This window comes from Candidatus Pelagibacter sp. HIMB123 (genome assembly GCF_052048195.1).
Taxonomy (GTDB): Bacteria; Pseudomonadota; Alphaproteobacteria; order Pelagibacterales; family Pelagibacteraceae; genus Pelagibacter.
Map to the genome: position 1 here is coordinate 1 of NZ_JBNAIL010000018.1, position 46,159 is coordinate 46,159.

Annotated in this window: 47 protein-coding genes and 3 tRNA genes; 18 read left to right on the forward strand and 32 right to left on the reverse strand. The window is 28.6% G+C overall.

The window, feature by feature from the left end; all coding sequences use genetic code 11:
• Window positions 1–235, forward strand: a 235-nt coding sequence (locus ACTTBL_RS04675) for an endonuclease/exonuclease/phosphatase family protein (RefSeq protein ID WP_440643829.1), incomplete at its 5' end; no start/stop codon positions are given.
• On the opposite strand, the gene ACTTBL_RS04680 is transcribed toward ACTTBL_RS04675, so the two are convergent.
• From ACTTBL_RS04680 to ACTTBL_RS04695, 4 genes are read right to left on the reverse strand one after another with little or no spacing between them, the layout of a single operon-like run.
• Window positions 227–1,225, reverse strand: coding sequence for an Ldh family oxidoreductase (locus ACTTBL_RS04680; protein WP_023853839.1), 999 nt, complete (start codon window positions 1,223–1,225; stop codon window positions 227–229). The two genes, ACTTBL_RS04675 and ACTTBL_RS04680, sit on opposite strands and share 9 nt — an antisense overlap.
• A complete protein-coding gene (locus ACTTBL_RS04685) occupies window positions 1,225–1,623 on the reverse strand; it encodes a Fur family transcriptional regulator (RefSeq protein WP_440643830.1) in 399 nt (132 codons plus the stop codon). Before ACTTBL_RS04685 ends, ACTTBL_RS04680 begins: the two co-directional genes overlap by 1 nt.
• A gap of 24 nt (window positions 1,624–1,647) precedes the next feature.
• Window positions 1,648–2,451 carry a metal ABC transporter permease gene (locus tag ACTTBL_RS04690; RefSeq protein WP_440643831.1) on the reverse strand — a complete coding sequence of 268 codons (804 nt, stop codon included), beginning with the start codon at window positions 2,449–2,451 and terminating at the stop codon, window positions 1,648–1,650.
• A 1-nt stretch (window position 2,452) separates the two neighbouring features.
• Window positions 2,453–3,199: an ATP-binding cassette domain-containing protein gene (locus ACTTBL_RS04695; RefSeq protein WP_440643832.1), complete on the reverse strand. Its 747-nt coding sequence runs from the start codon at window positions 3,197–3,199 to the stop codon at window positions 2,453–2,455.
• Between the two features lie 70 nt (window positions 3,200–3,269).
• Here ACTTBL_RS04695 and ACTTBL_RS04700 point away from each other — a divergent pair, with 70 nt between their 5' ends.
• The 5 genes from ACTTBL_RS04700 to ACTTBL_RS04720 all read left to right on the forward strand — a co-directional run bounded on the left by ACTTBL_RS04700 (window position 3,270) and on the right by ACTTBL_RS04720 (window position 6,732).
• Window positions 3,270–4,361 (forward strand): zinc ABC transporter substrate-binding protein, encoded by a 1,092-nt coding sequence (locus ACTTBL_RS04700; RefSeq protein ID WP_440643833.1) that lies wholly within the window; start codon window positions 3,270–3,272, stop codon window positions 4,359–4,361.
• 131 nt (window positions 4,362–4,492) lie between these two features.
• Window positions 4,493–5,374 (forward strand): phytanoyl-CoA dioxygenase family protein, encoded by an 882-nt coding sequence (locus ACTTBL_RS04705; RefSeq protein WP_023853844.1) that lies wholly within the window; start codon window positions 4,493–4,495, stop codon window positions 5,372–5,374.
• Between the two features lie 56 nt (window positions 5,375–5,430).
• Window positions 5,431–5,655, forward strand: a complete 225-nt coding sequence (locus tag ACTTBL_RS04710; RefSeq protein WP_023853845.1) for a DUF6552 family protein — start codon at window positions 5,431–5,433, stop codon at window positions 5,653–5,655.
• A complete protein-coding gene (locus tag ACTTBL_RS04715) occupies window positions 5,655–6,086 on the forward strand; it encodes an arsenate reductase ArsC (protein WP_023853846.1) in 432 nt (143 codons plus the stop codon). Before ACTTBL_RS04710 ends, ACTTBL_RS04715 begins: the two co-directional genes overlap by 1 nt.
• Complete coding sequence (locus ACTTBL_RS04720; RefSeq protein WP_023853847.1) at window positions 6,076–6,732, forward strand: aquaporin; 657 nt, start codon at window positions 6,076–6,078, stop codon at window positions 6,730–6,732. The genes ACTTBL_RS04715 and ACTTBL_RS04720 overlap by 11 nt, the downstream gene beginning before the upstream one ends.
• On the opposite strand, the gene phoB is transcribed toward ACTTBL_RS04720, so the two are convergent.
• From phoB to ACTTBL_RS04770, 10 genes are all read right to left on the reverse strand, one after another.
• A complete protein-coding gene (phoB, locus tag ACTTBL_RS04725; RefSeq protein WP_440643834.1) occupies window positions 6,721–7,401 on the reverse strand; it encodes a phosphate regulon transcriptional regulator PhoB in 681 nt (226 codons plus the stop codon). The two genes, ACTTBL_RS04720 and phoB, sit on opposite strands and share 12 nt — an antisense overlap.
• A 1-nt stretch (window position 7,402) precedes the next feature.
• Window positions 7,403–8,095: a phosphate signaling complex protein PhoU gene (phoU, locus tag ACTTBL_RS04730; protein ID WP_023853849.1), complete on the reverse strand. Its 693-nt coding sequence runs from the start codon at window positions 8,093–8,095 to the stop codon at window positions 7,403–7,405.
• 3 nt (window positions 8,096–8,098) lie between these two features.
• Window positions 8,099–8,860 (reverse strand): phosphate ABC transporter ATP-binding protein PstB, encoded by a 762-nt coding sequence (gene pstB / locus ACTTBL_RS04735; protein WP_023853850.1) that lies wholly within the window; start codon window positions 8,858–8,860, stop codon window positions 8,099–8,101.
• Window positions 8,860–10,122: a phosphate ABC transporter permease PstA gene (pstA, locus tag ACTTBL_RS04740; RefSeq protein ID WP_023853851.1), complete on the reverse strand. Its 1,263-nt coding sequence runs from the start codon at window positions 10,120–10,122 to the stop codon at window positions 8,860–8,862. The genes pstB and pstA overlap by 1 nt, the downstream gene beginning before the upstream one ends.
• The gene (gene pstC / locus ACTTBL_RS04745; protein WP_023853852.1) at window positions 10,115–11,518 is read right to left on the reverse strand and encodes a phosphate ABC transporter permease subunit PstC; all 1,404 of its coding nucleotides are present in this window, start codon (window positions 11,516–11,518) and stop codon (window positions 10,115–10,117) included. Before pstC ends, pstA begins: the two co-directional genes overlap by 8 nt.
• A gap of 114 nt (window positions 11,519–11,632) precedes the next feature.
• Window positions 11,633–12,661, reverse strand: coding sequence for a substrate-binding domain-containing protein (locus ACTTBL_RS04750; protein ID WP_440643835.1), 1,029 nt, complete (start codon window positions 12,659–12,661; stop codon window positions 11,633–11,635).
• 106 nt (window positions 12,662–12,767) lie between these two features.
• Window positions 12,768–13,925, reverse strand: a complete 1,158-nt coding sequence (locus ACTTBL_RS04755) for an ATP-binding protein (RefSeq protein ID WP_440643836.1) — start codon at window positions 13,923–13,925, stop codon at window positions 12,768–12,770.
• Entirely contained in the window at window positions 13,925–15,130 is a 1,206-nt protein-coding gene (locus tag ACTTBL_RS04760) for a sugar phosphate nucleotidyltransferase (RefSeq protein WP_440643837.1), read from the reverse strand. Before ACTTBL_RS04760 ends, ACTTBL_RS04755 begins: the two co-directional genes overlap by 1 nt.
• Window positions 15,130–16,848 carry a dihydroxy-acid dehydratase gene (gene ilvD, locus ACTTBL_RS04765; protein ID WP_440643838.1) on the reverse strand — a complete coding sequence of 573 codons (1,719 nt, stop codon included), beginning with the start codon at window positions 16,846–16,848 and terminating at the stop codon, window positions 15,130–15,132. Before ilvD ends, ACTTBL_RS04760 begins: the two co-directional genes overlap by 1 nt.
• Window positions 16,848–19,475 carry a valine--tRNA ligase gene (locus ACTTBL_RS04770; protein ID WP_440643839.1) on the reverse strand — a complete coding sequence of 876 codons (2,628 nt, stop codon included), beginning with the start codon at window positions 19,473–19,475 and terminating at the stop codon, window positions 16,848–16,850. The genes ilvD and ACTTBL_RS04770 overlap by 1 nt, the downstream gene beginning before the upstream one ends.
• A gap of 124 nt (window positions 19,476–19,599) precedes the next feature.
• Between ACTTBL_RS04770 and ACTTBL_RS04775 the strand changes: the two genes are divergently transcribed.
• Both ACTTBL_RS04775 and ACTTBL_RS04780 read left to right on the forward strand, forming a co-directional pair.
• Window positions 19,600–19,673: transfer RNA gene (locus ACTTBL_RS04775), tRNA-Cys, on the forward strand.
• A 49-nt stretch (window positions 19,674–19,722) separates the two neighbouring features.
• Window positions 19,723–19,798, forward strand: a tRNA-Asn gene (locus tag ACTTBL_RS04780).
• Between the two features lie 65 nt (window positions 19,799–19,863).
• On the opposite strand, the gene ACTTBL_RS04785 is transcribed toward ACTTBL_RS04780, so the two are convergent.
• From ACTTBL_RS04785 to ACTTBL_RS04830, 10 genes are all read right to left on the reverse strand, one after another.
• Window positions 19,864–20,235: a helix-turn-helix domain-containing protein gene (locus tag ACTTBL_RS04785; RefSeq protein WP_075504160.1), complete on the reverse strand. Its 372-nt coding sequence runs from the start codon at window positions 20,233–20,235 to the stop codon at window positions 19,864–19,866.
• A 189-nt stretch (window positions 20,236–20,424) separates the two neighbouring features.
• Window positions 20,425–21,159: an amino acid ABC transporter ATP-binding protein gene (locus ACTTBL_RS04790; RefSeq protein WP_440643840.1), complete on the reverse strand. Its 735-nt coding sequence runs from the start codon at window positions 21,157–21,159 to the stop codon at window positions 20,425–20,427.
• Window positions 21,160–21,162: 3 nt separating this feature from the next.
• Window positions 21,163–22,605, reverse strand: a complete 1,443-nt coding sequence (locus ACTTBL_RS04795; protein WP_440643841.1) for an amino acid ABC transporter permease — start codon at window positions 22,603–22,605, stop codon at window positions 21,163–21,165.
• Window positions 22,606–23,751 carry an amino acid ABC transporter permease gene (locus ACTTBL_RS04800; RefSeq protein WP_440643861.1) on the reverse strand — a complete coding sequence of 382 codons (1,146 nt, stop codon included), beginning with the start codon at window positions 23,749–23,751 and terminating at the stop codon, window positions 22,606–22,608.
• A 69-nt stretch (window positions 23,752–23,820) separates the two neighbouring features.
• Window positions 23,821–24,861, reverse strand: coding sequence for an amino acid ABC transporter substrate-binding protein (locus ACTTBL_RS04805; protein ID WP_023853870.1), 1,041 nt, complete (start codon window positions 24,859–24,861; stop codon window positions 23,821–23,823).
• Between the two features lie 176 nt (window positions 24,862–25,037).
• A tRNA-Arg gene (locus ACTTBL_RS04810) sits at window positions 25,038–25,114 on the reverse strand.
• 28 nt (window positions 25,115–25,142) lie between these two features.
• Window positions 25,143–26,315, reverse strand: a complete 1,173-nt coding sequence (locus tag ACTTBL_RS04815) for a TrkH family potassium uptake protein (RefSeq protein ID WP_440643842.1) — start codon at window positions 26,313–26,315, stop codon at window positions 25,143–25,145.
• A 238-nt stretch (window positions 26,316–26,553) separates the two neighbouring features.
• A complete protein-coding gene (gene trkA, locus ACTTBL_RS04820) occupies window positions 26,554–27,945 on the reverse strand; it encodes a Trk system potassium transporter TrkA (RefSeq protein ID WP_440643843.1) in 1,392 nt (463 codons plus the stop codon).
• On the reverse strand, window positions 27,946–29,301 hold the full coding sequence (locus tag ACTTBL_RS04825) for a sigma-54-dependent transcriptional regulator (RefSeq protein WP_440643844.1): 1,356 nt from the start codon (window positions 29,299–29,301) through the stop codon (window positions 27,946–27,948). It abuts the gene before it with no gap.
• A gap of 1 nt (window position 29,302) precedes the next feature.
• Window positions 29,303–31,084 carry an ATP-binding protein gene (locus ACTTBL_RS04830; RefSeq protein WP_440643845.1) on the reverse strand — a complete coding sequence of 594 codons (1,782 nt, stop codon included), beginning with the start codon at window positions 31,082–31,084 and terminating at the stop codon, window positions 29,303–29,305.
• A 24-nt stretch (window positions 31,085–31,108) separates the two neighbouring features.
• Here ACTTBL_RS04830 and ispF point away from each other — a divergent pair, with 24 nt between their 5' ends.
• From ispF to ACTTBL_RS04845, 3 genes are read left to right on the forward strand one after another with little or no spacing between them, the layout of a single operon-like run.
• Complete coding sequence (gene ispF / locus ACTTBL_RS04835; RefSeq protein ID WP_440643846.1) at window positions 31,109–32,209, forward strand: 2-C-methyl-D-erythritol 2,4-cyclodiphosphate synthase; 1,101 nt, start codon at window positions 31,109–31,111, stop codon at window positions 32,207–32,209.
• Window positions 32,206–32,697 (forward strand): phosphatidylglycerophosphatase A family protein, encoded by a 492-nt coding sequence (locus ACTTBL_RS04840; RefSeq protein WP_440643847.1) that lies wholly within the window; start codon window positions 32,206–32,208, stop codon window positions 32,695–32,697. The genes ispF and ACTTBL_RS04840 overlap by 4 nt, the downstream gene beginning before the upstream one ends.
• Complete coding sequence (locus ACTTBL_RS04845) at window positions 32,697–33,161, forward strand: CinA family protein (protein ID WP_440643848.1); 465 nt, start codon at window positions 32,697–32,699, stop codon at window positions 33,159–33,161. The genes ACTTBL_RS04840 and ACTTBL_RS04845 overlap by 1 nt, the downstream gene beginning before the upstream one ends.
• On the opposite strand, the gene ACTTBL_RS04850 is transcribed toward ACTTBL_RS04845, so the two are convergent.
• The 8 genes from ACTTBL_RS04850 to tpiA are packed head-to-tail and all read right to left on the reverse strand — an operon-like array spanning window position 33,154 to window position 39,605.
• Complete coding sequence (locus tag ACTTBL_RS04850; protein ID WP_440643849.1) at window positions 33,154–33,609, reverse strand: type II toxin-antitoxin system RatA family toxin; 456 nt, start codon at window positions 33,607–33,609, stop codon at window positions 33,154–33,156. The two genes, ACTTBL_RS04845 and ACTTBL_RS04850, sit on opposite strands and share 8 nt — an antisense overlap.
• The gene (lipA, locus tag ACTTBL_RS04855; RefSeq protein ID WP_440643850.1) at window positions 33,609–34,529 is read right to left on the reverse strand and encodes a lipoyl synthase; all 921 of its coding nucleotides are present in this window, start codon (window positions 34,527–34,529) and stop codon (window positions 33,609–33,611) included. The genes ACTTBL_RS04850 and lipA overlap by 1 nt, the downstream gene beginning before the upstream one ends.
• The gene (locus ACTTBL_RS04860; RefSeq protein ID WP_440643851.1) at window positions 34,519–34,821 is read right to left on the reverse strand and encodes an FtsB family cell division protein; all 303 of its coding nucleotides are present in this window, start codon (window positions 34,819–34,821) and stop codon (window positions 34,519–34,521) included. Before ACTTBL_RS04860 ends, lipA begins: the two co-directional genes overlap by 11 nt.
• Window positions 34,821–36,077 carry a phosphopyruvate hydratase gene (eno, locus tag ACTTBL_RS04865; RefSeq protein WP_440643852.1) on the reverse strand — a complete coding sequence of 419 codons (1,257 nt, stop codon included), beginning with the start codon at window positions 36,075–36,077 and terminating at the stop codon, window positions 34,821–34,823. The genes ACTTBL_RS04860 and eno overlap by 1 nt, the downstream gene beginning before the upstream one ends.
• Window positions 36,077–36,901, reverse strand: coding sequence for a 3-deoxy-8-phosphooctulonate synthase (gene kdsA, locus ACTTBL_RS04870; RefSeq protein WP_440643853.1), 825 nt, complete (start codon window positions 36,899–36,901; stop codon window positions 36,077–36,079). Before kdsA ends, eno begins: the two co-directional genes overlap by 1 nt.
• On the reverse strand, window positions 36,898–38,514 hold the full coding sequence (locus tag ACTTBL_RS04875) for a CTP synthase (protein ID WP_440643854.1): 1,617 nt from the start codon (window positions 38,512–38,514) through the stop codon (window positions 36,898–36,900). The genes kdsA and ACTTBL_RS04875 overlap by 4 nt, the downstream gene beginning before the upstream one ends.
• A gap of 44 nt (window positions 38,515–38,558) precedes the next feature.
• Window positions 38,559–38,858, reverse strand: coding sequence for a preprotein translocase subunit SecG (gene secG / locus ACTTBL_RS04880; protein WP_023853885.1), 300 nt, complete (start codon window positions 38,856–38,858; stop codon window positions 38,559–38,561).
• Between the two features lie 6 nt (window positions 38,859–38,864).
• The gene (gene tpiA, locus ACTTBL_RS04885; protein WP_440643855.1) at window positions 38,865–39,605 is read right to left on the reverse strand and encodes a triose-phosphate isomerase; all 741 of its coding nucleotides are present in this window, start codon (window positions 39,603–39,605) and stop codon (window positions 38,865–38,867) included.
• 56 nt (window positions 39,606–39,661) lie between these two features.
• Here tpiA and ACTTBL_RS04890 point away from each other — a divergent pair, with 56 nt between their 5' ends.
• The 7 genes from ACTTBL_RS04890 to ACTTBL_RS04920 form a co-directional block, all read left to right on the forward strand.
• Window positions 39,662–41,080, forward strand: coding sequence for a SurA N-terminal domain-containing protein (locus tag ACTTBL_RS04890; protein ID WP_440643856.1), 1,419 nt, complete (start codon window positions 39,662–39,664; stop codon window positions 41,078–41,080).
• Window positions 41,080–42,537 (forward strand): anthranilate synthase component I, encoded by a 1,458-nt coding sequence (gene trpE, locus ACTTBL_RS04895; protein ID WP_440643862.1) that lies wholly within the window; start codon window positions 41,080–41,082, stop codon window positions 42,535–42,537. The genes ACTTBL_RS04890 and trpE overlap by 1 nt, the downstream gene beginning before the upstream one ends.
• Complete coding sequence (locus ACTTBL_RS04900) at window positions 42,537–43,103, forward strand: anthranilate synthase component II (RefSeq protein WP_075504179.1); 567 nt, start codon at window positions 42,537–42,539, stop codon at window positions 43,101–43,103. Before trpE ends, ACTTBL_RS04900 begins: the two co-directional genes overlap by 1 nt.
• Before the next feature lie 4 nt (window positions 43,104–43,107).
• Window positions 43,108–44,100, forward strand: a complete 993-nt coding sequence (gene trpD, locus ACTTBL_RS04905; RefSeq protein WP_440643857.1) for an anthranilate phosphoribosyltransferase — start codon at window positions 43,108–43,110, stop codon at window positions 44,098–44,100.
• The gene (locus ACTTBL_RS04910; RefSeq protein WP_440643858.1) at window positions 44,093–44,884 is read left to right on the forward strand and encodes an indole-3-glycerol phosphate synthase TrpC; all 792 of its coding nucleotides are present in this window, start codon (window positions 44,093–44,095) and stop codon (window positions 44,882–44,884) included. Before trpD ends, ACTTBL_RS04910 begins: the two co-directional genes overlap by 8 nt.
• A gap of 89 nt (window positions 44,885–44,973) precedes the next feature.
• Complete coding sequence (gene lexA, locus ACTTBL_RS04915; RefSeq protein ID WP_440643859.1) at window positions 44,974–45,651, forward strand: transcriptional repressor LexA; 678 nt, start codon at window positions 44,974–44,976, stop codon at window positions 45,649–45,651.
• A 22-nt stretch (window positions 45,652–45,673) separates the two neighbouring features.
• Window positions 45,674–46,159: glutamate--tRNA ligase family protein (locus ACTTBL_RS04920; protein ID WP_440643860.1), on the forward strand; the 486-nt coding region annotated here is incomplete at its 3' end.

Here is a 46,159-nt window from a genome sequence, read left to right on the forward strand (position 1 = left end):
AATGATTAATCTTGGTTTTAATGACGTCTACAGACATTTTTATGAAGATAAAGAAGGATATACATTTTGGGATTATATGAGAGGTGCATGGCAAAAAAATAATGGCATGAGGATAGATCATTTTTTAGTTTCAAATTCCATAATTGATCAAATTAAAGATATTAATATTAATAAAGATCCACGTGGAAGAGAAAAGCCTTCTGATCACACACCAATTGAGATTAATTTAGCTTAAAGATTTAATTTTATTCACTAATTCTTCGTTAATATTTCTTGGACCAATGTCCATTCTATTTTTATGACGTCTTTCTCCAGGTAATCTTACTTCACCCATTGATTTCATTTTTTCAAAAAATTCTTCAGCATGTTTTTGCCAATTAGTACCTGAAGTTTTATCTGGGTTAATGGCTAGTATAAATTCACCGCCACTTGGAGGACCGCCATCATTATTATCTTTGGCAGCAGTTTCAAAACTAAAATTATCTCCAACTAATGCACCTGCCATTAATTCTACCATCATTGCAATTGCAGATCCTTTGTAACCACCAAAGGGTAATAAAACTCCACCATCAGCAATTTCTCCTGGATCAGTTGTTTCTTTACCATCTTTAGTTAAACCAGTACCAAGAGGAACTTTGTGCCCTTCTCTTTTAGCAACTTGAACTTCTCCCATTGCCATTGAAGCAGTTGCCATATCATAAACAACTGGTGTTTTACCTGGACGTGGCCAAGCAAATGAAATTGGGTTTGTTCCAAATAAAGGTTTTATTGCACCAGCAGGTGCTACAGCCGGCTTATAAGATGTACAAGCAAATGCAACCAAACCTTCTTCTGCTAATTTTTCAGTTTCAGGCCACATAGCAGCCATATGATGCGAATTATTTATTGCTAATACAGCAACACCATTTTCTTTTGCGGCTTTTGCTAGTTCAGGCAATCCTTTATTTAAAACAACTGGTGCTAAACAATTATTTCCTTCAACTTTAATTACTGATGGAGATATTTTTTTTACTTCAGGTTTCCCTTTTCCATTTATCTTTCCACTTTTAAGACCAGTCACGTACGCTGGCAATCTAAACAAACCATGTGAGACAGAACCATCTCTTTCGGCATTTCTAATTAAATCTGAAAGAATTGATGCAGTTTCATCATCGCATCCATTAGCTAAAAGTGTTTTTTTAGCTAGTTCAAATATTTCATCTAAAGTTAAAGATACTGTACTCATTATTTTGATTTACATCTTTTGCATAAACCAAAAAATTCTAGATTATATTTGCTGTATTTCATTCCAGATTCATCTGAAAAGTTAGATAAATATTTTGAAAGTTTTGAATTACTTATTTCAGATACATTTTCACAACTTTCACAAATTGAAAAAGCTGTAGCTTTAGAAATTTGACAACTAGAATTCTGACAAGCTATAAAAGCGTTTCTACTTTCGATTTTATGTATCTTTCCGATTTCAACTAACTTATCTAAAGCTCTATATACTTGTAATGGAGCTTTAATTCCTTTTTTTTGGACATTAAAAAGAATTGCATAAGCCTTCATTGGTTCAGCAGATTTATCAATTAGGTCAAAAATTATTTTTTGATTTTTGGATAAAATATATTCTTTTTGCATCTTTTAATTTTTATCAATTACTCATCAGTTTTTCAATTGAATGGATTGCTTTATTTTTAATAAAGATAAAATAAATAAGAACAAAGATGCTGCTATAATTGAAGGACCAGATGCTGTGTTAAACTCAAGTGATGAAAACAAACCAATTATTACAGATAATAGGCCTCCAATTACTGAACAAAATACCATCTTTCGGGGACTATCAGAGATATTTCTTGCCATTGCTGCTGGGATAATAAGCATTCCAGTAATTAACAACAATCCTACCATTTTAATTGAAATTGCAATAATTGCTGCCATTAAAATTGTAAATACAGCTTTAGCACGATCAGGATTTAATCCTTCTGCCTCAGCTAGTTCATAATTAACTGTGGAAGCAAATAAAGGTTTCCATATTAATTTCAAAACTAACAATATAATTGCCCCACCTAGCCAAATTATAATTAAGTCGTTAGTTGTGACAGCTAATATATCACCAAACAACAAACCCATTATATCAAATCTAATGAATGTTAAAAAACCTATTACAACTAATCCTACAGCTAAAGATGAATGGGCTAATAGACCTAGCAAAGCATCCCCTGGAAGATTAGTTTTCTTTTGTAGCTGAATAAGAATTAAAGCAACTGCTGATGAGATTAAAAAAACAGAAAGAGCTATATTTAACTCAAAAGAATAAGCCAATGTAACACCTAATAAAGCTGAATGTGAAAGTGTATCACCAAAATAAGATAACCTTCTCCAGACTACAAAACAACCTAAAGGTCCTGTAACTAATGCAATTCCAATACCAGCAATTAATGCTCTTATAAAAAAATCATCAAACATATTAATTTTTCTTTATATGACCTTCGTCTGAATGAACATGGTCATGATTGTGTTCATAAACAGAGAGAATTTGAGAGGCTTGTTCTCCAAACAGGGTTTTATATTCATTATTTCTTGCAACATCTAAAGGTGATCCAGAACAACATACATGGCCATTTAAACAAACTACGTGATCGGTAGCTGTCATAACAGTATGTAAATCATGAGAAATTAATAAAATTCCACAATTAAGTGTATCTGAGATTTTTTTGATCAATTCATAAAGAGCAATCTCACCAGTATAATCCACACCTTGTACAGGCTCATCAAGGACTAACAATTCAGGTTTTTTTGAAATAGCTCTGGCAATTAAAACTCTTTGGAATTCACCTCCAGACAAATTCCCTAAATTTTTATTTTTTAAATGAATGACACCTGTCAAATTCAATGCTTCGTCTATTGCATCATCATTAATATTTTCTGTTAAAAGCATAAAATCATAAACACGGAGAGGCAATGTCCAATCTATAGATATTTTTTGAGGAACATATCCAATCTTGTTAGTATATTTCTCAACATTCCCTTCTATATTTTTATAAATCCCTAAGGCAATTTTTGCAGTTGTACTTTTTCCTGATCCGTTAGGACCAATTAAAGTTACAATTTTTCCTTTTTCAACTTTTAACGAAACGCCTTCTACCAGCCACTTTCCATTTTGTCGAAAGCCTGCATTATTTAGTTGAACTAAAGTTTTGTTATTAGAGTTCATATATTCCTTGACTTGTAAATGTTATATTATTACATAATGTTATAATATAACAACTAATAAATAATAACTTATGATAAATTTAAAAAAATTACCTATTATTCTCACATTATTATCTTTTTTAACCACATTTACATCAGCAAATGCTGAAATTAAAGTAGTAGCTTCAATCAAGCCAATTCATTCATTAGTAAGTTACCTTATGGATGGGATTGGAAAACCAGATCTTATAGTAGATGGTTATGCGTCTCCACACGGATTTGCAATGAAACCTTCTCATGCAAAAATGCTTCAAAATGCTGATCTAATTTTTTGGGTAGGTAAAGATTTAGAAAATTTTTTAGAAAAACCACTAAGCTCGATTGCAAAAAAAGCAGAAAAAATTGAGTTAATTGAAATCAAAGGATTACAGGTATTAAAATTTAGAGAAAGAAATATTTTTGATGAACATGATCATGAGCACGGCCATGACGATCATGGTAAAAAAGAAGATGATCACGACGACCATGGACATGATGACCACAGTAAAAAGAAAGATGATCACGACCATGACGATCATGGTAAGAAAGAAGATGATCATGACCACGATCATGATGATCATGGCAAAAAAGAAGACGATCATGACGACCACGGACATGACGATCATGATGGACATGCACATGGTGAATTTGATCCACACATTTGGTTGGACCCAATTAATGCAAAAGCTATGTTAAAAGAAATGACAGAACATTTAATTGAAAATGATCCTAAAAACGAAGCTAAATATAAAAGTAATTTAGCTAAAGCTTTACAAGAAATCGATAAACTTACAATTGATGTAATGACAGATTTAAGCAACAGTGTTTCTTCAATTGTATTCCATGACGCTTATCAATATTTTGAGAAAAGATTTAATGTAAATATATTAGGTGCCTTTACTGTTAATACAGATGTAATGCCTGGAGCTGAACAACTTGCTAAAATTAGAGAAATTATCGAGCATGATAAAGTGGCTTGTGTATTCTCAGAACCTCAATTTAATCCTGATATCATTAAAGCTGTTGCAAAAGACATGAATATTAAAACCGGTGTAGTTGATCCATTAGGAGCGACTTTAGACCCAGGTAAAGAATTATATTTCAATTTAATTAGAAATATGTCTGCATCTTTCAAAGGTTGTTAATTAAAAATTAGGTTAATCCGGGAATTTTTTTAAATTCTCGGATTAACAAATAATTATTACTGTTATTTAACTTTACAATAATCATTGTATTTTTTTTAAAGAAGATTTATTTTCTTTCATAATCTGACTTTATGAATGATCTAAATTTATTTAAAAAAAATGGTTTTCTTGTTAAAGAAAATCTAATTTCTCAATCAAAGATTAATAAAATTAATAAAGTTGTTAATGAAGTAATTTCGAAAGAAAAAAAAAGAAAAAAAGGTAATGGTGGAAATGGGACCCAGTCCTATGATAATTACCATTTTGTCTACAATTCAAGTTCTTCAAAAAATAAAGAAATTTTAAGACTAAATAATCCTCAGAACAGGCATAAAGTTTTCTATGAATTATCTAGAGATAAAAGGATTATATCTATAGCTAAAAAATTATTAGGTGGAACAGTTAGATTTCATCTAGGTAAATTAAATTTTAAACTGCCAAATAAGAAAAAAGGTAGTGAAATTGGATGGCATCAAGATTGGGCTTTTTACCCTCATACAAACGATGACTTAATTACGGTTGGTATATATTTAGATGATTGTTACGAGAAAAATGGGCCACTTAAGATAATAAAGAATTCACACAAAAAGAAATTGTACAGCCACCACAGCAAAGAAAATTATTTTGTTGGAAAAATAGATACTAAGAAAGATAAAATAGGAACTAAAAATAGTGTTTCTATAACTGGGACTGCAGGAACGGTAGTATTTTTTCATTGTAGATCAGTTCATGGGTCTGGACACAATCAAATGAATAACTCAAGACCCTTAATTTTATTTGGATATAGAGCTTGTGACGCGTGGCCATTAATCAATGATGGAAACCCTCATCCTGAGGTTAATTTAGATAATTATGACAAAAATATTATTGTAGGAAATAAATCAATAAAACCAAGATTGACTAAAGTTCCAACCATAATCCCGCTGCCTAAGAAGAAACACTACGTTTCCATCTATGAACTTCAAAAAAATTAAATAACATAAAAGTCTATTGTAACAAATCTTTAACATAACATTCATATAAGTTTTGAATGTCATTTTTAAAAAAATATCTCAAATGGATCAGTACACTCTTAGTGTTAACTGGTATTTTACTTACAAATCTTAATATTTACCCGCTGAATATATATTTTCATGGGCTTGGTGTTGTTGGGTGGACAATTTCAGGATTACTATTAAAGGATAAGGCCATTTTAACAAATTTTGGATTACAAATTCCGTTATTTGTAATCGGTATTTATAAAATTATTTTTTAATGAAAAATATTTTATTTGTATGCACAGGAAATTCAGCAAGAAGCATTATAGCTGAGAGTATTATCAATAATGAATACTCAAATAAATTTAAAGCTTTTAGTGCTGGTAGTAATCCTTCTGGAACAATTAATATTGATGTTAGAAGTTTTTTAGAGAAAAATAAAAATTATGATCTAACTAATTATAGTTCTAAGAACTTTGAAGAGTTTATAAATAATGAAATAAAAATGGATCATGTAATAACAGTATGCAATAACGCTAATAATGAGGTATGTCCTATTTGGCCTGATAAAAACCAAATTATTCATTGGGATATAGATGATCCAGTAACAAAACTTAAGAATGCAAATGATGAAGAAAAGCAAATAATCATTAGAAACACTTTCAATTTTATAAGTAATAAAATTAAAGAATGGCTACATGAAAAATAAAGATAGATATTTTCTTTCAGAATTTATTGGAAGTTGTTTTCTAGTAATGATCATAGTTGGATCAGGTTTAATGGCAGAAAATCTTACCGATGATACAGCTGTAATGTTAATTGCAAATACTATAGCAACTGGAGCTGGATTGTTTGTGTTAATAACTGTTTTTGCGGATGTATCTGGAGCTCATTTCAATCCATTTGTAAGTATTGCTATGACAATTACAGGAAAGTTAAAAAAACGTCTTCTACCCTTTTATATTTCAGCTCAGATCCTTGGATGTTTGTTGGGTGTAGCTTTAGCTAATTTCTTTTTTGAACATCAAATTTTTGAATTATCGACAAAATCAAGAGATGGTATCTATATTTTTGTATCAGAAATTGTTGCTACATTAGGACTAATAATCATTATTTTTGGATCCATGAAGTCAGGTAAAATTACCGTAGCTGCATCTGTTGGGTTATATATTACAGCTGGTTATTGGTTTACTTCATCAACATCTTTTGCGAATCCTGCTGTTGCAATAGCAAGAACATTCACAGAGTCGTTTACTGGTATAAGTTATTTAAACACTCCTTTTTATATAGCTGCTGAATTGATTGGTATGTTGATTGCTATATATTTGGTAAAAAAGATTTTCTTAAATAAGTGAATAACCAGAAGATCTAACTGTTCTAATTAATTCTTTTTTATTTTTTAAGTTAACTGATTGCCTTAATCTTCTAATGTGAACATCTATAGTTCTGCTTCCGACATTTACATTATTTGGCCAAACACTGTCTAGTATTTGATCTCGAGAATAAACTCTTTTAGGATTTGTTAAAAAAAACTCTAATAACCTAAACTCAGTTGGCCCAAGTTTAATTTCTTGACCGTCTCTAAAAACTCTTTTTTCAATTCTATCTAACATTAAGTCATCAAACTTTAAATTATCTGATACAGTATTTGGATTAGATCTTCTTAAAACTGCTTTAATTCTCGCCATTAGCTCATTGAAACTGAAAGGTTTAGTTAAATAATCATCTACCCCACTATCTAACCCTTTAATTTTATCTTCTTCTTCACCTTTGGCAGTTAACATGATCACAGGTAAATTTTTAAAACTATTGTCTTTTCTAATATTTTTGCAAATTTCAATACCTGAGAGATCAGGTAACATCCAATCTAATAAAAGTAAATCTGGCTGAAATTTTTTTAATTCCTTTAAACCATCATTGCCATTCAATGACGATGAAACTAAAAAACCATTTTTTTCTAAATTATGTTGAACTAATTGAATTATTGAAGGTTCGTCCTCAATAATAAATATTTTGCCATTCATTTTATTGCTGAATAACTTTACCTTTTGGTCTGCTTCCTTTTAGATACTCGCCTTTAATTAAATAACAAATCGACTCAGCAATATTTGTTATATGATCTCCAGCTCTTTCAAGATTTTTTGTTGCGAAAATTAAATGTGTTGAAAAGTCTAAATTCTTTTTATCTTTAGAGAGAAAATCAATTACACTTTCCATCGCAATATAAGTAAGGTCATCTACTTGCTCGTCTTTTTCCCACACTTCTTTTGCCTTATCATAGTTTTTATTAACGTAACTATCTAGCACATCGTTTAACTGCTTTATAACTAATTCACCTAATCTTTTTAAATTACCTAAAAGTTCTTCAGGTAAATCTAATGGAAGAGGTTTAACTTTCTTTGCATTACTTTTAGACAAATCTCCAATTCTTTCTAAATCTTGGGATATTTTTAATGAGCTAATTGTTTCTCTTAAATCAATTGCCATTGGCGCTCTCTTTACCAACAATGTCATTATTTGAGTATCAATTTTAGATCTGAATTTATTTATTTCATCATCACTTTTAATAATTTTATCGATTGAATCTTTATCAACTTTAATTACCGCATCCATTGAATCAACTAATTGAGACTCGGTTAGACTTCCCATTTTTATAACAGAGTCTATTAAGTACCTTAATTCTTCTTCATAAGATTTTACTGTGTGTTCATTGCTCATAATTTATCCAAATCTACCTGTAATATAGTCTTGTGTCATTTTATTGTCAGGATTTTTAAAAATTTTCTCAGTTTTGCCTACTTCGATTAATTTACCAAGGTGAAAAAACCCTGTTTTCTGCGAAACTCTAACTGCCTGTGCCATTGAATGCGTCACAATTACAATAGTGTAAGTTTTTTTTAGTTCATCAATTAATTCTTCAATTTTTGCCGTTGCAATAGGATCTAGAGCAGAACAAGGTTCGTCCATTAATATAACTTCAGGATTAACAGAAATTGCTCTAGCAATACAAAGACGTTGTTGTTGACCACCAGAAAGACCAGTTCCAGGTTCATCGAGTCTATCTTTGACTTCTTCCCACAATGCAGCTTTCTTTAAACTATTTTCCACGATTTCATCTAATTCACTTTTAGTTTCACCTTTTCCATGAATTTTTGGACCATAAGAAATATTATCATATATGCTTTTTGGAAATGGGTTTGGTTTTTGAAAAACCATTCCTACTCTTTCTCTTAAAGATACTACATCTAAATTTTTATCGTTGATTTCAACACCATCTATTTCAATATTTCCAGATACTTTACAAATATCGATTACATCGTTCATGCGGTTAATACATCTGATGAAAGTAGATTTTCCACATCCAGATGGCCCAATTAAAGCAGTAACTTCTTTTTCGTTTAAATCTAAATTCACATCAAACAAAGCTTGTTTTTCTCCATAATAGACATTTAGATTTTTAGATTTTATTTTTACATTATTCATTAGTTCCATCTTTTCTCAAATTTTTGTCTTAAGTATACTGCTAAAAAATTCATTACAATCAAAAAACTTAATAACATCATAATAGTGGCTGATGTTTTTTCAACAAATCCTCTCTCAGCAGACTCTGACCATAAATAGACTTGTACAGGTAAAGACGAAGAAGGATCAATTGGTGTTGATGGAATATCAACAACAAAAGCTACCATTCCTATCAAAATTAATGGAGCTGTTTCTCCTAATGCTTGTGCTAATCCTATTATAGTTCCTGAAAGTGTACCAGGTAATGCTAAAGGAACTACATGGTGAAATACAGATTGAAACTTAGAGGCACCAACAGCCAATGCACCCTCTCTTATTGATGGTGGTACAGCTTTTAATGATGCTCTACATGGTATGATTATTCTAGGCAAAGTCATGAGTGCTAATGTAATTCCAGCTACTAATGGTGTTGATCTAGGTAATTGAATTGTTGCTAATAATATTTGTAGTGCTAATAAGCCATAAACTATTGACGGCACAGCAGCTAAATTATTAATATTAATTTCAATAAAATCTGTGATTTTATTTTTTGGTGCAAACTCTTCTAAATATATTGATGCTAACACTGCAACAGGAAATGCTAACAATAAGCAAATAATTATACTATAGAATGATCCAATTAGAGCACCACCTATACCAGCAAGTTCAGGATCACGTGAGTCTCCATTTTTAAAGAAATAATTATTAAAATTTTTAATAATTTTTTTATTTTCAACTAAATTATCATAAATGATTAATTGAAAATCTGAAATTCTTCTTCTATCTTCAGGCAAATCTCTTGGATAATTTCCTTTATGAAGTTGATCAATATCATCAGATGCGGTTATTTCTAAATTTATTTTTTTTCCAATTAGATTGTTATTTTCTAAAAAGGCTCTTTTAATCTCGATTTCTGCATCTGTTGTGAATAAATCAATTAACTGATTTTCTTGATCTAAATCTTGAGCTGGAAATACTTTTAAAAGACTTTCAATTGTAATGTCATAGAAATCAGCTTCTAAAATTTGATCCTCAGTGGCACCATTTTTAATTTCTAATAACTCTTGATCAAAGAAAACCTCTACATTTATAGCCGTTTTCATAAATGCTGAGCTACCTTTTGAAAAAATATTATGCACTAAGATTAATACAAATAATAAAGCAACAAAAATTGATGCTAGACCATAAAACCTAAATCTTTTTTCAGCACTATGTCTTTTTTTTAATCTTTCTTCTTTAGTCATACTTCTCACGATATTTTTTAACTGCTCTTTGAGCTATATAATTAAGAACAAGTGTGGCTATAAATAATGTTAAACCTAAAGCAAAAGCAGATTGAGTTTTTGGACTGTCAAATTCTTGGTCTCCAACTAAGATCATTACTATTTGTGTAGTTATAGTTGTTGTAGACTCTAAAGGATTAATTGTGAGATTTGCAGCAAGACCAGCTGCCATCACAACTATCATGGTTTCTCCTATAGCTCTCGAGACAGCTAACAAAACAGAACCAATAATTCCAGGTAATGCCGCAGGTATAACTACTTTTTTTATCGTTTCTGATTTAGTGGCTCCTACCGCATATGATCCATCTCTTAATGATTGAGGAACAGAGTTTATTACGTCGTCTGATAGTGATGAAACATATGGAATAATCATTATACCCATAATTAATCCAGCTGCTAAAGCACTCTCTGACGAAACAGTTAATCCTAAATTTTCTCCAATTTGTCTAAAGAAGGGTCCAACTGTTAAAGCTGCAAAAAAACCATAAACAACAGTTGGAATACCAGCTAAGATTTCAATAATTGGTTTTGAAATTCTTCTGATTTTTACTGATGCATATTCGGCCATGTAAATTCCAGAAAACAGTCCAATTGGGACAGCAACAAGCATTGCGATGAAAGCAATAAAGGAAGTGCCGGCTATTAATGGAATAAATCCAAATGCATCTTTTAATTCATCATATTCTGCAGCAGTGATAGCAGAAGCATCACTAACAAAAGCTCTTTGAGGACTCCAATTTGTTCCAAACAAATAATCAAAAATATTGATTACAGAAAAGAATTTTATACTTTCAAAGAGAAGAGAAAATATTATTCCTAAAGTTGTTAAAATTGCAATTAATGATGATGCAAATAATAATCCTTTTAAAATAACCTCGACATCATCTCTTGCTTTATTGTTATTTTTTATTTTTTTTAACGAATAAATTACTGATGCAATAACGATACCAAAAATTAATACTATTTTGGAATTAGTAAAAAGATTTATAAATTTTGCGTAGGAAAGTGCACTTTCTTTTAAAATAGTATCTATATCTCCAAAATAAGTTCCAGCATATATAGCTTTAATTTTTTCATAAATTAAGTTAGCTTCATTTTTATCATTAAAAATAGCTCCTTGATTAGCAGCAGTTTCAATAATAATTGATTTAATAATTACTGGTTCAAATAGTGTCCAAATTAAAAGAAATACCAATGAAGGTATAGAACACCATAGAACTAAATAATACCCATAAAATTTTGGTAGAGCATTTAATTTTATATTTTTCTCAATTGAAATACTTTTAGTTTTTGATCTACCGTAGAAAAATAATGATAATGAAAATATTGTTATTAAAAAGATTAATACGAAATTCATTCGCTCAGATTGATATCTTTTAAATGTTACAATTTTGTTACAAATTAAAGCCTTGATTGAAATAAAAAAAAAGGCCAGTAAATACCGGCCTTTTTTTTGGGGATAAGTTTAAATTTATTTAATATTAATTGTATTTAGATCCAAAGCTGCAGTTCTAGTTACCTTGTACTTATCAGAAGCTAGTGGAACTAATCCAATTTTCGCTAAATAACCTCTGTTACCCATAGATTTTTTAGAGGTAAATTCTTTTAAATATTCCTCAATACCTGGAACTACACCAATATGAGCTTTTTTAACGTAAAAGAATAATGGTCTAGCAATTGGATATGAATAATCTTGAATACCTTCTAAAGATGGTTGCACACCTTCAATTGAGGCAGCTTTAACCTTATCTTTATTAGCAACTAGATAACTATAACCAAAGAAACCATAAGCGTCTGGGTTTGAAGTTAGTTTTTGAACAATTAAAGTGTCATTTTCACCAGCTTCAACTGCATAACCATCTTCTCTCATTTTAGCACATTCTTTTTTTGCTTTTTTACCTGCAGCGTCATAAAGTGATTTTGCAGTTTTTGTGCATCCTTTACCCATAACTAAAGAATTCCACGCATCTCTAGTTCCTGATGTTGGGGGCGCTATTAAAATTTCAATTTTTTTGTTTGGAAGACTTGCATCTATATCACTCCATTTTTTGTATGGATTTTCAACAAGTTTACCATCAACATCAACTTTAGCAGCTAAAGCTCTCCACAATTGCTCTTTTGTAAAATCTGCATCTGGAGCACTCACTGCATGTGCAAATGAAATTCCATCATTACCTACTACAATTTCAATAATTTCAGAAACTCCATTTTTTTCACATAATGCTTTTTCTTTTGGCTTAATTGCTCTTGAAGCATTTGTTACATCTGGATGATTAACACCAACTCCAGCGCAGAATAATTTCATTCCACCACCAGTACCTGTACTTTCAATAACTGGAGTTTTAAATTTTCCACTTTTACCGAATTTTTCAGCAACAACTGTTGCATATGGGTAAACAGTTGATGACCCTACAATTTTGATTTGGTCTCTTGAGTAACTATTTGTTGTAAAACTTAATACTAAAAGAAATCCAAATATTATGCTTATTATTTTATTCATAATTCTCCTTTTTAGATTCATAATTCGGTTTTAATAAAATTGATTCTTAAATATTTTATTAAAGGAAGGTTAAACTTTTGTTACAATGACTAACTTTTTAGTTGAATTACAAAGAATTAAACTTGATATCTATTGTGGTTCCTTCATTTTCAACACTATTAATGTCCATCTCAGCTCTATGTTGTGAGACTAAATGTTTTACAATAGCTAAACCAAGACCTGTACCACCTACACTTCGGCTTTTGCTTGGATCAACTGTAAAAAATCTTTCAGTGATTCTATGTATAGACTCTTTTGGAATACCTATTCCCTGATCTGCTACTGAAACAGTATTAAACTCACCATCTTTTTTAGCAGTGATTGTAATTTCTTTATTTTTATCACTGTACTTGATTGAATTATCGATAAGATTAGTAAAAATTTCTATTAATTTATCCCTATCACCAATTATTTTAAAATTATCAGTTTTGTTAAATTTAATACTAATATTATTTTTACTAATTATTTTTTCGTAAGTTTTAATAACATAATCAATTAGTTCTATAAGATCTATTTCATGCGTTGGTCGTATATGTTCCTGTAATTCAATTTTAGATAATGATAATAAATCTCTGATTAAATTTTCCATTCTCTCAGATTGAGAGCTCATTACTGGTAATAAATTTGTTACTTCAGAATTCTTTTTTAAATCCGAATTATTTTCAAATGTTTCAAGTCCCATTTTAATGGATTGTAGAGGTGTTCTTAGCTCATGTGATACGTTAGCCACAAAATCAGATTTTAATTGTTGGAATTTATGGAATTCAGTTAAATCCCTTATAAATAAGACACAGCTCAATTCATCAAAAAATAGATTATTCTGATCAAGGTAAATTGTTATATTTAATCTTTGAACAGCTTGATTTCTAATTTCAATTTCAAGATCTGAAATATTGTTACCATCAAATGATTTATCAATTGAACTTAAAAGATCAGGGTTTCTAAGAAATCCACTTATATTCTCATCTAATTTTATCTGAAATAATTTATTCGCAGAGTTGTTGCTAAAAAGAATTTTCTTACCTTTATCTAAAATTATTATTCCTTCAGGAATATAATTTAATAAATCATAAATATTTTTTCTATAGTCTTTATTTTCTACAATTTTTATTTGATCATTATTATCTTTAGTTTCAGTTTTAATACCTAATACTTTTTCTTTTTTTAATAACAGGTAAGTAAGAAGAACAATTATTACTAATAAAATTATTGTTAATAACTCCATTACTTCACTCTACCATAAACATCTTGATATCTAACAATATCACTTTCTTTTAAAATTGAGCCAACTTGAGCTTCGATAATTTTTACAGGTTTTTTTCCTGAGTTTTGAACTCTATGGATTGCTTCTAATGGAATGAATATGTGTTCACCTGGCTTTTTAATTATAATATCTTTATTCAGAGTTATTTTAGCATTGCCTTGTGTAACTAACCAATGTTCAGCTCGGTGATGGTGTTTTTGTAAACTTAAGATGCCTTTTGGTTTTACGTATAGTTCTTTTATTAAAAACTCTTTTCCTTCAAAAAGATTGGTGTATCTGCCCCATGGACGGTAATACACATTTTTTTTCTTAATATATTTATTTTTATTTTTGTCATACATCTTTAAAATCTCTTTCCAACTACCAAGATCTGACCAAAGAATGTCTAATTTGATAGCGTTAATTTGTTTGGTTTTTTCAAGAATTGCATAATCAAAAGATTTTGCGGTTGCTTTTATAAATGAAGCTTTGTTTAGATAATATGTATTAGCCTTATATTTTGATTTATTAACTGCATTTAAACAATTTCTATAAGTTTTGGGCTGATATTTTTTAAAGTTATTAATAATAGAATCTTTTCTAAGATAAAACATTCCAGAATTCCAATAGCCCTTATTTTTTATAATTTGTTTTGCTTTAGCTTCTTTTGGTTTTTCAATAAATCTAGTTACTTTATTAATATTACCTTTGATTTTTTTAGTTAAAAAATAACCATATTCACTAGATGGTGAGTTTGGTTTTATCCCAAATATAAATATATTTTGATCAGTTAAGTTCTTTTTGTTTTTATTAATAGCCGTATTAAAAATACTCATCTTTTCAATTAAATGGTCTGCTGAAAAAAACATTAAAGGTTGATCGTTTGGAATGTCTTTAATCAAAGCCGTACTTAATATCGCTGGTGCAGTATTTCTTTTTGCTGGTTCTAGAACAATTTTGTACTTATTTATTTTGTGCTTTCTAAGATGTTGTTTTATTTGTTTAAGATATTTTTTATTTGTACTAATAACTGGCGCATCAAATATTGATGCTTTTGTCCTCTCGAGTGTTTTTCCAAGTAAAGTCCAATTACCAAAATCAATAAACTGTTTTGCTTGATGATTTTTAGAATTTGGCCAAAGTCGAGTTCCAGCTCCTCCACATAAAATAACTGGACGAATTTTCATTAAATCTCTGAATAATCCTTAACTTCTTTTTTCTTACCTGGATGTGTTGGTGCACCTAAATATGCTGGTCCAACTGTTTGTGCATATTTCCATAAAGTACCTGATCCAAAATCTGATTTTCTAGCTTTCCATTTTCTTTTTCTTGCAGCTAGTTCTTTTTTAGAAAGTCTTACGTTTATCGTTCCTTTTTTAGCATCGATATCAATGATATCTCCTGTACGTAAAAGGCCTATAGGACCCCCTAGAGCGGCCTCAGGGCCCACGTGACCCACACAAAAGCCTCTTGTAGCACCAGAGAACCTACCATCAGTAATAAGGGCTACTTTCTCACCTTTACCCTGACCGTAAATTGCACCTGTTGTCGATAACATTTCTCTCATACCAGGACCTCCAACTGGTCCTTCGTATCTAATTATAATTACATCACCATCATTATACTTTCTGCTTTGAACAGCTTTCATTGCACTTTCCTCATTATCAAAGCATCTTGCTTTTCCAGTAAACTGCAATTTTTTAAGTCCAGCAACTTTAACAATTGCACCTTCTGGTGCTAAGTTTCCTTTTAATCCAACCACACCTCCTGTTGGTGATAATGGATTTTTATAAGATCTCATTACTTTTTGTTTTGGATTAAATTTAATTCCTTTTAAATTTTCCTTCATAGTTTTTCCAGTAACCGTCATGCAATCTCCATGAATATATCCACCTTCATATAAAGTTTTTAATAACATTGGAACACCACCTGCTAACCACATATCTTTTGCAACATATTTTCCACCTGGTTTTAAATCTGCAAGATAAGGTGTTCTCTTAAAAATTTTAGCAACATCCATTAAATCAAATTTAATTCCTGCTTCATTTGCAATAGCTGGTAAATGTAAACCTGCATTAGTAGATCCACCAGTTGCAGCAACTACTGTTGCAGCATTTTCTAAAGCTTTTTTAGTTACAATATCTCTTGGTTTAATTCCTTTTTTCAGAAGGTTCATAACCATTTTACCACTAGCTTTTGCGTATTTATCTCTTTCTTCATAAGGAGCCGGTGTTCCAGCTGAATAAGGTAACGCTAATCCAATAGCTTCTGACACACATGCCATTGTATTTGCTGTAAATTGTCCTCCACAAGCACCTGCACTTGGACAAGCAACTAATTCTAATTTTCGTAATTCTGCAGCAGACATTTGGCCTGAAGAATGTTTTCCAACTGCCTCAAATACATCAACTACTGTAACGTCTTTGCCTTTGTATCTACCTGGAAGAATTGATCCACCATATATAAATACACTTGGCACATTTAATCTAACCATAGACATCATTAGACCTGGTAAAGATTTATCACATCCTGCAATACCAACTAAAGCATCATAACAATGACCTCTAACAGTCAGTTCAGCTGAGTCAGCAATTACTTCTCTAGATATCAATGAAGACTTCATTCCTTCGTGACCCATTGCGATACCATCAGTAACGGTAATTGTGCAAAATTCTCTCGGAGTTCCGCCATTAGCTCTAACTCCTTTTTTAACTGATTGAGCTTGTCTCATTAGGGCAATGTTGCAAGGAGCTGCCTCATTCCATGTAGAAACGACACCAACAAAGGGTTTTGCTACATCTTTCTCAGTTTCTCCCATAGCATAATAAAACGATCTATGTGGAGCTCTGTCTGCTCCTAATGATGTGTGTCTGCTTGGAAGTTTCTTTTTGTTAAATTTAGCCATTATATACCCTTTATTGTTACTGATATTTTCTCAATATCATTCTTTAAATTATTATAATTATTTTTTTCTTGTTCAACAATCTCTTTTGGAGCACGGTCTACAAAACTTTTGTTCTCTAATCTTTGAGATATTTTATTCATCTCTTGCTCCAATCTACTTTGTTTATTTGTTAAATTTTCTTTAATTAATTTTAAATCAACATCCTTATCAAAATAAATCTTAAACAAATCCCCAGAAACAACCATTGTAGCAGCTGGTTTATCTAAATCCTTATCTAATATGCTGTTTATTCTTCCTAGTTTTTTTAAAATAATTTCATTTGTATTAATAAAATCTTTTTGATTTTTATTAATATTGCTTATTGAGACATCAATAAATGAGCCTGGGCTTACATTTAACTCATTTTTAAATGATCTAATCTCTGAAATAATATTGATGATATTTTCAACTTGTTCGGTGCTACTATCCCTATTTATTTCACCTGATAACCAATTTTTAAGCATTAAATAATCACTACCGTCATTATCAAATTTGTTCTTAAGCCAAATTTCTTCAGTAACAAAAGGAGTAAAAGGATGTAACAAAATCAAAATTTGTTTGAATACAAAAGATGATACCTTTTTAACCTCTGCTTTAGACTTTTCATCTTCCGAAAATAGTATTGTTTTAGATAGTTCTAAATACCAATCACAATAAGAATGCCATGCAAATTGATAGGCATTTTTAGCAGCTTCATCAAATCTATAATCCTCAAGGTTTTTTTCTATCTTATTTTTAGTTTCAACAAGTTCAGAATAAATCCATTTGTTAATATTTACATTTAAACTAGGAGCTTTATCTATATCTTTAAAATCACATTCGTTAGTAATTAAAAAATTATTTGCATTCCATAATTTATTTAAAAAATTTCTATAGCCTTTTACTCGATCCTCGGAAAGCTTTACGTCTGTGCCCGGTGATGCCATTGATAACAAAGTAAATCTAAGTGCATCTGCGCTATATTTTTCAATTAAATCTAAAGGATCAATTACATTTCCTTTCGATTTAGACATTTTTTGTCCCTTCTCATCTCTAACCAATGCATGAACATAAATATCTTTAAATGGTTCTTTATTTAAAAATTCAGTACCAAACATAATCATTCTAGCTACCCAAAAAAATATAATATCAAAACCTGTAACTAATACTGACGTTGGATAAAATTTATCTACATATTTATTATCATCAGGCCAACCAAGTGTTGCAAAAGGCCATAGGCCAGATGAAAACCAAGTATCTAAAACATCTGGATCTCGATTTAATTCAACATCTTTGCCATAATGTTTTTTAGCTTGTTGTTTTGCATCATCTTCATTTTCAGCAACAAAGATTTTTTCATCAGGACCATACCATGCGGGTATTTGATGGCCCCACCAAAGCTGTCTTGAAATACACCATGGTTCAATATTATTCATCCATTGGAAATAAGTTTTTGACCAATTCTCAGGAAAGAAATTTGTTTTCTTTGTATTAACTACTTCTTTTGCTTTAACTGATAATTTACCAGCATCAGCAAACCATTGTTCTGTTAAGAAAGGTTCGATTATTGAATTAGATCTATCTCCATAAGGAACTTTGTTTTTAATATTTTCTTCTTTTACAAAAAATTCTTTTTCTTTAAGTTCTTTTAAAATTCTTTTTCTAGCTTCAAACCTATCAAGGCCCACATAATGTTCTGGAGCATTTTCATTTATTTTACCAGCTTCAGTAAAAATATTTATTATTTCAAGATTATTTCTTTGACCAACATCATAGTCATTAAAATCATGTGCAGGAGTTATTTTTAATGCTCCTGTTCCTTGCTCAGGATCTGCATAATCATCCTCAATAATTTTTATTTTTCTTCCAACAATTGGAATGGTAACTGTTTTTCCAACAAAGGATTTAAATCGCTCGTCTTTTGGATTTACAGCTATAGCTGTATCACCAAGCATAGTTTCAGGTCTTGTTGTTGCAATTGTAATAAATTCTTCAGTCCCATCTATTGGATATCTGATGTAATAAATTTTAGAATTTACCTCTCTTTGATCTACTTCTAGGTCTGAAATAGCTGTTTTTAAAACTGTATCCCAGTTAACTAATTTCTTATCTTTATAAATTAGACCTTTTTTATATAGATCAACAAAAACCTTAATTACTGATTTGGATAAATTCTCATCCATAGTGAAGGCATTTCTTGACCAATCACAAGAGCAACCAAGTTTTTTTAATTGATTAATAATTATATCTCCATATTGCTCTTTCCACTCCCAAACCTTTTCGATGAATTTTTCTCTACCAATTTCATTTTTATCAATTTTTTCACAAGTTAATTTTTTTTCTACTAAAGCTTGAGTAGCTATACCAGCGTGGTCTGTACCAGGTTGCCATAGAGTTTCAAAATTATTCATCCTATGATAACGGACTAATAAATCTTGAATAGAATTGTTAAGGGCATGCCCCATATGTAAACTACCAGTTACATTTGGTGGTGGTATTACAATTGAGAATTTTTTTGAATTTTCTTTAGGTTTAAAAAGACCATTTTTTTCCCAATAAGAATAAATTCTATTTTCTACATCAGAATGTATATATTTATCGCTACTCATTGATGTTAAAGTTTATAATTTAATAATCTAAATTAACAATAATCAATTTGGATCGTTATTTAATAGACTAATAGAAAAAATTTAATATAAAAAGGCATCTGTAGCTATTAGCTAAAAATAAGATGGCAACGTGGCGGAATGGTTACGCAGAGGATTGCAAATCCTTGTATCCCGGTTCGATTCCGGGCGTTGCCTCCAAAAAAAATCTTGTTTTAGTTACAAAAAAAAGTAAGTTGGCTTTTTACATTCCTCGGTAGCTCAGTTGGTAGAGCAGTTGACTGTTAATCAATTGGTCGCAGGTTCGAGTCCTGCCCGAGGAGCCAAAAATCAAATTAAATAAATAAGTTATTTCTTAAATTAAAATCTAGGGTCTTAATTAAAACTTTAATTAAACTGCTTTTGAAATTCCAGATCCTGAAATTTGTAAAGATTTATTAAATTTTAATTTTTGATCAGCATTAAGTTCTGAATATAATTTTACTAAAAAATTATAATTAACATTCATGTGACCTTCTTGTGATTTTTCTAAATTCACTAAATATTCCGAAAAATCTTCAAAGAAATAATTAATTGGCACTTTTAAATAATTTGCAAGTTGAAGTAATCTTATTGAACTTACACCGTTAGTCCCTTTTTCATATTTTTGAATTTGTTGAAATGTTACATTGATTGCTTTTGCTACTTTAGTTTGTGTTAAACCTAAAGCTAATCTTCTTAGCTTAAGCTTATTGCCTAAGTGTTTATTGAAATTATCTTCCATTAAGACCCCTCTTAATTAAATTTTATAAATACTATTGAACCTATTTATTAAAGTTACTGCAATAGAAAAATTTATTTTTTTTTGTAAGAAATTTATAATAATTAAAATACTGTCAAGCATTAGTTGAATGCAAAATGAACATATTTCGATTGATTTAATCTAAATTTATTGCTTCAAAATTATATATTTTTATAGAATTTGACTTAAAAACAGCTTTGTTCTATCGCTCTTTGGATTAGCAAAAAACTCTTTAGTATCTGCTTTTTCTACTATCATTCCTTCATCCATAAAGATCATTTTATCTGCTACTTCTTTAGCAAATCCCATTTCATGAGTAACAACTATCATTGTCATACCTTGGTTTGCTAGATTTACCATTACATCTAGAACTTCCTTAATCATTTCAGGATCCAGGGCTGATGTAGGTTCGTCAAACAACATAATTTTAGGTTCCATGCAAAGAGCTCTAGCTATAGCAACCCTTTGTTGTTGACCTCCAGATAATTGTCCAGGAAATTTTTGTGCTTGATCAAGAATTTGAACTCTTTCTAAATGTTTTAAAGCTAATTCTTCAGCTTCTTTTTTTGGCATTTTTTTTACCCAAATTGGTGCAAGTGTACAATTATCTACAATAGATAAATGAGGGAATAAATTAAACTGTTGGAATACCATTCCAACTTCTGCTCTAATTTGTTCGATATTTTTTGTGTCTTCAGTAAGAATATTTCCATCAACAATAATATCGCCTTGCTGATGTTCTTCTAATCTATTTATACATCTAATTAATGTAGATTTACCTGATCCTGATGGACCACAAACAACGATTTTCTCTTTTGGTTTAACTTCTAAATTAATATCTTTTAAAACTTGAAAATCCCCAAACCATTTATTTACATTTTTTATTTGAATAATACTGTCAGACATAGTTTATCGCTCTGTTTTATATTTCTGTTCAAGATTATAGCTATACTTACTCATTGCATAACAAATAATCCAGAAAATTATTGCAGCAAAAACATAGCCTTCCATAGCAAAACCTAACCACTCTGGATTAGTTTTTGCTAAATTTAACATTCCTACTATTTCAAGTAAGCCAACTACAAAAATTAGAGGAGTATCTTTAACTAAAGCCAAAAATGTATTAGCAATGCCAGGTATTACTAACTTTAAAGCTTGGGGAAGAATTACAAAAATATGCATTTTCCAATATCCCATTCCAAGTGATTTTGCAGCCTCATATTGACCACGTGGCAATGCTTGTAAACCACCTCTAATAACTTCTGCAACATATGCAGCTTCAAATAAAGAAATTGCTATTATTGCTCTAACTAATTTATCAATAAAAAAATCTTCAGGTAAAAACATTGGAAACATCACAGCTGACATGAACAACACTGTAATTAAAGGAACACCTCTCCAAAACTCTATAAATCCGATTGATATGTACCTTATTAAAGGAAAATCAGATCTTCTACCTAATGCAAAAGCCATTCCAATAGGAAAACAGAAAATTAAACAGAAAAATGAAATTATAAATGTAAGTGACAATCCACCCCAAGCTCCAGTTTCAACCCAATTTAATCCATCAAGTTTTCCTAACTCAATTAATTCTTCGTAAAAAATGAAATATTTTAAAGCAATATAAAGAGTGATTGGTACAAATATAAAATAATAAAATTTAAATCTACCTGGGATAAAAAAACCAATAATAATTGAAATTACAGCAGCAATTATTCCATAAGAAAAGTCAAAAAATACTGGGCCACCTGATATGAAAAAGAAAATAAATAGAAATGCTATAAACGGATAAATTACAACATAATAAAGAGTTAAGTATTTTTTAAATTTCTCAGTCGCAAAATATCCTACTGAACCTAAAAGAGCTAACGCTATGAAGGATAAATTTATTCTCCATTGCTCAGCATTAGGATACATTCCATACATAAATCTTCTAAACCAAACTTTAATATAGGTCCAACAAGCTCCAGTGCCTGAACAGACATCTTTACTATCTCCTGCAAAACTTGCATCAACTACAAACCAACTTAATATTGGTGGTGTTGCTTTAATAATTATAAAAATAATTAATAAAGATAAAACTGCATTAAAATTGTTTGTATTAATATTTTTATTTACTTGATCTAGAAACTTATAACCACTGTGTTCAATTCTTACAAAATGCAACCCAACAAATCCTAATATAATTGGAATTACAAAGCTTAATGATGAAGGTAAAAATCCAGTGATATTTAAACTAAAGAATGAATTAAGAAAAACATCGATAACACTAATAACAAATAAAAATGAACCCAAATACAAAAAGGTATTTAAATTTTCCTTATCAGGTTTCAAAAAGTTAATTTTTGACATTTATTTTTCCTTAATTGCAATTTTTTTGTTGTACCAATTCATAAGAATTGAAATTGAAATGCTTAAGCTTAAATAAGTAAGCATTGTTATTGAAACTATTTCAATCGCTTTACCAGTTTGCATCAATGCTGTACCAGCAAAAACTAATACTAAATCAGGATAAGCAATAGCAGCAGCTAAAGATGAATTTTTAGTCAAATTCAAATATTGATTAGTTGTTGGAGGAATAATAATTCTTAATGCTTGTGGCATTACTACTAATTTTAAGACTTGATTAGGATTTAACCCAATTGATGCAGCGGCTTCTTTTTGACCTTTACCTACACCTTGTATTCCTGCTCTAACACATTCAGCAATGAAAGTTGCTGTATATAAAGCTAGTGATAAAGTTAAAGCTATTAATTCAGGGGGTAAACTTAAACCACCTTCATAAATAAATGATGTTGTTGCTAATTGTTTTAATTGAGGTATTTCAAAAGATAAACTTACACCTCCTATTAAAAAGCTTAGCAAAGGTAATATAAAAATTAAACCTACTGATATCCAAAAAACTGGTAGCTGCTTACCTTGTGTTTCTTGAACTTTTCTTGCGTGAATTCTGATTACAACTATTGCAATTATTGCTGCAATTATTGAATATAAAAATACATTAAGATTTTCCCAGATGAATGCTGGGACATATAAACCTTTAATAGTTAAGAAAAAAACACCTAACATTGCATCTGCATCTTGTGGCAGAGGTAAAGCTCTTAAGGCAGCAAAATACCAAAAAAATATTTGTAAAAGTAGTGGTATATTTCTAAAAAATTCTACATAAAAAGCTGCGAATTGATTTATTAAATAATTTGGCGAGAGTCTTGCTACACCAACTATAACACCTAAAATTGTTGCAAAAATAATTCCTATTACTGAAACTAAAATAGTATTGAGCAAACCAACTAGGTAAGCTCTAAAGTATGAATGGGATCCATCATATTCAATAAGAGAAAACTGTACATCAAATGACGATTCTTGAGAGAGAAATCCATATCCAAAATCAATACCTCTGTTCTCCATATTGATTTGCGCGTTATATGTAAAAAATCCAAAAACTAATACTACAACTAAAACGGTAATTAATTGGGGAATGATTTTTTGTAATTTCAGGTCCATTTGAACGCTTATAAAAAAAAGGGCTAGAAAAATCTAGCCCTTTTTAATTAGTTAAATATGCAATTATCTTGCAGGTGGTACGTAAAGAATTCCACCTTTAGTCCATAATTCATTTGGACCTCTATCAGGTAAAATTCCAGTGTCAGCTATATTTCTTTTGTAGCTTTCACCATAGTTACCAACTTGCTTAATAATTCTTAAGCTCCACTCATTGTCTAGACCAAAAGCAGCACCTAATTCACCTTCAGCACCAACTAATCTTTTTACAGCTGGGTTATCTGAAGTTTTCATTGAGTCTGCATTTGCAGAAGTAATTCCATACTCTTCTGCTTCGATCATAGCATTTAAAGACCATCTAACGATATCTTCCCAAACAGAGTCACCTTGTCTTACAACTGGTCCTAAAGGCTCTTTAGAAACAGTTTCAGGTAATACAATGTGATCATCTGGGTTAGACATTTTAGTTCTTTGTGCAGCTAAACCTGATTTATCAGTAGTGTAAGTATCACATCTACCAGCATCATAAGCAGCTACGACTTCATCAGCTTTTTCGAAAGCAACTGGCTCATAAGAAATTCCTTTAGAGTTAAAGAAGTCTCTCATGTTTAACTCAGTTGTTGTACCAATGTTTGTACATGCTGAGATACCATCTTTGAATTGGCTTGTAGAAGTAATACCAGAACTTTTTCTAACCATGAAACCTTGACCATCGTAGAAGTTTACTCCAACGAAAGTAAGTCCGATATCAGCATCTCTAGAAAGAGTCCAAGTTGTGTTTCTTGATAAGATATCAATCTCACCAGAAGTTAAAGCTGTAAATCTTTCTTTAGCACTTAATGGTGTAAACTTAACTTTGTTTGCATCACCTAGTACTGCAGCAGCTACCGCTCTACATACATCAACGTCAATACCAGTCCAATTTCCTGCAGCGTCAGCATTAGAAAATCCTGGAAGACCTTGAGATACTCCACATCTTACAAAACCCTTCTTTTGAGTGTTTTTAAGTGTTTTAGATTTTTTAGCAGCCATAGTTTCTGTTGTAAAAGTAAACAACACTGCAACCATAGCAACTAAAGAAGTTAATTGTTTTAAGTATTTAAACATTATTCTTCCTTTATGTTATTTTTATTTGTTAACAAATAATTCAAAATTACTTTTGAATATTCTTAATTTAAGCATGTAAGAAAATAGTGTTCAAGAAAAAATAATATATTAATTTGATTTAATTCAAATTCTCGTCAAGCAAAATTATATATGATTAATGCGTTAAAACTAAGAAATGGCGCGCCCTGAAGGATTCGAACCTACGACCCTCGGTTTAGAAAACCGATGCTCTATCCAGCTGAGCTAAGGGCGCAAAATTTATTGATATATATAATACTAAATTAATTTTTAAAAAGGAATTTTTTAGCAATCAACAATAAAGATAACAGTTCAACCCTTCCGATAATCATAAAAAATATAAGAAAATATTTGGTTAAAAAGTGCAAATTTTGAAAATCAAAGTCCGATAGACCATAAGCAGATGAATTAACTGTATTCATCAATGTCAATACAGCTAATTTAAATGAGTATTCAAATTGAATGTTAGACAAAGATAATAAGATGGTTAAAGAAAAAAGAGAAATAACAAAAATTAATATTGTTAAAAAATATTTATTTATATCTTTTGTATCAAAATTAATTTTAGAAAAAACCAATTTGTTCATAAATACATTTTTTGGCCTGCTAAAAGAAAGAATTTGATTAATAGAATATTTAGTTAAAGAATATATTTTTAAAAACCTTAAACCTGAGCTAGTAGAAAAAAAAGATCCACCAACAATTACAAGCAAAATATAAATAAAGTTTAGGTTAGTTTGATTGACTTCAAGTGAAACACCTATATTTGAAATACTACTTACTATAGATAAAAAACTGGATGTAAAATTAGTGTCATAACTAAAGAAAACAAAAAATATACTTGCAACAATAATAAAATATAAAAATAAATGTATATCCTCATAAAAAAAATTTAGATTTTTATTTCTTAAAAAAATTAAATTGTATATAAAAAAAATACTAAAAAAAGAAATCAACATTAAAAAAGAAAATATAATAATTTGAAAATCATTTATTAAAATTGATGAAAGTTCATTAACAGGTAGAAATCCGCCCGAGGAAATTATCGTCATTGCTAAATTTAGTGAATTAAATGATCTAATTCCAAGAATATTTAGAATAATAAAAATTGATATAGTTAATCCTGAGTATAACAAAAGAATTTTAATTGATTGTTTTAAAATCTCTGCAGAATTAAAGGATAAAAAATTAGTTAAAGATTTTTTTAAACTTTCGTCATAAATATCAATTAAAAAAATAATAGAATATAAAAAGTATAACCCACCTATCCACTGTATTGATGATCTCCATAAAATTAAGCCTTGATCAATATGCTTAATATTTTCAAAGACAGTAAAACCTGTTGATGTAAATCCAGAAACTGCCTCGAATAAGGAATTTAAAAAAGATAAATTATAAATACTTAAATAAAAAGGTATTGATAAAATCAAAGGCATTAAAATATATCCCAATAGTACGGTTAATATTTTTTCAAATATTGAGGGTTTTTTAGGATCAGTTTTAATTTTATAAAAAATTATTCCGATTAGAGCGGAAATAATTAAGCTAAAATAATATGTATTTAGATTTAGATATAAATTAAAATAGTATGAATAAATAATATTTAAAAAAGAAAAAATAGATATCAATATAAAAAAGAAACTTAAGTACTTTACTCTAAAAAATAACATTTAATTAAATAGAACTAATTCTAAATATATTTTCTACTACCGAAATTGAATCTTTCTTAGCTAAAAAAACAACTTTATCCTCTTTTAGAAAAACAAAATTTGATCGAGGTATAATTACTTTATTTTCTCTTAAGACCGCTCCAATTCTTATCTCTTCTGGTAAGTTAGAATTTTTTAATTCTTTATTAATAAGTTCAGATGTCTCTATTATTTCAGCTTCAATCACTTCATACTCACCATTCATAATTGTATATGCTGTTTCAATTGTGCCTTTATGAATATGTTTTAAAATACTTGAAACTGTATTCATTCGAGGATCTATAAGATCATCAATTTTTAAAGAGTTTTGTAACAAAGAATAGTTTGGCTTATTTATTAAAGCCATTGTTCTTTTATCATCAGTATCCTTTTCATCTTTTGCAAATTTTTCAACAAGAACACTTACCATCAAATTATCTTCATCATCATTTGTTAAAGCAAGAACTGTTTCGGCTTCTTGCAAATTAGCCTCAGCAAGAACCTCCTCATCTAAAGCATCACCATTAATGATAATTGTATTATTTAATTCGCTTGCAAGAAATTCAGCTCTTTCTTTGTTTTTTTCAATAATCTTAACTCTTGCAGCATCCAAAGTTTCTTCAATGTTTTTAGCTAAATTAAAACCAATGTTACCACCACCTACAATCAAAATATTTTTAGATACTTTTTCATCATGTCCGAAAGCTTCTAAGGTATCAGACATTTGCGAAGAATTGATAATCACGTAAATTTTATCATTTTTTTTAATATCATCGTTTTTCTTTGTAATTAAAAATTTTTCATCTCTTATTATTCCAATAATATTTGCATCTAAATTAGGATGTTTTTTAGTTAAGTCGTTAAGTTTGATATTAATTAATTTACAATTTTCATTAATTAAAATTTCTAATAATCTAATTTTATTATTAGCAAATGGAACACTATCTAGTGCTCCTGGCGCCTCAAGTTTTCTTTGTATTGATTTAGCAATTTCAATCTCTGGTGAGATAATTACATCTATTGGTAAATTTTCTTTGTTATAAACTCTTGTAAATTTTGGATTTAGATAATCTTGCGATCTTATTCTAGCTATTTTTTTTGGAATTTTAAAAATTGAAAAAGCAATTTGACAAATAAGCATGTTAATTTCATCATTTCTAGTGACTGCTATAATCATGTCAGTCTCTGCTGCGTTGGCTTTTTCTAATATTGAAGGATAGGTGCCTTTTCCAACTATAGCTTTAACGTCCAAAGCATCATCAATTTTTTGAATATCTTCACTAGAAGGGTCAATAACAGTTATGGAATGACCTTGCTCACTTAGCTGTTTGGCTATAGTAAACCCTACTCTTCCAGCTCCACAAATGATTATATTCATCTAATTAAATTCTTTGATGCCCAAACCTTTTAATTTTCTATGTAATGCACTTCTTTCCATTCCAACAAAATTAGCTGTCTTAGAAATATTTCCATTAAATTTTTTTAGTTGAATAGTTAAATACTCCTTTTCGAATTTTTCTCTAGCTTCTTTTAATGGCACAGAAAGGCTATTTTCAGCTAATTGATCATCAAAATTTGTATTTTTTAAAGATTCCTTAATAATATTTGAAATTTTATCTTTTGAGTCTGGTTGTAATATTGCAATTCTCTCTATTAAATTTCTTAACTCTCTAACATTACCATGCCAATTATGATTGAGAATATAACTATTATTCTCATCTATATCTAATTCTTTAATATTATAATTCTCAGATATTTTTCTTGAAAAATATTTGATTAACAAAGGAATATCAGAAATTCTTTGATTTAATGGTTCAATATTTATCTCAAAAACATTTATTCTATGAAATAAATCTTCTCTAAAATTTCCAATTTCTATTTCCTTTTTTAAATCTTTACTTGATGAGCAAATTAATCTTACATCTACACTTACGTCATTAGCACCATTAACTCTCTTAAATTTTTGATCTGTCAAAACTCTTAATATCTTAGATTGTATATCTAATGGTATTTCTGAAACTTGATCTATTAATAGAGTTCCTTTATTTGCTTTTTCAAGAGCACCATACGAAATAGAGCCATTTTCTTTTTCTTCTCCAAATAACTCTAGTTCATATTTATTTGAATCTAGTAAGGCACCGTTTAATATTATGAACTGATTTTTACTTCTTTTAGATAGCTTGTGAATTTTTCTTGCGACCAATTCTTTGCCAGAACCAGATGGTCCATTAATAAAAACTCTACTTTCGGTAACTGAAATCTTTTCTACTTGATTTTGAATGTTCAATATATTTTTGCTGTCTCCTATTAATTCATAAGATGAAAATAATTTACTTTCGTAATCTCTGTTTTGCTTTTTTAAATTAAAATTTTCAACTGCTCTTTTAACAAAATTAAGTAATCTTTCTTGATCAAATGGTTTTTCAATAAATTCGAAAGCACCTTCATGAAGTGATTTTACTGCCATTTCAATACTAGCATGACCAGAAATTATAATGACAGGCACATCTTTATCTTTAGATTTTATATGAGATAAAAGCTCTATACCATCATTATCTCCTTTATCTAATTTTACATCCAATATTGCAACATCAGGAAGTTTTTTATCAATTTCTGCTAAAGCTTGATTGTAATTTGCAGCAAGTCGTGTCTTGTACCCTGCATCTATAATTAATTCATTTATAATATTTCTTATATCTGCATTATCATCGACGATTAATATTTCAGAACTCATTTTATTTATTTATATTTATTTTAATTTCTGCTCCATCCTTAAGGGCAATAAAATCAATATTCCCATTATGATCATTGATAATTTTACTTACAATAGAAAGTCCCAAACCTGTCCCATTTTTTTTAGTTGTAAAATATGGATTTAAAATATCTTTAATATTTGCTGCAAATATTCCAAAACCAATACCATTATCTTTGATATTGATTGTAATGTGGTTATTTGAGTCATTAACTTCAATAGTAATTTTTTTGTTAAAATTAGCGTTATTTTCGGTTTTTTGCTGAATGCTTTCTATGGAATTTTTTAGTAAATTAAAAAAAACTCTACTTAACTGTTCTTTATCACTATCTAGAATAATTATTTCCTGATTTCTTTTGAAGTCAATATTAATAGAATTATCTAATTCACTTAGTAGTTTTATATTTTCATTTATAATTTGAACTAAATTATTTTCTTTTAAAATAGGTTTTGGCATTCTAGCAAAATCAGAAAATTCGTTCACTAAATTTCCAATTTGCCTAATTTGATTATTTATTATTTTTAAATTTTCCTCAAAATTTTCCCTATCACCTTCTTTTATTTCTTTTGAAAATTTATTTTTCATTCTATCTATAGTTAATTGAATAGGTGTTAAAGGATTTTTGATTTCGTGAGCTAATTTTCTTGCAAGATTACTCCAAGCTTCGTGCCTTTCATTAATAATTAATTTTTCTTGCTGACTTTTAAGTCTATCTATCATTAAATTAAAATTCTTATTTAGAGTTTCTAAATCTTTATCAGTTTTAACTTCAGGGACTTTTGCATTGAAATTTCCTTGTCCAATAGATGTTGATGCAAGAATTAAATTATTGATAGATCTAAAAAACCTCGATGAAAATCTGATCGCGATAGATATAGAGACAAACAATAAAACACTTACAACAATAATATAAATAATAGCAAATGAGATTTTAATACCCGTGCTTTTTTCCTCAACTGTATAATAAAAATTAATAGCTTCTTCAGATTCTGTTAAATACCTTGAAATATCTTTATCTAAATATTTAACAACATATAAAAATCTATCTTCAAAACTTTGCAATCTCATTATTGCAGCAGAAATATTTTCAGGTGCATTAATAATCTTTAAAGGACGATCGTCATCCAAAACTAAGTTTAAAGCTCTATCAACTGGAGGAACGTATGGTTGATCATCATTTAAAGTTGAAAATAAAAGTTTTTTATTAATATCTATAATATGCACCTCATCAACATCTCTTATCAATTTTTGTGTATTTAAAAATCTCCTATATTCATTTTGATTATCGTTTAGAAATTTTTTACTTTTATTTGTATCAAAGGCAATTAAAACTATATCAGATTGTATTTTATTTCTAATTTCCTCAACATAATTTCTTGCTAACTCATAAGAATTATTAACAACAGTAGTAACTTTTTTGTCAAAATACTTCTCTAAAGCAAAAGAAAATAAAAAGAGTGAAAATATTGAAATTAAAACTGATGGAATTAAAGTAAATAAACCAAAATATGTAATATATTTTTTATTTGATTTTAAACCATCTTTATCGATATCATTTTTAATTGCACTCTTTATCTCAATAAAAATATAAACAAAAAGTGCTATTAAAAGAAAAATATTTAGAACTAATAATATTTGTAAATTTTGATCTGATAATTCAATAAATCCTTTATCAATAAAAGTTAAAAAGGTTAAAAAACCTATCGATAATGTGATAATAAATAATATTATTAGATATATATTTTTTTTAATAAATTCGTACATTTGAATATAAAAACTACCATATAAATGAATAATTATTTTATAATACTAGCATCAGGACAAAGCAAAAGATTTAATTCAAAAAAACCAAAGCAATTCAATATTTATAAAAACAAGGCTCTTTTTAAACATTCTTTAGAAAAGGCAATGAAATCAAAGCTGTTTAAAAAAATTATATTGGTCGTAAATAATAAAAAAAATATTAAAGAAAAATTCCCCAAGAATGTATCAATTATTAAAGGTGGTAAAGAAAGATCTGATTCTTCTTTAATAGCATTAAAATATATAAAAAAATTTAAACCTAACAATGTTCTAATTCACGATGCAGCTAGACCAAACTTCACAATCAAGCTTTTAAAAAAGCTAATTAAATCACTTAAAAACAATAAAGCAATAATACCTTCAATACATTCAAAAGATTCTATCAAATACAAAGTAAAAAACCAACTTTTTAACTTAAATCGAAATAATTCAATTTTAACTCAAACCCCTCAAGCTTTTAAATTTAAAGATTTATATAGTCTTTCAAATAAACAAAAAAATAAAATTACTGACGAAGCATCATTATTTATTGAAAACAATTTAAAAGTTAAATTTATTAAAGGAGAAAATTTAAATAACAAAATTACATTTAAAGAAGATATTGAAACTAATAAAACTTTTTTTGGTATTGGTTTTGATATCCATCGATTAATAAAAGGGAAAAAACTTTTTTTAGGTGGAATTAAAATCCCCTATCACTCAGGACTTAAAGGTCATTCAGATGGAGATGTGATTATTCACTCAATAATCGACTCTCTTCTTGGCGCAATGAGAAAAAAAGATATTGGTACTTTTTTTCCAGATAACCAAAAAAAATATAAAAATATTAGATCTCCTAAAATGCTTAAACCTATTGTTGAAATATTAAATGATAATAACTTTTATATAAATAATTTAGATATAAATTTAATATGTGAACAGCCAAAAGTTTCCAAATATCGTGATAAGATAATCAAATCTATATCTAATTTATTAAATATTGATAAAGAATTAATTAACCTGAAAGGTAAAACAGTAGAAAAACTTGGATTAATCGGAAAGGAAAAAGCAATAGCTTGTGAAGTTATTTGCTCAATTATGCAATGAAAAAAATAAATGTTTTGTTGTCCACTTTCTTTGGTTATGGATATTTAACCAAAATTCCTGGAACTGTAACTTCTGCTGTTACCGCTGTTTTTATTTATATTGCTTATGAAATTTTAGGTTACACAGATCTAAAATTTTCAATTATTTTTTTTATACTTTTATTCTTTTATTCATTTTATGCCGTAAAAGACTCAGAATCTGAATTTAAAAATAAAGATCCAAGACAAATAGTAATTGATGAAGTTTTAGGACAAACCATGCCTTTAATTTTATTGTTGTATTTAAATCAAACTAATCAAATAAGTATTTCCGTTGAAATTTATTATATTTTATCATTTGTCTTTTTTAGATTTTTTGACATCCTAAAACCTTTTCCAGTAAGTTATTTTGATAAAAAACATAAAAACTATTTTGGAATAATTATGGATGATATAATGGCAGGTTTATATTCAATGATATTAATATACTTAATAAGTTTAAAGTTCTAATGAGTATTCAATTACTTCATAAAAAATTAATTAAAAAAAAATTAACTATATCTGTAGCTGAGTCTTGTACGGGAGGGTTGCTGGCTCATAATTTGACTAAATTAGCTAATTCATCAAAATACTTTCAAATGGGTCTAACGACTTATTCTAATCAAGCTAAAATGAAAATATTAAAGATTAATAAAAATACTATTAGAAAATATGGTGCTGTAAGCAGTGAGTGTTGTAAGGCAATGGTTAAAAATTTATCTAAAATTTCAAAGAGTAAAATCAACGTGTCAATAACAGGGATTGCTGGACCAGGAGGTGGATCAAAAGAAAAACCAGTTGGTCTTGTTTATATTGGTATTAAAAAAGGTAAAGATTTACTGATTAAAGAAAATAAATTTAAATCAAGAAACCGTAATTTGATTCAAAAATTAACGGTACGTACTGTAATTAAAATAATCAGTAAAATTATTTAATACTTTCAGCCCTTTTTTGAAAAGCATCTGCAATTTTGTCTAGACCATATTGAAAAGACTTAGTCATCACAATATTTAGAAACTTATTTTCTATTTCAAAATCAATATCAAAAATAACTTCGGTTCTATATCCATTCATCCAATTTCCTTTGTCTTGAAATTTCCAATTATTCTCTAAAAATTTTAATGGTCCACCTATGTTTACAACATGAATTAAATCATCTTTTTTAATATACTTTACGTCACTTTTAAATGTATCCTTAAACGGCCCCTTACCTATTGTTAAATCAGCAATTATATTTGTAATTTGACCATCGTCATTTCTCTCATAAACTTTTGAACTATTACAGAAAGGAATAAACTCAGGATATTTTTCAATATCTAAAACAAAATCTATAAGTTTATCTTTTCTTTGATCAATTAATCTCGTAACTGATGCTTTAGGCATTAATTATTTTTAAATCTGTTTTGTTGTAGTTTCGCAAAATCTTCATCTGCATGATATGAAGACCTGGTTAAAGGAGATGATGATACCAACAAAAATCCTTTAGCTTTTGCTATTGTTCCTAAATCTTCAAATTCTTTTGGTGTGTAATATCGATCTAATGGATAATGTTTAGTTGATGGTTGTAAATATTGACCAATCGTTATGAAATCAACATCTGCAGCTCTTAAATCATCCATAACTTGTAAAATTTCGTCTCTTGTCTCCCCTAATCCAACCATTATTCCTGATTTAGTAAAAATATTTTTGTTAACTTTTTTTGCATTTTTTAAAAGTTCCAATGATGCAAAATATCTGGATCCAGGTCGAACTTTCAAATAAAGACTTGGGACAGTTTCAATATTATGATTAAAAACATCTGGTTTAGCATCTAAAACTTTTTTATATGCATCTCCTTTTCTTAAAAAATCAGGTGTAAGAACTTCAATAGTAGTATTTGGGTTTGATTTTCTAGTTTGATTAATCACTTCAAAAAAATGTTTTGATCCACCATCATCTAAATCATCTCTATCCACTGAGGTAATCACAACATGTTTTAAATTTAATTTTTTTACCGCTTCTGCAATCTTAACAGGCTCTAATTGATCTAATTTTCCTGGTACACCAGTTTTAACATCGCAAAAAGCACAAGCTCTTGTACATGTATCTCCCATAATCATAAAAGTTGCATGTCGCTTACTCCAACATTCAGTTATATTTGGACAGTTTGCTTCCTGACAAACAGTTACAAGATTATTATTATTTACAATTGTTTTGGTTAAAAAGAATTCCTTACTATTAGTAAGTTTTGATCTAATCCATTCAGGTTTTTTTTTAATTGGATTAACCGGTTTATTTTCTTTTTCTGGATGTCTACTTTTCATCTTTTCTAATTATATAAATAGTCTCATTTTTTTTACCAAACAAAAATCGTTCTCTAATTAAAGTCTCAATATAATCGAGATCTAAATTCGTACTAAGAAGTGAATTTTTATGATCCATATCTTCTATTTTACTAATTAGGGTCAATTCTTCATTTTTCAAGTTAGACAAAAGTTCCTTTTTATCTATATACGAAAAAAGACCTCTTTCTCCTGATACTAAATTAAAACTAAAATATAAAATAAGAAAAACAGATATTAATAAAAAATAATTTTTTTTTATTAATCGAAGCATTAATTGATATTATTCATCCTCGCTTTTTTTCCAAGTGCTTCTTCAATACGGATTAATTGATTATATTTTGCTACCCTTTCAGATCTAGCTAAAGATCCTGTTTTAATTTGATTTGAATTAGTACCCACTGCTAAATCAGCAATAAAAGTATCCTCACTATCGCCTGATCGATGAGATATAATTGTTTTATATCCAATGGTTTGAGCAAATTTAATTACATCTAATGTTTCTGAAACAGTGCCAATTTGATTTAGCTTGATTAAGATGGAATTTGAAGAAATATTTAAAAAACCTTTTTTTAATCTTTCAAGATTTGTTACATACAAATCATCTCCTACGATCTGAACTTTTTTAATTGATTTCATTAATTTATTCCATGCCAACCAATCATTTTCAGCAAATGGGTCCTCAATAGACTTAATTTTATATTTCTTAATAATTTTTTGATATTCTTTAATTGATTTATCTACTGAAATATAACTTTTTGAATGAATAGAGTAATTATTCTTTTTATATAATTCATTAGCAGCCACATCTAGACAGATAGAAACATCTTTGCCATTAATAAATCCTGATTTTTTAATTGCACTCACAATTAAATCTAAAGCTTGATTATTACTGCTGATCATGGGTGCAAAACCACCTTCATCACCTACTGAAGTTGATAAACCTTTATCTTTAATTAATTTACTTAAGTTTTTAATGACAACAAAACAAATTCGCATTGCCTCAGAAAAACTTTTTGCTCGATCAGGCCTGATCATAAACTCTTGAATTCTAAGACCATTATTGGCATGCGCTCCACCATTAATAATGTTCATTAATGGATACGGTAATTGAAAGTTATTTTTTTGAGAAAAAGTTTTATACAAAGGTAATTTTTTTGCTTTTGCAGACAATTTTTTTACAGCCATAGAAACTGCTAACATCGCATTAGCTCCTAATTTAGTTTTTTGTCTTGTACCATCTAAATTAATTAACAAAGCATCAATTCTCTCTTGATTATGGATACTTTGTCCTTTTAATTTTTTTGAGATCTTTGTGTTAACTAAGTTAACTGCACTTAAAACACTTTTTCCTAAATACCGTTTATTATTTTTATCTCTTTTTTCAAAAGCTTCAAAAGTTCCTGTGGAAGCACCTGATGGACAAATAGCGGATGCGCTATTATTTTTAATATAAACCTCTGCCTCTACTGTTGGATTTCCTCTACTGTCAAAAACTTGACGTGCTTTTACTTTTAAAATTTTGCTCACTATTTTTTAATTAGATTATCTATATCGTGTAATTGTTTTAATAGATTCTCTAATTTATTCAATGGTACCATGTTTGGTCCATCGGAAGGTGCATTATCAGGATCTTGATGCGTTTCAATAAATACACCTGCAACTCCAACTGCAACTGCAGCTCTTGCTAAATGTTCAACAAATTCTCTTTGACCACCAGAGGATTCTCCTTGGCCACCTGGTTGTTGAACAGAATGAGTGGCATCGAAAATTACTGGATAACCATTCTTTGCCATAATAGGTAATGATCTCATGTCAGAGACTAAAGTGTTATATCCAAAACTTGCACCTCTTTCTGTGACTAAGATATTTTTATTTCCTGAGTCTGAAATTTTTTTAGTTACGTTCACCATGTCCCACGGTGCTAAGAACTGACCTTTTTTTACATTAATAATTTTATTTGTTTTAGCTGCAGCAATTAATAAGTCTGTTTGTCTACATAAAAAAGCTGGGATTTGTAAAACATCAACATGTTTTGAAACAATTTCACATTGTTCAGCATTATGAATGTCAGTTAAAATAGGGACATTCAATTCCTTTTTAATTTTATCAAATACGGGAAGTGATGCATCTAATCCTGCTCCCCTTTTACCTTTTAAACTTGTTCTGTTCGCTTTATCAAATGAAGTTTTGTAAATAAATCCAAGGCCAAATTTCGAAGTAATTTCCTTAATTTTTCCAGCCATATCGAGTGCATGTTGTTCTGTCTCTAACTGACATGGACCTGCAATAATACAAATCTTATTATTGTTTGAAATTTCTATATTTTCACAATTTACTTTGATCGCACTCATCTATGATTTTTTGCTGCTTTGATAAAAGAAGAGAATAAAGGATGTGGGTTCAAAGGTCTAGATTTAAATTCAGGATGGAACTGAACTCCTATAAACCAAGGATGATTTTTTAGTTCTATTATCTCTGGCAGCTTATGATCTGGAGATAAACCTGAAAATATTAACCCTTTTTTCTCAAATTTTTCTTTATATGAAATATCCACTTCATATCTATGTCTATGTCTTTCTTTTATTAATCTAGATTTATAAATATCTCTAATTTTAGACTTATCTTTTAAAATTGCATCATAAGAACCAAGTCTCATGGTGCCTCCTAAGTCTTTATCTGTACCTTTAACTTTTCTTCCACTTTTCTCCCATTCATGCATCAAGCCAATAATATGTACTCCACCTTTATCAAATTCTGAAGATGTTGCTTTTTTTATTTTCAATTGGTTTCTAGCAAATTCAATTATTGCCATTTGCATTCCATAACAAATTCCAAGAAATGGAATTTTATATATTCTTGCATACCTTATCGCTTCAATTTTACCCTCAGTTCCCCTTTTACCAAAACCACCTGGAATTAGAATTCCTGAAACATTTTTAAGTTTATTTTTTATTTCTGAAACTTTTAATTTTTCAGAATCTATTCTGACCAAATTAACTTTGAGATTATTGGATATTCCTCCATGAGTAAGTGCTTCATCTAAAGATTTATAAGCATCCTTTAATTCAACGTATTTTCCAATAATTGCAATATTAACATGTCTTTTAGTATTAAGAGTAATTTTAGTTATTTTTTTCCAAGGTTTCAAATTTGCAGGTTTTTTTGATTTTAATTTAAAATAATTTAAAACTTGAATATCTAATTTTTGATTAAAAAAACTAATCGGTGCCTCATAAATAGTTTTAACATCAACAGTTTCAATTACATTTTTGATATCAACATTACAAAACAAAGATATTTTTTTTCTATGGTCCAAAGGAATAGGTCTTTCTGATCTACAAATAATAATATCAGGTTGAATACCAATGCTTCTTAATTCTTTAACTGAGTGTTGGGTTGGTTTTGTTTTTATTTCATCCGATGCTTTTAGATAAGGAACTAAAGTTAGATGAATAAATAACGCATTTTTTTTACCAATATCATTTGAAAATTGTCTTATCGCTTCTACAAATGGTAAACTTTCAATGTCTCCTACTATTCCTCCAATTTCACAAATTACAAAATCTTCTTTAGATGTATCGTGTTTAATAAATTCTTTAATTCTATCTGTGATATGAGGAATTACTTGAACAGTTTTACCTAAATACTGACCTTTTCTTTCCTTTTTAAGAACATCACTATAAATTTTTCCAGTTGTAATATTATCGGTTTTCTTTGCAGTTACGCCTGAAAATCTTTCATAGTGACCTAAATCTAAATCTGTTTCAGCACCATCATCGGTTACAAAAACTTCTCCATGTTGAAACGGACTCATTGTTCCTGGATCAACATTAAGATAAGGATCTAATTTTCTTAATCTTACCTTGTAACCTCTTGATTGTAATAAGTAAGCAAGGGATGCAGAAGAAAGACCTTTACCAAGGGAAGAAACCACGCCGCCAGTGACAAATATATATCGCGCCATGGAAGTATCTTATAGCGAATAAAAAATGAATTGAAAAGGATTAATTAATTATTTTCTGGAATTGATGGGGTGTCTTCAGTTTTTTCCTCAACTGTATCCAATACCGACCCCGTAGGAGTAAGTTCTGCTCTAGAAATGATTGTTAGAGCTAGACTGCAAATAATAAAAAGTGTTGCTACGATTGCAGTGGCTTTTGTCATAAAGCTGCCTGCTGATCTTGAGAGCATAAAATTTTCTTGGGAAACTCCAATACCAAGAGCACCTCCTTCTGATTTTTGCAATAAAACCAAAAGAACTAAAATAACTGCAAGTATGATGTTGATTACTAATAATAAAGTTTCCATGTGGGTCTAATTAATGGTTTTTTGAATTATATCAATAAATTTTTTTGGAATTTGTGATGCGCCTCCTATCAAAAAACCGTCAATGTTGGGAATTTTTTTTAATATACTTACGTTATTAGTGTTTACAGATCCGCCATATAAAATTTTAGGATATTTTTTTATAAATCTACTTTTAATAAATGAAATAGTTTTGTTTAAATCAGCTTCTTTAGGAATTACACCTGTGCCGATAGACCATACCGGTTCATAGGCTATAATAATTTTAGATCTGTTGTTTATCGATTTTAATCCTTTTTCAATTTGTCTCTTTAGAATTTGATTAGTTTTTTTTTGTCTTCTTTCTTTCAAGGTTTCGCCAATACAAAATATAATTTTGAGACCTGATTTAATTGCACTTTTTATTTTTAAATTAATTAAATTATCTGTCTCACCTAGTTGTCTATTTTCTGAGTGTCCCAAAATAACATACTTTGCCCCAACATTCTTAAGCATAGTAGAATTTACTTGTCCAGTGTGCGCACCGTAGTCATAGCTGTGATGACAGTTTTGGGCACCAACCTCTATTTTTGTTTTTTTAAGTCTTCTCGATAATGGACGAATTAATGTATTTGGTGGGCAATAAACTATTTTTAACTTATTTTTTTTATAATTTTTTGAAAACTTTATTACTTTATCAAGTGAATTTAGAGATCTTAAATCACCAAACATTTTCCAATTAGCTACAAAATACATATATTTATTTGTCATAATTGACTTTTTAATCTATAGATTTGTTTTTTACAGATCAATAAATTTATAACGCTATGATTGAAAAACTAAAAGAATTAGGATGGAAAAAAACTGGAGGATTTTTAGTGATGGCTTTTGTTGCTTTCGCTTTCATCTTTGGTGGTTTTGGTGGTGGATTTAGTACAAATAATCAAAACAATATTGCTAAAATAAATAAAACAAATGTAACCAGCCAAGATTTTATTGACTATATTAATCAAAGTGGAATTTCACAAGAAGCTATTCGAGATAATTTGGAAAATAATATTATTGAAGAATTATTGTCAGGATTAATTTCAACTAAATTGATTGATTTAGAAATTAAAGACTTTGATCTTTCAATTAACGAAAGAACTATACTTAAAAATATTAAAGAAAATAAAAATTTCCATGATGAAAATGGTACTTTTCAAAGAATTAAATATGAAAAATTTTTACTCTCAAACAACTTGTCAGCTGCAATGTTTGAATTGCAATTAAAAAATAGAGAATTGCAGAAACACTTATTTGATTTCATTGGTGCTGGAACAATAACACCAAATTTTTTGATAGAAAAAAAGTTTGAGGAAAATAATAAATCTTTAGATATCGAGTATTTTGATATGGAAAATTTATATAAAACAAAAGCTGATTATACAGCAAATGAAATTGAAGTATTTATTGATGAAAACAAAGATCAATTAAAAAGAGAATATATAGATTTTAAGTATGTGGTTTTAAATCCAAAAAACCTAATTGGCATAGAAGAATTTAATCAAGAGTTTTTTGATGAAATTGATTCAATTGAGAACAAAATCTCTCAAGGAAGTGCATTTGATGCTATATTGGAAGATATTAATGTTGACATTGTTGAAGTAAATGATTTTGCACCTAGCTCTAGTAAAAAGATTAATGAAGATTTAATTTATTCTAAGAAAACATCTAAAATAGACTTGATAGAGAGTGGTGATAACTTTTTACTTTATAATATTGATAATCAGTATGATCGAGCTCCAGATTTAAATGATGAAATCATTAAAGGAGAAATAGTAGAGTTAATATATCAAAAAGGTAAATTTGATTTAAATAGAGAAATTATAGAAGAAATTCAAAATAAGAAATTTGATAATTTAAAATTTGAAGAATTGGCAGGGTCAAAGAAGGAATATTCTTCTATTAATTCTATAGAAGATGATAAGCTCATTGATATTAATTCAGTAAAAATGCTTTATGCTCTACCTGTAAACTCTTTTGCTCTAGTAAATAAAGAAGATAAAATTTATTTAGTAAAAATCACTGGACTAAATAAAAACTCATTTAACGAAACTGATGAAAAATACATCAAATTTGTAAATGCACAAAATACAAGCAATAGAAAAAGTATCCTACAGTCGTATGATCAATTACTAAATACTAAATATCAGGTTCAATTAAATCAAAAAACTATTGATCGAATTAAAAATTATTTCAAATGATGATTAATCGAAGCTTCAAAGATTTTAAGTTTCGACACAGAAGCAAAAAAAATCAAATCATTTTTACTAAAAAGAAAGTAAAAAATGATGAGGAAATATTAAACCTAATAGATAATTTTCTAAAGGAAAAAAATAGTTTTATATTTGAGTCTGTAGAAAAAGGTAAAATCAAAGGTAGATATACAATATTTGGTAAAAACCCTGATAAAATTTGGGAATTTAATAATAATAATTCTTATCTAATTCAAACAAATAAAAAAAGAAAATTAAATGATAAACCAGATAAATTAATGGAAAAAATAATTGAAGATTTCAATTTTGAAACTCCCAAAAATTTACCTAACATTTGCTCATTAATCTCTGGGTATTTTTCTTATGATTCAATCAGATACATAGAAAAAATTCCGAACAATTGTAAAAATGATCTCAATTTACCCGATGTTAGACTTCTTCGTCCAAGAACTTTAGTCATTCATGACAATTTAAAAAAAGAAATTTTTTACATATCTAACATTTTTAAAGATGAAAAAATTAAAAACTATCAAAATAAATATGAAGAAGTTAAATCTGATTTGTTTAAATTAATCATTCAGTCATCAATTAAGAATATTGATAAAAAAATATTTCAAAAATCAAAAAATATAAAAGTGAAATCTAACACTTCCAAAAATAAATTTTTATCAATGGTTAATAAGGCAAAAAAATATATTAAATTAGGAGATATTTTTCAGGTTGTTTTAAGCCAAAGATTTGAGGCAAAATTAACAAAAAAACCATTAGATATTTATAAAAAACTAAGATTAACAAATCCTTCTCCTTTTATGTTTTTTTTCAATTTTGAGGATTTTCAAATAATTGGCGCAAGTCCTGAAATACTTGTGAGACTTAGGGATAATAAAATTACTGTAAGACCAATTGCAGGTACTAGACCACGTGGTAAAACTAAAAAAGAAGATCTTTTTTATGAAAGAGACCTGCTTAAAGATAAAAAAGAACTTTCAGAGCATTTGATGTTACTTGATTTGGGTAGAAATGATGCTGGTAAAGTCTCAAAGATAAATTCGGTAAAAGTTACAGAAAGCTTCATTATTGAGAGATATTCTCATGTAATGCATATAGTTTCAAATGTAGTTGGGGAATATAATAAAAAATTTTCAAAATTTAAATCGCTCTTAGCTGGTTTTCCAGCAGGCACTGTTTCTGGAGCTCCAAAAATTAGAGCTATGGAAATTATAGATGAATTAGAAACAACAAAAAGAAAAGTTTATGCAGGAGGAATTGGATATTTCTCTGCAAATGGAGAATTTGATACATGCATAGCCTTAAGAACCGCAGTTGCTAAAAATAAAAAATTTTATGTGCAAGCAGGCGCAGGTATAGTTGCAGATAGTAAACCAAAAAATGAATACGAGGAAACAGTTAATAAAGCGAAAGCTTTAATTAATGCTTTAAGATAATGAAAGTATTGTTAATAGATAATTACGATAGTTTTACTTTTAATTTGTATCACTACATCTCCTCATTAAATGTTAAAGTTGATGTGGTTAGAAATGATAAAATTAATTCTAAAGAAATCATTAAAAAGAAATATGATAAAATTGTTATTTCACCAGGACCGGGCAACCCAAATCAATCTGGCAATTGTATTAAAATATTGAAATCATTATACAAAGAATTACCTTTTTTAGGTGTATGTTTGGGTCATCAGATAATTGGACAAGTTTTTGGATCAAAAATTGTCCAAGCAAGAAAGTTAATGCACGGCAAAACAAGCAAAATCAAATCCAAAAAAATTGGTATTTTAAAAAACCTCCCAAATACATTTGAAGCTACCAGATACCATAGTTTAGTAATTGATAAAAAAACTTTATCAAAAGAGCTAGAGATTACAGCAGAAACAGAAGATGGGATTATAATGGGTGTTCAACATAACAAATTTAATATTCATGGTGTACAATTTCATCCTGAAAGTATTAAAACTAAGTTTGGAATGAAAATTCTTAAAAACTTTATTAACAATTAAATTTATGGATCAAATTTTAGAAAAACTTAAGAATAAACAAAATTTAACTTTTGAAGAAAGTAAAGCTGCTTTTGAAATATTAATGACTGGAAAAGCTAGTGATGACGAAATTTTTAGTTTTTTAACCTTATTATCCAAAAAGGGAGAAGTTTCAGATGAAATAGCAGGTGGAGTTTTTGTTCTTAGAGAAAAGTCTAAAAGAGTAAATGTAAATGATTGTATTGATACTTGTGGTACTGGTGGTGATGGCATGAATACTCTTAATATTTCAACAGCATCTGCCCTACTTTTGGCTAGCATGGGTACAAAAGTTGCTAAACATGGCAATAAAGCCGTTTCTTCAAAATGTGGATCTGGTGATGTTTTAGAAGCTCTTAAAATTAAAATTGATTTAGAGCCTGAGGATATAAAAAAAGAAATTAATGCCAAAAATTTTGGTTTTATGTTTGCACCAAATTATCATAGTGCAATGAGATTTGTAGGACCTGTAAGAAAAAAAATTGGAAAAAGAACCATTTTTAATATGATTGGTCCATTAAGTAATCCAGCTCTTGTAGAGAGACAAGTTGTGGGTGTTTTTGATAGAAAATTATTAAAAATTTTTGCAGAAGGACTTAAAAATTTAAATTTAAAATTCGCTTGGATAGTAAATAGCGAGGATGGATTAGATGAAATATCTCCATATGCAATCACTAATGTTATTCAATTAAAAGATGGTCAAATATCTGAAATAAAAATAGATCCAAATGCTTTAGGTGTTAATGCAGATAATTTTAAAAATCTAGTGGGTGATGATGCAAAATTTAATGCTGATAAGATGATTGAAATATTTAAAGGTAAAGATAATGACTTTTCAAAAGCAGTTTGTTTAAATGCTGCAGCAGGTTTAATTGTTGGAGAAAAATTTTCAGAATTTTCTGAAGCATATAATTACACAAGAAAATTTATCCTTTGTGGAAAAACTTTTTTACATCTAGAAAAAATTCAAAATGTCTGAAAATATACTTCAAAATATAATTCAAAAGAAAATTGAAAAAGTTGATAAATTAAAAAAATCCCTAGATCTTAAAACTTTGGATGAATTAATTAATAAAAACAACAGCTATATTAATTTTAAAGAGAAAATAGAAAATAATATAAAAAATAATAAAACTTCAATTATTGCTGAAATTAAAAAAGCAAGTCCTTCAGCGGGTATAATAATTGATGATTATAATCCTGTAGATATTGCTCAGATTTATTTAAATAATAAAGTAACTTGTCTTTCAGTTTTAACCGAAGAAGATTATTTTTTAGGAAATTTAATTCACATCAGTAAAATAAAAGATAAAATTAATTTACCTGTATTGTGTAAAGATTTTTTTATCGATAAATTTCAAATACCTTTAGCAAAAAGTTATGGCGCTGATGCTATTTTAATTATTTTAGCCGGGGTTTCGGATGATCTTGCTTCTGAATTATATAATGAAGCTATGAAATATAATATGTCAGTTATTGTTGAAGTTCATACAGTAGAAGAAGCGAAAAAAGCTTTAAATTTTAAAGATGCATTAATTGGAATAAATAATAGAAATTTAAAAACTCTTAAAACTGATATAAATACAACTTATGATATTTATGATGTTATAAAAAATCATAAAGGTCCTTTAATATCTGAAAGCGGAATTAAAAATAAAGAAGAGTTGTTAGAACTAAATAATAAAACATCAATTAACACTTTTTTGATTGGTGAATCACTTTTGAAAAATTTAGATAAAAATTCTATTTTTTCTGTTTTATAGCTAAATAAAGCCCTATTTTACTTGTTTTTTTTAGTATTGTTAATTTAAAAGAACTTTTATAGAACATTATTTGTACGATATTTGTTCTTATGCTAACAAAAAAACAAAAAAACCTGCTTTTATTTATCAACAAGAAGTTGAGAAGTTCTGGCGTCTCTCCTTCATATGAAGAGATGAAACAGTCTCTTAATTTAAAATCTAAATCAGGTATTCACAGGTTGATTAGTGCTTTAGAGGAAAGAGGTTTTATTAAAAGATTAGCTCACAAAGCAAGAGCTTTAGAGGTAATTAAATTACCAGAGACCGCTTCTGCAAATGATATTTATAATAGCTTTTCACCAAGTGTAATTAAAGGTGGATTAGATGAAGAACAAATTAATTCTGATGAAATTGAAGTACCAGTTCTTGGAAAAATTGCTGCAGGAACGCCTGTAGAAGCAATACAAAATGAAGTTTCTAGAATTCCCCTGCCAAATAATTTAGAAAAAAATGGAGATTACTTTGGATTGAAAGTTCAAGGTGACTCAATGATAGATGCAGGTATTCATGAAGGTGATACAGTGATTATAAAAAGAACTGACACTGCCGATAATGGTAAAATTGTTGTAGCATTGATTGATGAGCATGAGGCTATGTTAAAAAGAATTCGAAAAAAAGGCAAAGTTGTAGCCCTTGAAAGTGCCAATAGAAACTATGAAACTAAGATTTTTGGACCTGATAGAGTAAAAGTTCAAGGAGTTTTAGTATCTTTATATAGAAACTTCTAAAAAAATAGTCTAAACAACATTGATGTCTAAAGTAGCAACACGTTTTGCACCGTCCCCTACTGGGGCTCTTCATATTGGTGGAGTTAGAACTGCATTATTTAATTGGTTGTTCTCTAAAAATCAAAAAGGAACTTTTCACCTAAGAATAGAAGATACTGATAAAGAAAGATCCAAAGAGGAACACAAAATACAAATTATTAAATCATTAAAGTGGATAGGCATTGAGCATGATGGAGATGAATATATTCAGTCGCAAAAAATAGAAGATCACATTAAAATTGCTTATGAATTATTAAAAAAAGGCAACGCATATAAATGCTACTGCTCTGCTGAAGAGATAGAGGAACAAAAAAAAAGAGCTAGGCAAAAAAAGATGCCATATATTTATAATAGAAAATGGAGAGACGCTGATGAAAAAGATGCTCCTAAAGGTATTAAACCCGTAATTAGATTTAAAAGTAAAATAGAGGGAAATTCTAAACTTAATGATTTAGTTCAAGGAAATGTT

Excerpts from the sequence above, each read along its gene's own strand:
- ACTTBL_RS04680 (WP_023853839.1), bottom strand. The coding sequence starts at position 1,225 with ATGAGTACAGTATCTTTAACTTTAGATGAAATATTTGAACTAGCTAAA.
- ACTTBL_RS04685 (WP_440643830.1), bottom strand. The coding sequence starts at position 1,623 with ATGCAAAAAGAATATATTTTATCCAAAAATCAAAAAATAATTTTTGAC.
- ACTTBL_RS04690 (WP_440643831.1), bottom strand. The coding sequence starts at position 2,451 with ATGTTTGATGATTTTTTTATAAGAGCATTAATTGCTGGTATTGGAATT.
- ACTTBL_RS04695 (WP_440643832.1), bottom strand. The coding sequence starts at position 3,199 with ATGAACTCTAATAACAAAACTTTAGTTCAACTAAATAATGCAGGCTTT.
- ACTTBL_RS04700 (WP_440643833.1), top strand. The coding sequence starts at position 3,270 with ATGATAAATTTAAAAAAATTACCTATTATTCTCACATTATTATCTTTT.
- ACTTBL_RS04705 (WP_023853844.1), top strand. The coding sequence starts at position 4,493 with ATGAATGATCTAAATTTATTTAAAAAAAATGGTTTTCTTGTTAAAGAA.
- ACTTBL_RS04710 (WP_023853845.1), top strand. The coding sequence starts at position 5,431 with ATGTCATTTTTAAAAAAATATCTCAAATGGATCAGTACACTCTTAGTG.
- ACTTBL_RS04715 (WP_023853846.1), top strand. The coding sequence starts at position 5,655 with ATGAAAAATATTTTATTTGTATGCACAGGAAATTCAGCAAGAAGCATT.
- ACTTBL_RS04720 (WP_023853847.1), top strand. The coding sequence starts at position 6,076 with ATGAAAAATAAAGATAGATATTTTCTTTCAGAATTTATTGGAAGTTGT.
- phoB (WP_440643834.1), bottom strand. The coding sequence starts at position 7,401 with ATGAATGGCAAAATATTTATTATTGAGGACGAACCTTCAATAATTCAA.
- phoU (WP_023853849.1), bottom strand. The coding sequence starts at position 8,095 with ATGAGCAATGAACACACAGTAAAATCTTATGAAGAAGAATTAAGGTAC.
- pstB (WP_023853850.1), bottom strand. The coding sequence starts at position 8,860 with ATGAATAATGTAAAAATAAAATCTAAAAATCTAAATGTCTATTATGGA.
- pstA (WP_023853851.1), bottom strand. The coding sequence starts at position 10,122 with ATGACTAAAGAAGAAAGATTAAAAAAAAGACATAGTGCTGAAAAAAGA.
- pstC (WP_023853852.1), bottom strand. The coding sequence starts at position 11,518 with ATGAATTTCGTATTAATCTTTTTAATAACAATATTTTCATTATCATTA.
- ACTTBL_RS04750 (WP_440643835.1), bottom strand. The coding sequence starts at position 12,661 with ATGAATAAAATAATAAGCATAATATTTGGATTTCTTTTAGTATTAAGT.
- ACTTBL_RS04755 (WP_440643836.1), bottom strand. The coding sequence starts at position 13,925 with ATGGAGTTATTAACAATAATTTTATTAGTAATAATTGTTCTTCTTACT.
- ACTTBL_RS04760 (WP_440643837.1), bottom strand. The coding sequence starts at position 15,130 with ATGAAAATTCGTCCAGTTATTTTATGTGGAGGAGCTGGAACTCGACTT.
- ilvD (WP_440643838.1), bottom strand. The coding sequence starts at position 16,848 with ATGGCTAAATTTAACAAAAAGAAACTTCCAAGCAGACACACATCATTA.
- ACTTBL_RS04770 (WP_440643839.1), bottom strand. The coding sequence starts at position 19,475 with ATGAGTAGCGATAAATATATACATTCTGATGTAGAAAATAGAATTTAT.
- ACTTBL_RS04785 (WP_075504160.1), bottom strand. The coding sequence starts at position 20,235 with ATGGAAGATAATTTCAATAAACACTTAGGCAATAAGCTTAAGCTAAGA.
- ACTTBL_RS04790 (WP_440643840.1), bottom strand. The coding sequence starts at position 21,159 with ATGTCTGACAGTATTATTCAAATAAAAAATGTAAATAAATGGTTTGGG.
- ACTTBL_RS04795 (WP_440643841.1), bottom strand. The coding sequence starts at position 22,605 with ATGTCAAAAATTAACTTTTTGAAACCTGATAAGGAAAATTTAAATACC.
- ACTTBL_RS04805 (WP_023853870.1), bottom strand. The coding sequence starts at position 24,861 with ATGTTTAAATACTTAAAACAATTAACTTCTTTAGTTGCTATGGTTGCA.
- ACTTBL_RS04815 (WP_440643842.1), bottom strand. The coding sequence starts at position 26,315 with ATGCCTTTGATTTTATCAATACCTTTTTATTTAAGTATTTATAATTTA.
- trkA (WP_440643843.1), bottom strand. The coding sequence starts at position 27,945 with ATGAATATAATCATTTGTGGAGCTGGAAGAGTAGGGTTTACTATAGCC.
- ACTTBL_RS04825 (WP_440643844.1), bottom strand. The coding sequence starts at position 29,301 with ATGAGTTCTGAAATATTAATCGTCGATGATAATGCAGATATAAGAAAT.
- ACTTBL_RS04830 (WP_440643845.1), bottom strand. The coding sequence starts at position 31,084 with ATGTACGAATTTATTAAAAAAAATATATATCTAATAATATTATTTATT.
- ispF (WP_440643846.1), top strand. The coding sequence starts at position 31,109 with ATGAATAATTATTTTATAATACTAGCATCAGGACAAAGCAAAAGATTT.
- ACTTBL_RS04840 (WP_440643847.1), top strand. The coding sequence starts at position 32,206 with ATGAAAAAAATAAATGTTTTGTTGTCCACTTTCTTTGGTTATGGATAT.
- ACTTBL_RS04845 (WP_440643848.1), top strand. The coding sequence starts at position 32,697 with ATGAGTATTCAATTACTTCATAAAAAATTAATTAAAAAAAAATTAACT.
- ACTTBL_RS04850 (WP_440643849.1), bottom strand. The coding sequence starts at position 33,609 with ATGCCTAAAGCATCAGTTACGAGATTAATTGATCAAAGAAAAGATAAA.
- lipA (WP_440643850.1), bottom strand. The coding sequence starts at position 34,529 with ATGAAAAGTAGACATCCAGAAAAAGAAAATAAACCGGTTAATCCAATT.
- ACTTBL_RS04860 (WP_440643851.1), bottom strand. The coding sequence starts at position 34,821 with ATGCTTCGATTAATAAAAAAAAATTATTTTTTATTAATATCTGTTTTT.
- kdsA (WP_440643853.1), bottom strand. The coding sequence starts at position 36,901 with ATGAGTGCGATCAAAGTAAATTGTGAAAATATAGAAATTTCAAACAAT.
- ACTTBL_RS04875 (WP_440643854.1), bottom strand. The coding sequence starts at position 38,514 with ATGGCGCGATATATATTTGTCACTGGCGGCGTGGTTTCTTCCCTTGGT.
- secG (WP_023853885.1), bottom strand. The coding sequence starts at position 38,858 with ATGGAAACTTTATTATTAGTAATCAACATCATACTTGCAGTTATTTTA.
- tpiA (WP_440643855.1), bottom strand. The coding sequence starts at position 39,605 with ATGACAAATAAATATATGTATTTTGTAGCTAATTGGAAAATGTTTGGT.
- ACTTBL_RS04890 (WP_440643856.1), top strand. The coding sequence starts at position 39,662 with ATGATTGAAAAACTAAAAGAATTAGGATGGAAAAAAACTGGAGGATTT.
- trpE (WP_440643862.1), top strand. The coding sequence starts at position 41,080 with ATGATTAATCGAAGCTTCAAAGATTTTAAGTTTCGACACAGAAGCAAA.
- ACTTBL_RS04900 (WP_075504179.1), top strand. The coding sequence starts at position 42,537 with ATGAAAGTATTGTTAATAGATAATTACGATAGTTTTACTTTTAATTTG.
- trpD (WP_440643857.1), top strand. The coding sequence starts at position 43,108 with ATGGATCAAATTTTAGAAAAACTTAAGAATAAACAAAATTTAACTTTT.
- ACTTBL_RS04910 (WP_440643858.1), top strand. The coding sequence starts at position 44,093 with ATGTCTGAAAATATACTTCAAAATATAATTCAAAAGAAAATTGAAAAA.
- lexA (WP_440643859.1), top strand. The coding sequence starts at position 44,974 with ATGCTAACAAAAAAACAAAAAAACCTGCTTTTATTTATCAACAAGAAG.